At 74.7% G+C, this 56,575-nt stretch carries 53 protein-coding genes, 1 tRNA gene and 2 pseudogenes (2 of these 56 only partly in view); 30 read left to right on the top strand and 26 right to left on the bottom strand.

Annotation, left to right across the window (positions count from 1 at the left end; genetic code table 11):
- The 4 genes from EV188_RS24885 to EV188_RS24870 all read left to right on the top strand — a co-directional run.
- On the top strand, nt 1-942 hold the 3' portion of the coding sequence (locus EV188_RS24885) for a class I adenylate-forming enzyme family protein (protein ID WP_166660056.1). Its footprint begins 576 nt before the window's first position; the window shows 942 of its 1,518 coding nt (coding positions 577-1,518); the start codon falls outside the window, past its left edge; it ends in the stop codon at nt 940-942.
- The gene (locus EV188_RS24880) at nt 939-2,174 is read left to right on the top strand and encodes an acyl-CoA dehydrogenase family protein (protein ID WP_133829010.1); all 1,236 of its coding nucleotides are present in this window, start codon (nt 939-941) and stop codon (nt 2,172-2,174) included. Before EV188_RS24885 ends, EV188_RS24880 begins: the two co-directional genes overlap by 4 nt.
- 84 nt (nt 2,175-2,258) lie before the next feature.
- Nucleotides 2,259-2,588 carry a DUF485 domain-containing protein gene (locus tag EV188_RS24875; protein WP_133829009.1) on the top strand — a complete coding sequence of 110 codons (330 nt, stop codon included), beginning with the start codon at nt 2,259-2,261 and terminating at the stop codon, nt 2,586-2,588.
- Nucleotides 2,585-4,102 carry a solute symporter family protein gene (locus EV188_RS24870; protein WP_133829008.1) on the top strand — a complete coding sequence of 506 codons (1,518 nt, stop codon included), beginning with the start codon at nt 2,585-2,587 and terminating at the stop codon, nt 4,100-4,102. The genes EV188_RS24875 and EV188_RS24870 overlap by 4 nt, the downstream gene beginning before the upstream one ends.
- A 67-nt stretch (nt 4,103-4,169) precedes the next feature.
- On the opposite strand, the gene EV188_RS24865 is transcribed toward EV188_RS24870, so the two are convergent.
- From EV188_RS24865 to EV188_RS24855, 3 genes are all read right to left on the bottom strand, one after another.
- Complete coding sequence (locus EV188_RS24865) at nt 4,170-4,781, bottom strand: C40 family peptidase (protein WP_133829007.1); 612 nt, start codon at nt 4,779-4,781, stop codon at nt 4,170-4,172.
- Nucleotides 4,782-4,982: 201 nt separating this feature from the next.
- Nucleotides 4,983-5,963, bottom strand: a complete 981-nt coding sequence (locus EV188_RS24860; RefSeq protein ID WP_243741975.1) for an aldo/keto reductase — start codon at nt 5,961-5,963, stop codon at nt 4,983-4,985.
- Between the two features lie 88 nt (nt 5,964-6,051).
- Complete coding sequence (locus tag EV188_RS24855) at nt 6,052-6,510, bottom strand: MerR family transcriptional regulator (RefSeq protein ID WP_243741974.1); 459 nt, start codon at nt 6,508-6,510, stop codon at nt 6,052-6,054.
- A 61-nt stretch (nt 6,511-6,571) separates the two neighbouring features.
- Here EV188_RS24855 and sigJ point away from each other — a divergent pair, with 61 nt between their 5' ends.
- The 3 genes from sigJ to EV188_RS24840 are packed head-to-tail and all read left to right on the top strand — an operon-like array spanning nt 6,572 to nt 8,632.
- Complete coding sequence (gene sigJ / locus EV188_RS24850) at nt 6,572-7,459, top strand: RNA polymerase sigma factor SigJ (protein WP_243741973.1); 888 nt, start codon at nt 6,572-6,574, stop codon at nt 7,457-7,459.
- Nucleotides 7,460-7,499: 40 nt separating this feature from the next.
- Nucleotides 7,500-8,228: an SDR family oxidoreductase gene (locus EV188_RS24845; RefSeq protein WP_133829005.1), complete on the top strand. Its 729-nt coding sequence runs from the start codon at nt 7,500-7,502 to the stop codon at nt 8,226-8,228.
- A complete protein-coding gene (locus EV188_RS24840; protein ID WP_133829004.1) occupies nt 8,225-8,632 on the top strand; it encodes a hypothetical protein in 408 nt (135 codons plus the stop codon). Before EV188_RS24845 ends, EV188_RS24840 begins: the two co-directional genes overlap by 4 nt.
- Here EV188_RS24840 and EV188_RS24835 read toward each other — a convergent pair.
- Nucleotides 8,622-9,179: a TetR/AcrR family transcriptional regulator gene (locus EV188_RS24835; RefSeq protein WP_133829003.1), complete on the bottom strand. Its 558-nt coding sequence runs from the start codon at nt 9,177-9,179 to the stop codon at nt 8,622-8,624. The two genes, EV188_RS24840 and EV188_RS24835, sit on opposite strands and share 11 nt — an antisense overlap.
- Before the next feature lie 72 nt (nt 9,180-9,251).
- Here EV188_RS24835 and EV188_RS24830 point away from each other — a divergent pair, with 72 nt between their 5' ends.
- The 4 genes from EV188_RS24830 to EV188_RS24815 all read left to right on the top strand — a co-directional run bounded on the left by EV188_RS24830 (nt 9,252) and on the right by EV188_RS24815 (nt 12,873).
- Nucleotides 9,252-10,382: an FAD-dependent monooxygenase gene (locus tag EV188_RS24830; RefSeq protein ID WP_133829002.1), complete on the top strand. Its 1,131-nt coding sequence runs from the start codon at nt 9,252-9,254 to the stop codon at nt 10,380-10,382.
- Nucleotides 10,379-11,335, top strand: coding sequence for an NAD-dependent epimerase/dehydratase family protein (locus EV188_RS24825; RefSeq protein ID WP_133829001.1), 957 nt, complete (start codon nt 10,379-10,381; stop codon nt 11,333-11,335). The genes EV188_RS24830 and EV188_RS24825 overlap by 4 nt, the downstream gene beginning before the upstream one ends.
- A 214-nt stretch (nt 11,336-11,549) precedes the next feature.
- The gene (tsaD, locus tag EV188_RS24820) at nt 11,550-12,605 is read left to right on the top strand and encodes a tRNA (adenosine(37)-N6)-threonylcarbamoyltransferase complex transferase subunit TsaD (protein WP_133829000.1); all 1,056 of its coding nucleotides are present in this window, start codon (nt 11,550-11,552) and stop codon (nt 12,603-12,605) included.
- A 61-nt stretch (nt 12,606-12,666) separates the two neighbouring features.
- Entirely contained in the window at nt 12,667-12,873 is a 207-nt protein-coding gene (locus EV188_RS24815) for a DUF2795 domain-containing protein (RefSeq protein ID WP_166660055.1), read from the top strand.
- Between the two features lie 4 nt (nt 12,874-12,877).
- On the opposite strand, the gene EV188_RS24810 is transcribed toward EV188_RS24815, so the two are convergent.
- Nucleotides 12,878-13,753 carry a PP2C family protein-serine/threonine phosphatase gene (locus tag EV188_RS24810; protein WP_166660054.1) on the bottom strand — a complete coding sequence of 292 codons (876 nt, stop codon included), beginning with the start codon at nt 13,751-13,753 and terminating at the stop codon, nt 12,878-12,880.
- A 223-nt stretch (nt 13,754-13,976) separates the two neighbouring features.
- The gene (locus EV188_RS24805) at nt 13,977-14,507 is read right to left on the bottom strand and encodes a type II toxin-antitoxin system PemK/MazF family toxin (protein ID WP_243741972.1); all 531 of its coding nucleotides are present in this window, start codon (nt 14,505-14,507) and stop codon (nt 13,977-13,979) included.
- A gap of 133 nt (nt 14,508-14,640) precedes the next feature.
- Here EV188_RS24805 and EV188_RS24800 point away from each other — a divergent pair, with 133 nt between their 5' ends.
- The gene (locus EV188_RS24800; RefSeq protein WP_133828996.1) at nt 14,641-16,260 is read left to right on the top strand and encodes a Na+/H+ antiporter; all 1,620 of its coding nucleotides are present in this window, start codon (nt 14,641-14,643) and stop codon (nt 16,258-16,260) included.
- Nucleotides 16,261-16,267: 7 nt separating this feature from the next.
- On the opposite strand, the gene EV188_RS24795 is transcribed toward EV188_RS24800, so the two are convergent.
- The gene (locus EV188_RS24795; RefSeq protein WP_133828995.1) at nt 16,268-18,094 is read right to left on the bottom strand and encodes a serine/threonine-protein kinase; all 1,827 of its coding nucleotides are present in this window, start codon (nt 18,092-18,094) and stop codon (nt 16,268-16,270) included.
- Between the two features lie 290 nt (nt 18,095-18,384).
- Between EV188_RS24795 and EV188_RS24790 the strand changes: the two genes are divergently transcribed.
- From EV188_RS24790 to EV188_RS24770, 5 genes are all read left to right on the top strand, one after another.
- The gene (locus EV188_RS24790; RefSeq protein ID WP_133828994.1) at nt 18,385-18,861 is read left to right on the top strand and encodes a helix-turn-helix domain-containing protein; all 477 of its coding nucleotides are present in this window, start codon (nt 18,385-18,387) and stop codon (nt 18,859-18,861) included.
- The gene (locus EV188_RS24785) at nt 18,858-19,058 is read left to right on the top strand and encodes a hypothetical protein (RefSeq protein WP_133828993.1); all 201 of its coding nucleotides are present in this window, start codon (nt 18,858-18,860) and stop codon (nt 19,056-19,058) included. The genes EV188_RS24790 and EV188_RS24785 overlap by 4 nt, the downstream gene beginning before the upstream one ends.
- Before the next feature lie 135 nt (nt 19,059-19,193).
- The gene (locus tag EV188_RS24780; protein ID WP_208114366.1) at nt 19,194-20,516 is read left to right on the top strand and encodes an FAD-dependent monooxygenase; all 1,323 of its coding nucleotides are present in this window, start codon (nt 19,194-19,196) and stop codon (nt 20,514-20,516) included.
- 131 nt (nt 20,517-20,647) lie between these two features.
- Nucleotides 20,648-25,279 carry a cation-translocating P-type ATPase gene (locus EV188_RS24775; protein ID WP_133828991.1) on the top strand — a complete coding sequence of 1,544 codons (4,632 nt, stop codon included), beginning with the start codon at nt 20,648-20,650 and terminating at the stop codon, nt 25,277-25,279.
- 90 nt (nt 25,280-25,369) lie between these two features.
- Complete coding sequence (locus tag EV188_RS24770) at nt 25,370-26,290, top strand: DUF2188 domain-containing protein (RefSeq protein WP_133828990.1); 921 nt, start codon at nt 25,370-25,372, stop codon at nt 26,288-26,290.
- Between the two features lie 89 nt (nt 26,291-26,379).
- Here EV188_RS24770 and EV188_RS24765 read toward each other — a convergent pair whose 3' ends face one another.
- Entirely contained in the window at nt 26,380-26,637 is a 258-nt protein-coding gene (locus EV188_RS24765; RefSeq protein ID WP_133828989.1) for a WhiB family transcriptional regulator, read from the bottom strand.
- A gap of 578 nt (nt 26,638-27,215) precedes the next feature.
- Between EV188_RS24765 and EV188_RS24760 the strand changes: the two genes are divergently transcribed.
- Nucleotides 27,216-27,425 (top strand): hypothetical protein, encoded by a 210-nt coding sequence (locus EV188_RS24760; protein WP_133828988.1) that lies wholly within the window; start codon nt 27,216-27,218, stop codon nt 27,423-27,425.
- A 26-nt stretch (nt 27,426-27,451) separates the two neighbouring features.
- Nucleotides 27,452-28,945, top strand: a complete 1,494-nt coding sequence (locus EV188_RS24755) for a DUF2867 domain-containing protein (RefSeq protein ID WP_133828987.1) — start codon at nt 27,452-27,454, stop codon at nt 28,943-28,945.
- 108 nt (nt 28,946-29,053) lie between these two features.
- On the opposite strand, the gene EV188_RS24750 is transcribed toward EV188_RS24755, so the two are convergent.
- Nucleotides 29,054-30,145, bottom strand: coding sequence for a glutamate--cysteine ligase (locus EV188_RS24750; protein ID WP_133828986.1), 1,092 nt, complete (start codon nt 30,143-30,145; stop codon nt 29,054-29,056).
- 68 nt (nt 30,146-30,213) lie between these two features.
- Between EV188_RS24750 and EV188_RS24745 the strand changes: the two genes are divergently transcribed.
- Nucleotides 30,214-30,708 carry an NUDIX hydrolase gene (locus EV188_RS24745; RefSeq protein WP_243741971.1) on the top strand — a complete coding sequence of 165 codons (495 nt, stop codon included), beginning with the start codon at nt 30,214-30,216 and terminating at the stop codon, nt 30,706-30,708.
- A gap of 4 nt (nt 30,709-30,712) precedes the next feature.
- Nucleotides 30,713-31,915: an acyl-CoA dehydrogenase family protein gene (locus EV188_RS24740; RefSeq protein ID WP_133828985.1), complete on the top strand. Its 1,203-nt coding sequence runs from the start codon at nt 30,713-30,715 to the stop codon at nt 31,913-31,915.
- Nucleotides 31,916-31,946: 31 nt separating this feature from the next.
- On the opposite strand, the gene EV188_RS24735 is transcribed toward EV188_RS24740, so the two are convergent.
- A complete protein-coding gene (locus EV188_RS24735; RefSeq protein WP_133828984.1) occupies nt 31,947-33,215 on the bottom strand; it encodes a GGDEF domain-containing protein in 1,269 nt (422 codons plus the stop codon).
- A gap of 775 nt (nt 33,216-33,990) precedes the next feature.
- Nucleotides 33,991-35,187, bottom strand: coding sequence for an MFS transporter (locus tag EV188_RS24725; RefSeq protein ID WP_133828982.1), 1,197 nt, complete (start codon nt 35,185-35,187; stop codon nt 33,991-33,993).
- 166 nt (nt 35,188-35,353) lie between these two features.
- Here EV188_RS24725 and EV188_RS24720 point away from each other — a divergent pair, with 166 nt between their 5' ends.
- Nucleotides 35,354-35,845 carry a DUF3145 domain-containing protein gene (locus EV188_RS24720; protein WP_166660053.1) on the top strand — a complete coding sequence of 164 codons (492 nt, stop codon included), beginning with the start codon at nt 35,354-35,356 and terminating at the stop codon, nt 35,843-35,845.
- Between the two features lie 80 nt (nt 35,846-35,925).
- Nucleotides 35,926-36,531 (top strand): Cif family virulence factor, encoded by a 606-nt coding sequence (locus tag EV188_RS24715; protein WP_133828981.1) that lies wholly within the window; start codon nt 35,926-35,928, stop codon nt 36,529-36,531.
- Nucleotides 36,532-36,665: 134 nt separating this feature from the next.
- Here EV188_RS24715 and EV188_RS24710 read toward each other — a convergent pair whose 3' ends face one another.
- From EV188_RS24710 to EV188_RS24690, 5 genes are all read right to left on the bottom strand, one after another.
- Nucleotides 36,666-37,928 carry a beta-ketoacyl-[acyl-carrier-protein] synthase family protein gene (locus tag EV188_RS24710; RefSeq protein WP_133828980.1) on the bottom strand — a complete coding sequence of 421 codons (1,263 nt, stop codon included), beginning with the start codon at nt 37,926-37,928 and terminating at the stop codon, nt 36,666-36,668.
- A 14-nt stretch (nt 37,929-37,942) separates the two neighbouring features.
- The gene (locus tag EV188_RS24705) at nt 37,943-38,185 is read right to left on the bottom strand and encodes an acyl carrier protein (RefSeq protein WP_133828979.1); all 243 of its coding nucleotides are present in this window, start codon (nt 38,183-38,185) and stop codon (nt 37,943-37,945) included.
- A gap of 64 nt (nt 38,186-38,249) precedes the next feature.
- Nucleotides 38,250-39,230, bottom strand: coding sequence for a beta-ketoacyl-ACP synthase III (locus EV188_RS24700; RefSeq protein WP_279536768.1), 981 nt, complete (start codon nt 39,228-39,230; stop codon nt 38,250-38,252).
- On the bottom strand, nt 39,227-40,159 hold the full coding sequence (locus EV188_RS24695; protein WP_133828978.1) for an ACP S-malonyltransferase: 933 nt from the start codon (nt 40,157-40,159) through the stop codon (nt 39,227-39,229). The genes EV188_RS24700 and EV188_RS24695 overlap by 4 nt, the downstream gene beginning before the upstream one ends.
- Before the next feature lie 148 nt (nt 40,160-40,307).
- A complete protein-coding gene (locus EV188_RS24690) occupies nt 40,308-41,480 on the bottom strand; it encodes a PucR family transcriptional regulator (RefSeq protein WP_133828977.1) in 1,173 nt (390 codons plus the stop codon).
- Nucleotides 41,481-41,500: 20 nt separating this feature from the next.
- On the opposite strand from EV188_RS24690, the gene EV188_RS24685 reads away from it, so the two are divergent.
- Nucleotides 41,501-42,148 carry a pirin family protein gene (locus tag EV188_RS24685; RefSeq protein WP_166660052.1) on the top strand — a complete coding sequence of 216 codons (648 nt, stop codon included), beginning with the start codon at nt 41,501-41,503 and terminating at the stop codon, nt 42,146-42,148.
- 77 nt (nt 42,149-42,225) lie between these two features.
- Here EV188_RS24685 and EV188_RS24680 read toward each other — a convergent pair whose 3' ends face one another.
- Nucleotides 42,226-42,429 (bottom strand): cold-shock protein, encoded by a 204-nt coding sequence (locus tag EV188_RS24680; RefSeq protein ID WP_116710338.1) that lies wholly within the window; start codon nt 42,427-42,429, stop codon nt 42,226-42,228.
- Nucleotides 42,430-42,660: 231 nt separating this feature from the next.
- On the bottom strand, nt 42,661-45,480 hold the full coding sequence (gene aceE, locus EV188_RS24675) for a pyruvate dehydrogenase (acetyl-transferring), homodimeric type (protein WP_133828975.1): 2,820 nt from the start codon (nt 45,478-45,480) through the stop codon (nt 42,661-42,663).
- Between the two features lie 351 nt (nt 45,481-45,831).
- Between aceE and EV188_RS24670 the strand changes: the two genes are divergently transcribed.
- The 3 genes from EV188_RS24670 to EV188_RS24660 all read left to right on the top strand — a co-directional run bounded on the left by EV188_RS24670 (nt 45,832) and on the right by EV188_RS24660 (nt 46,934).
- Complete coding sequence (locus tag EV188_RS24670; RefSeq protein ID WP_133829091.1) at nt 45,832-46,266, top strand: DUF3052 domain-containing protein; 435 nt, start codon at nt 45,832-45,834, stop codon at nt 46,264-46,266.
- Nucleotides 46,267-46,327: 61 nt separating this feature from the next.
- A complete protein-coding gene (locus tag EV188_RS24665) occupies nt 46,328-46,789 on the top strand; it encodes a peroxiredoxin (protein ID WP_133828974.1) in 462 nt (153 codons plus the stop codon).
- 73 nt (nt 46,790-46,862) lie between these two features.
- Nucleotides 46,863-46,934: transfer RNA gene (locus tag EV188_RS24660), tRNA-Val, on the top strand.
- A 39-nt stretch (nt 46,935-46,973) separates the two neighbouring features.
- Here EV188_RS24660 and EV188_RS33290 read toward each other — a convergent pair.
- Nucleotides 46,974-47,420: pseudogene (locus EV188_RS33290) on the bottom strand (integrase core domain-containing protein); the annotation flags it as partial.
- Between the two features lie 251 nt (nt 47,421-47,671).
- Here EV188_RS33290 and EV188_RS24650 point away from each other — a divergent pair.
- On the top strand, nt 47,672-48,178 hold the full coding sequence (locus EV188_RS24650; protein ID WP_133828973.1) for a hypothetical protein: 507 nt from the start codon (nt 47,672-47,674) through the stop codon (nt 48,176-48,178).
- Between the two features lie 9 nt (nt 48,179-48,187).
- Here the strand turns inward: EV188_RS24650 and EV188_RS24645 are convergent, their stop codons facing one another.
- The 6 genes from EV188_RS24645 to EV188_RS24620 form a co-directional block, all read right to left on the bottom strand.
- Nucleotides 48,188-48,385 carry a hypothetical protein gene (locus EV188_RS24645; protein ID WP_133828972.1) on the bottom strand — a complete coding sequence of 66 codons (198 nt, stop codon included), beginning with the start codon at nt 48,383-48,385 and terminating at the stop codon, nt 48,188-48,190.
- 133 nt (nt 48,386-48,518) lie between these two features.
- Nucleotides 48,519-49,739: a hypothetical protein gene (locus EV188_RS31910; protein ID WP_166660051.1), complete on the bottom strand. Its 1,221-nt coding sequence runs from the start codon at nt 49,737-49,739 to the stop codon at nt 48,519-48,521.
- A gap of 14 nt (nt 49,740-49,753) precedes the next feature.
- Complete coding sequence (wsfD, locus tag EV188_RS24635; protein ID WP_133828971.1) at nt 49,754-51,223, bottom strand: glycan biosynthesis hexose transferase WsfD; 1,470 nt, start codon at nt 51,221-51,223, stop codon at nt 49,754-49,756.
- Nucleotides 51,224-51,283: 60 nt separating this feature from the next.
- Complete coding sequence (locus tag EV188_RS24630) at nt 51,284-52,198, bottom strand: alpha/beta hydrolase (RefSeq protein ID WP_133828970.1); 915 nt, start codon at nt 52,196-52,198, stop codon at nt 51,284-51,286.
- Between the two features lie 37 nt (nt 52,199-52,235).
- On the bottom strand, nt 52,236-53,402 hold the full coding sequence (locus tag EV188_RS24625; protein ID WP_243741986.1) for an LLM class flavin-dependent oxidoreductase: 1,167 nt from the start codon (nt 53,400-53,402) through the stop codon (nt 52,236-52,238).
- A 59-nt stretch (nt 53,403-53,461) separates the two neighbouring features.
- Nucleotides 53,462-54,349, bottom strand: a complete 888-nt coding sequence (locus EV188_RS24620; protein WP_133828968.1) for an alpha/beta fold hydrolase — start codon at nt 54,347-54,349, stop codon at nt 53,462-53,464.
- Nucleotides 54,350-54,463: 114 nt separating this feature from the next.
- On the opposite strand from EV188_RS24620, the gene EV188_RS24615 reads away from it, so the two are divergent.
- Nucleotides 54,464-55,411 (top strand): NAD-dependent epimerase/dehydratase family protein, encoded by a 948-nt coding sequence (locus tag EV188_RS24615; RefSeq protein WP_133828967.1) that lies wholly within the window; start codon nt 54,464-54,466, stop codon nt 55,409-55,411.
- 4 nt (nt 55,412-55,415) lie between these two features.
- Here EV188_RS24615 and EV188_RS24610 read toward each other — a convergent pair whose 3' ends face one another.
- Entirely contained in the window at nt 55,416-56,246 is an 831-nt protein-coding gene (locus EV188_RS24610) for a class I SAM-dependent methyltransferase (protein WP_133828966.1), read from the bottom strand.
- Nucleotides 56,247-56,290: 44 nt separating this feature from the next.
- Here EV188_RS24610 and EV188_RS33285 point away from each other — a divergent pair.
- Nucleotides 56,291-56,575 (top strand): annotated as a pseudogene (locus EV188_RS33285) (hypothetical protein) (its annotated part continues 114 nt past the right edge of the window); the annotation flags it as partial.

The following is a 56,575-nucleotide window of genomic DNA, read 5'->3' as shown; positions in this document are numbered from 1 at the left end:
GCCGACGACCGCGACGTCTTCATGAACTACTTCCCGCCGTTCCACGTGGGCAACTGGGACCACATGAAGCCGTTCCTGCTGGTCGGCGGCACGGTGATCCTGCTGCGCGAGTTCGATCCCGGCGTCGTGCTCGAGCTGCTGCCGCAGCACCGCGTCTCGGTGGTGCTCGGTGTCCCGACGATGCTGCACGCGCTGATCACCCACGAGCGCTTCGCGGCCACGGACACCTCGTCGATCCGGCTGCTCTACTACGGCGCCTACGACCCCAGCGGGATCATGGACCGCACCGCCGACGCGCTCGGGGCCCGCGGGGGCAAGGTGGCGTTCGCGCACACCTACGGGCTCACCGAGGGCGGGCCCTTCGTGACGTGGTGCCCGCCCGGGGACGTGTTCGCGCGCTGGGGGTCGATCGGGCGCCCGATGCCCGGTGTCGACGTCGCGCTGCTCGACGACGACGGCGGCGAGGTCGCGCCGGGCACGCCCGGCGAGATCTGCGTGCGCGGGCCCCGGATGAGCGGCTACTGGCGCAACGAGGAGGCCACGAAGGCCGCGCTCGCCGGCGGGTGGCTGCACACCGGCGACGTCGCCGTCGCCGACCCTGACGGCTTCCTGACGATCGTCGACCGGAAGAAGGACATGATCCGCTCCGGCGGCCAGAACGTCTGGTCCAAGGAGGTCGAGGACTGCCTCGCCCAGCACCCCGGCGTCGCCGACGCCGCGGTGATCGGCGTCCCCGATCCCGTCTACGAGGAGCAGGTCGTCGCCGTCGTCGTGCCGACGGCCGAGGCCACCCCGGCGCTGGCCGAGGAGCTCGCGACGTTCGTGCGCACCCGGATGGCCGGGTACAACACGCCGCGGCAGGTGCACTTCGTGGCCGAGTTCCCGCGCACCGCGGTCGGCAAGATCCAGAAGCACGTGCTGCGCGAGAGGTTCGGGCAGTGACCATCCCCGAGCTCCTCGAGGCGCTGGACGCCTTCATCGCCGCCGAGATCGACCCGCTGCAGGCGCAGGACGACAACGAGCGGTTCTTCGACCACCGCCGCGAGTGGGCCCGCACCGACTTCGAGGGCGGCGGGCTGCCCCGCCCGGAGTGGGAGGAGCTGCTGGCCGAGGCCCGCCGGCGGGCCGACGCCGCGGGCTTCCACCGGCTCTCGCTGCCCGCCGAGCTGGGCGGCTCCGACGCCGGCGACGCCGTCATGGCGGCGGTCCGCGAGCACCTCGCCCACCGCGGCCTCGGGCTGCACAACGACCTGCAGAACGAGCACTCCGTCGTCGGCAACCTGGTGTTCGCCCACCTGCTGCACCTCTACGGGACCCCCGAGCAGCGCGCCGAGCTCGTCGAGCCGTCGATCACCGGCGAGCGCGGCATCGCGTTCGGGCTCACCGAGCCCGACCACGGCAGCGACGCCACCTGGCTCGAGACCACCGCGCGCCGCGACGGCGACGACTGGGTGATCGACGGCGCCAAGCGCTGGAGCACCGGGGTGCACCGGGCGAGCCACGAGCTCGTGTTCGCCCGGACCTCCGGCGACGCGGGCAGCGCGCGCGGCATCACCAGCTTCCTGGTCCCCACGGACACGCCGGGCTTCGAGGTGCCGCGCTACTGGTGGACGCTGAACATGCCCACCGACCACGGCGAGGTCGTGCTGCGCGACGTGCGGGTGCCCGCGTCGGCGGTGTTCGGCGAGGAGGGCGAGGCGCTCGCCGTCGCCCAGACGTTCGTGCACCAGAACCGCATCCGCCAGGCCGCGTCGAGCCTCGGAGCCGCGCAGTACTGCATCGACCGGGCCGTCGCGTACGCGACCGAGCGCCACACCTTCGGCCGGCCCCTGGCGAGCCGGCAGGCGATCCAGTGGCCGCTCGTCGAGCTGCACACCGAGGCGGCCATGCTGCGCGCCCTCGTCCGCGAGACGGCCGCGGAGCTCGACGCGTGCCGCGCCGACGGCCGCCCCGAGGTGTCGATCGGGCACCAGGTCTCGATGTGCAACTACCGCGCCAACCGCCTGGTCTGCGACGCCGCGGACCGCGCCATGCAGGTCTTCGGCGGGATGGGCTACTCCCGCCACGAGCCGTTCGAGCACATCTACCGCCACCACCGTCGCTACCGGATCACCGAGGGCGCCGAGGAGGTCCAGATCCGCCGGGTCGCGGGCCGCCTGTTCGGGTTCCTCTGACCCCATCACCCCTGTCCACCGACCGTCGCGCAGGACGGCCGGGTGGTCGCTGACGCCCTGAGCACCCCGACACCTGGAGAACCCATGGACGACCGCCCCGACCCCCGAGCCACGGCGGTCATCGCGACGCCGGCCTTCACCGAACTGGTCCGCAGCCGACGGCGCTTCGTCGTGCCGGCGACGATCGTGGGCTTCGGCGCCTACCTCGCGATCATCGTCGTCTCGGGCTTCACGGACGTCCTGAGCGGCCCGGCCCTCGGCGTCGTGAGCTGGACCTTCGTGCTCACGGTCCTCGTCTTCCCGCTGGTGTGGCTGCTGACCGGGCTCTACGTCCGCCGCGCCCAGCACTGGGACGAGCTCGCCGACCGGGCGTTCGCCGAGGCGTCCGTCGACGCGGGGAGCAGCGTCCGATGACCGTCGACCCGATCACGATCACGATCTTCGTCGCCGTGATCGCCCTGACCCTCGCCATCACGTGGTGGGCCGGGCGCCGCAACCGCAGCGCCGCCTCCCACTACGTGGCCGGCGGCCAGATCACGGGCTGGCAGAACGGCCTGGCCATCGTCGGCGACCTGCTCTCGGCGTCGACGTTCCTCGGCGTCGCGGGCCTCCTGGCCCTGCAGGGCGTGTACGGCTTCTACCTGGTCGCGGGCGGGCTGGTGGCGTTCCTGCTCGTGCTGCTGCTGGTGGCCGAGCCGCTGCGCAACCTCGGGCGGTTCACGATCGCCGACGTCCTCTCCAGCCGCTTCCGCTCGCGCGGCGTGCGCGCCGTGATGGCCGTGAACACGCTGGTGGTCACGATCTTCTACATGATCGCGCAGCTGGTCGGCGCCGGCGTGCTCATCGGGCTGCTGATCGGCATCCCGTACTGGGTCGCGGTGATCGTCGTCGGCGTGCTCATGGCCGTCTACATCACGGTCGGCGGCATGCTCGCCACGACCTGGATCCAGATCGTCAAGGCCGTGATGCTGCTCGCCGCGATGGCCCTGCTCGTGGTGCTCACCCTCGCCCGGTTCGGCTTCGACCTCGGGCTCATGTTCCGCACCGTGGCCGAGACGTCGGCGACCGACCTGTTCGCGCGGGCCAGCGGGGTGATGCCGGGCCTGGAGCTGGTGTCGGTCGCGGTCGCGCAGGTCCTGGGGACCGCGGCCCTGCCCCACATCCTCATCCGCTTCTTCACCGTGCCCGACGCCAAGGTGGCGCGGCGGTCGATGAGCGTGGCGCTGTGGATCCTCGGGCTGGCGTTCCTGGCCATGCCGTTCATCGGCTACGGCGCGGCGGCCCTGGTGGGCCAGGTGCAGATCAAGGCGGCGAACTCGGCGGGCAACCTCGCCGCGCCCCAGCTCGCCGAGCTCCTCGGCGGGCCGGTGCTCTTCGCGATCGTCTCGGCCGTCGCCTTCGCGACCATCCTCGCCGTCGTCGCCGGTCTGGTGATCGCGGGCTCCGGGGCCGTCGCGCACGACCTCTACAGCTCGCTGTTCCGCCGCGGGCAGGCGAGCGACGCCGAGCAGGTCAAGGCCGGGCGCATCGCGGCCGTCGCCATCGCGGCGGTGTCGATCCTGCTGGCCCTCGGCGCGCAGGACACGAACATCGCCCTGCTCGCGCTGATGGCCGTCGTCGTCGCGGCGAGCGCGAACGTCCCGGTCCTCGTCCTGCTGCTGTTCTGGCCCCGGCTGAACACCCGGGGTGCGAGCACGGGCATCGTCGCGGGCCTGGTCAGCTCGGTGGTGCTCGTGCTGGTGGGTCCCGGCGTGATGGGCGAGGCGGCGCTCTTCCCGCTGTCCTACCCGACGCTGGTGTCCGTGCCGATCGGCTTCCTCGGGTGCTGGCTCGGCACCATCACCAGCCGGCCCGCAGCCGGGCAGGAGCTCCCGTACGAGGACATGCACGTCCGCGCGATGACCGGCCGCGACCCGGTCGACGCCTGAGGGCTGACGCCACGTGAGTGATCTGGGTTGCCAGGGCAACCCAGATCACTCACGTGCGCGGAGCGCCTCAGTACGGGGCGTACGCCCAGCCCAGCGGGTGCTGGAAGTGGTCGATCGGGACGATGCCGACCTTGCCGTGCGCGCTCGACGAGACCACGCGGCCGTCGCCGAGGCTCAGGGCGACGTGGGCGTTCGCGGACGTGTTGTAGAAGACCATCGCGCCGCGCGGGGCGTTCTGCCAGTCCGAGTGCTGGTCCTGCGAGCGCCAGTCCTGGCGCGCGCTGCCGTAGTGGCCCTGCGTGCCGAACGCGTTCTCGACCGCCCGCTCGCAATAGCCCTCGTAGCGCGTCGTGCCGATCCGCGACTCGAAACGGTCGATCGCGTCCTCGATCTTCCGGGAGTGCGCCGCGGCCGCCTGCTGGCGCTGTGCGGCCTTCGTCAGCTCGGGCACGGTCGCGGCGGCCGAGGTGACCTCGCCGTGCACCGGCGCGACGGACGCCGACGGGGTGTGGTGCGAGGCCAGGTTCAGCTCCGCGGTGGTCGACCCGGTGTCGGGCAGGGCCAGATCACCGGTGTCACCGGCGTGCGAGCCGAGCACGGCCGCGCCGACGGCGCCGACCGCGATGCCGAGGACGGCGGTCATCTGCTGGGGGGAACGCCGGGGCAGGGCAGCAGTCATGGTGTCGGGGTCACCTCCGTCGACGGTCCGGTCGGGGAGCGGGGGAGCGTGACCGGGCCGTGATGCGAAGGAGATTAGCCCACGAACTGCGGCGCGCCAGTGCGACGGGGGCGATTTCCGCAATTCAGGACGCGACTTGACCAGTTCTTGGGAATCGGGCCGGGAATCGAATGCACCCGATTCCCGGCCCGATGTCCGGATTCAGCTCAGGGCGGCCGTGTCCCGGTTGACCCAGCTCATGTCGCCGGTGCGGTTCCCGGTCGGCACCAGTGCCGAGAGCGCGGCCACGTCGTCGGCGTCGAGCACGACGTCGCGCGCCCCGAGGTTCTCCTCGAGGTAGGCCCGGCGCTTGGTGCCCGGGATCGGCACGACGTCGTCACCCTGGGCCAGCAGCCACGCCAGCGCCACCTGCGCCGGCGTCGCACCACGGCGCTTCGCGACCTCGCGGACCTGCTCCACCAGCGCCAGGTTCTCCTCCAGCGCGCCCTCGGCGAAGCGGGGCAGGGTGCGGCGGAAGTCGTCGCTCGCGAGGTCGCGCACCGACGCGTCGGTGAGCATCCCGCGCCCCAGCGGGCTGTAGGGCACGAGCCCGATCCCGTGCTCGCGGGCGGCCGGCACCACGGACGCCTCGATGTCGCGGCTGAACAGCGACCACTCCGACTGCAGCGCCGCGATCGGCGCCACCGCGGCGGCCCGGTGCACGGTCTCCGCCGACGCCTCGGACAGCCCGAGGTGGCGGACCTTGCCCGCGGTCACGAGCCCGGCCATCGCGCCGACGGTCTCCTCGACCGGCGTCGCCGGGTCCGGGCGGTGCAGGTAGTACAGCTCGACGTGGTCGACGCCGAGACGCTGGAGCGACCCGTCGATCGAGCGCCGCACGTAGTCCGGCGACCCGTCGACCTGCCCGTTCGGGTAGCCGGTGGCCGGGTCGGTCTGGATGCCGAACTTCGTCGCGAGCGTGACCTCGTCGCGGCGTCCGGCGATCGCCTCGCCGACGAGGCGCTCGTTCTCGCCGTTCGCGTACACGTCGGCGGTGTCGAGGAAGGTGACGCCGAGGTCGAGCGCGCGCCGGACGGTGGCGATCGACTCGTCGCGGTCGGCGGGCCCGTAGGCCCAGTTCAGGCCCATGCAGCCCAGCCCCAGCGAGGGGACGGGCAGCGGGCCGAGGTGGCGGTCGGACACGGTTTCTCCCTGAGTCACGGCAGTGGAAGGCAGCACGAGATGGCCCCGGGCCACGTCGGCCGGGGTGAGCGAGCGGAGGGGACGGGCGCTACGACCCGCAGGACCCGCCGTAGGTCGTGATCTTGTAGTCGACGACCGCGAGCGCGCCCTGCAGATCCCGGAGGCGGTTGAGGATGTCGTCGCGGTGCGCCTCGAGGAGCGCCAGGCGCTCGGGCTCGGTGCCCGGCCCCTGCTTGACGAGCTCGACGTAGCGGGCGATGGCGGCGATCGGCATGTCCGAGTCGCGCAGCCGGGTGATGAACACGACCCGGCCCACGGCCTCGCGGTCGTAGAGGCGGCGGCCCGCGGCGTCCCGCGGGACCTCCACCAGCCCGATGCGCTCGTAGTAGCGCAACGTGTGGGCCGACAGGCCGGTCAGCTCCGCCACCTCGGCGATGGACATCTGCTCGTGGACCTCGAGGTCGCGCACCAGCTCGACCGTGAGCGAGGGCAGCTCGCCCTCGGTCGTCTCGATCAGGCCCCGCAGCCGGTCCGTCGTCACGCTCACGGGAACGACCGTAGGACTTCGAGTGCGGTCGAAGGCAAGCGATCCCGGGCAGGATGGGCGTGTGGATCAGGCCACCGCGGTCTTCGACGGGCAGCGCCCCCGCCTGTTCGGCATCGCCTACCGGATGCTCGGCTCCGCGCACGACGCCGAGGACGTCGTCCAGGACGCCTGGCTGCGGTGGGCCGGCCACGAGGAGACCGTCGACAACCCCGCCGCGTGGCTGACCACCGTCGTCACCCGGCTCTGCCTCAACCGCCTCGACTCCGCGCGCGCCCGCCGCGAGACCTACGTCGGCCCGTGGCTGCCCGAGCCGATCCTCACGGACGACCCGGCCACCACGCTCGAGGAGCGCGAGTCCGTCTCGCTCGCCCTGCTCACCACGCTCGAGCGCCTCACCCCGCCCGAGCGCGCCGTCTACGTGCTGCGCGAGGCGTTCGGCCACAGCCACGCCGAGGTCGCGGCCGTCCTCGACGTCACCGAGGCCGGGTCGCGCCAGCTGCACACACGGGCGCGCCGGCACCTCGCGGCCGTCCCGACGGTGTCGACGACCCCGGCCGACGTGGGCCCGCTGCTCGCCCGCTTCGTGGCGGCCGCCCGCGACGGCGACCTCGCCGGCCTCGAGGCGCTGCTGGCCGCCGACGTCACCGTGTGGTCGGACGGCGGCGGGAAGGTCAAGGCCGCCCGGCGGCCGGTCCACGGCCGGGAGGCGGTGGCGCGGTTCCTCGTCGGCATCCTCGGGCCGGGCCGATGGCACGGCACCGGCGCGGCGGCCGAGGTCAACGGCGCGCCGGCGGTCCTCGCCTTCCTCGACGGCCGGCTGGACGGTGTCCTGACCGTCGAGGGGGACGGAGAGGTGCGAGCCGTCCGGATCCTCCGAAACCCCGACAAGCTCGCCTTCCTCGCCGGGCAGCTGTCACGTTCCGAGGGGCTGTCCGGTCGACCTTCCTGACGGGCGCCGCCGGGGCGCCGGACAGGACCGGGAGGACGTCATGACCGTGCTGATGACCGGGGGGACGGGCACGCTGGGGCGCGCGCTCGTGCCGATGCTCGACGAGCCGCGCGTCCTGAGCCGCCGTGACGGACCGGGACGGGCCGTCGGCGACCTGGACACCGGCGCGGGCCTCGACGCCGCGCTGGCCGGGGCGTCGACGGTGCTGCACCTCGCGAGCCGGCCGAAGGGCGACGCGGCGTCCACCGCGCGGGTGGTCGCGGCCGCACGGCGCGCCGGGGTCGGGCACCTCGTGCACATCTCGATCGTCGGCGCCGACCGCATCCCGCTGGGCTACTACCGCGAGAAGGTCCGCAGCGAGGAGGTCGTCGCCGACTCCGGGGTGCCGTGGACGATCCTGCGCGCCACCCAGTTCCACGACCTGCTCGCGACCCTCTTCGCGACCACCGCCCGCGCCGGCGTCCTCCCCGTGCTCGCCGGGGCGTCCTTCCAGCCGGTCGCGGTCGAGGACGTCGCCGCCCGCCTCGCCGCGCTCGCCGCCGGCCCGCCCCAGGGCCGCGTGCCCGACCTCGGCGGCCCCGAGGTCCGCACGATGGCCGACCTCGCGCGGACGTGGGCGCAGGTGACCGGCCGACGGCGCCCGGTGGTGCCGCTGCGCCTGCCCGGGGCGATCGCGCGGGGCTTCCGCGCGGGGGCGAACCTCGCGCCCGAGCACGCCGAGGGCGTCGGCACCTTCGAGCAGTTCCTCGCCGCGGGGGTGGCCCGGTGATCGCCCGGGTGCTCCTCGCCGTCCTCGCGGCGATGCAGTTCGTCATCGGGCTCTGGGCGCTGTTCCTGCCCCTGGCGTTCTACGAGGTCTTTCCGTACGGCGGCACGCCCTGGGTCGCCCTGCTCCCGCCGTACAACGAGCACCTCGTGCGCGACCACGGCGCCGGCACGCTCGCGCTCGGCGTCGCCCTCGCGTTCGCCGTGTGGTGGCCGGAGCGCCGGCTGGTCATCGCGGTGATCGTGTCGTTCCTGGTGTTCGCGGTGCCGCACGCGGTGTTCCACACGTTCCACCTCGAGCACTTCCCGCTCGTGGACGCGATCGGCCAGCAGGCCGCGTTCGCGCTCGAGATCGTGCTGGCGATCGCCGTGCTGGTGGCGCTGCCGCGGGAGCGCGTCAGGCGGTGAAGCCCCGGACGACGTCGGTGATCGAGGCCCGGAGGCCGGCGTCGTCGCGCGGGGGCCGTCCGGCGCCCGCGAGCTGGTCGAAGGCGAGGCCGTCGAGGCAGGCGACGAGGTCGTCGGCCCGGCGCCGCGGCTCGGCGATGCCGAGCCCGGCAAGGGTGTCCGCGACCCGCTCGCGGATCAGCGCCCCCGTGGTGCGCAGCGCGGTCTCGAGCTCCGGGCGCCGGGTCGACTCCAGCGCGAGCTCCCAGCGCGCGAGCAGCCGTTCGTGGTCCTTCGCCACCCAGCGCCCGACGATCGCGACGCACGCCTCGACGAGGGCGTCGACGGACCTGATCGCCGGGGTGCCGCTCGCCATCTCCTCGAGCGTGCGCGCGGCCATCCGTTCCACGCAGGCCTGCAGGAGCGCCGAGCGGGTGCGGAAGTAGTACGAGCTCGTGCCCTCCGCGAGCCCGGCGGCGGCGTCGACGGCGCGGTGCGTCAGGCCGCGGCTGCCGGCCTGCGCGAGCACGGTGGTCGCCGCGTCGGCGAGGACGTCCCGACGGTCCACGAGCAGCCCCTTCCCCCGGTTCCTCTACAGCCGTAGAGTACCCGTTACTACAGACGTAGAGGAGCGTGGGTGATGGCACGGGCGGTCGTGGTCGGTGCCGGGCTCGGTGGTCTGGCGAGCGCGATCGCGCTGCGCCGGCGCGGATGGGACGTCACGGTCCTGGAGCGGCGGGAGCACGCCGCCGAGGCCGGGGCGGGCATCGCGCTGTGGCCGAACGCGCTGCGGGCGCTCGACGTCCTCGGGCTCGGGACGCGGGCCCGCGAGCTCGGCACCGTCGAGATCCACGGCGGCATCCGCACGTCGTCGGGGCGCTGGCTCTCCCGCACCGATGCCGCGGACCTGCGGCGACGCCAGGGCGACGGGGTCGTCGTGCTGGCGCGCCCCGACCTGCACGCCCTGCTGCGCGCCGCGGCCCCCGACCTGCGCGAGGGCGTCGGCGTCCGCGCCGTCGAGCCCGGCGACGCGGACCACCCGGCCGTAGTGCACGACGACGCCGGCGGACGGCACGAGGCCGAGCTGGTCGTCGCCGCCGACGGGGTGCGCAGCGCGGTCCGGGCCGCGATCTGGCCGGAGGCGACGGCGCGGGACACCGGGCACACCGCGTTCCGGCTCGTCGCGGACCACCGGCTCGACGCCGGCGGGGAGAGCTGGGGGCGCGGCGACCTCGTCGGGCTCGCCCCGCTGCCCGGCGATCGCACCTACCTGTACGCGATGGTCCCCACGGCTGAGGTGCCGGTTGACGCCGGTCTGCCCTGGCTTCGCGCGCGGCTCGCGGGCTGGCACGACCCGATCCCCGCGGTGCTCGACGCCGTCGACGGGCCGGTCCTCGTCCACCGGCTCGAGGACCTGCGCCCGCCGTCGTCCTGGCACCACGGCCGGGTCGCGCTGCTCGGCGACGCCGCCCACGCGATGACCCCGAACCTCGGCCAGGGCGCCGCCCAGGCGTTCCTCGACGCGGTCGTCCTCGCCGACGAGGCCACGGCCGACCCCGCGTCGCTCGCCGCCTACGAACGGCGCCGCCGCCCCGTCGCCGAGGCCGTCGCCCGCCGCTCGCGCAGCGCCGGCGACGTCGCGGCCTGGCGCTCCCCGATCGCGGTCGCCCTGCGCAACGCCCTCGTCGCCGCCCTGCCCGCCGCCGCGTCGGCGAGGGCGCTCGACCACCTGCTCGGTACCCCGGACACCCCCACCAAGGAGATGGCATGACCAGCACCCACGTCGTCGTCGGCGCGTCGGGCGGCATCGGCCGCGCCGTGTGCGCCGAGCTCGTCCGCCGCGGCCTGCCCGTCCGCGCGGTGACCCGCTCCGGCACGCCGGTGACCGGCGCCGAGGCGATCGCCGCCGACGCCACCGATCCGCCGGCGATGCGCGCGGTCTGTCGCGACGCCGCCGTCGTGTACCACTGCGTGAACCCGCCGTTCGCCTCGTGGCGCGCGGCGTTCCCGGCGGCCACGCGCGCCCTGCTCGACGCCGCCGGTGCGGCCGGCGCCCGGCTGGTCTTCGCCGACGACACGTGGATGTACGGGCGCGTCGACGCCCCGATGCGCGAGGACACGCCCGTCGCGCCGGTCTCGGGCAAGGGCGTGCTGCGGGCCTGGCTCGCCGAGATGGTGCTCGCCGCCCACGCCCGCGGGGACGTCGAGACCGTGATCGGCCGTGCGCCGGAGCTCTGGGGCCCGGGGGTGGAGTCGCTGCTCGCCGGCGGCGTCTTGGCGAGCGCCGCGCAGGGCCGCACGGCCCGGTGGCCCGGCGATCCCGACCTGCCGATGACCGCCGCCTTCACCCCGGACGTCGGCGCCGCCCTCGTCGAGCTGGCCCTCGCGCCGGCGAGCGCCACGGGCCGCGTCTGGCACACCCCGGTGCCGCCGCCGACCACCGGCCGCGCCTTCGTCGAGCGCGTCTTCGCCGCCGCCGGCCACCCGCCGCGAGTCGGGCGGATCACCCCGGCGATGGTCGCGGCGCTGCGCCTCGTCTCGCCGGTCGCCCGGGAGGGCGCGGAGCTGCTCTACCAGTTCGAGCAGCCGTTCCTCGTCGACGACTCCGCCTTCCGCGCGGTCTTCTCCACCCGCGCGACGGACTGGGACGACGGCATCGCCGAGACGCTGGCCTGGTACCGCGCCGACCCCGACCGCACGCGGCGCCGGCTGGTGCCGGCGTAGAGCGCGGCCCGGGGTCTTGAGCGAAGGGCACCTTCGCTCGAGTAGACGGGCGAGGGGCACCCCTCGCCCGTTCGCCGGGACCGTCCGCGACCCGCCCGGATCTGATCCGAGGGCACCTTCGGTCGGACAGACGGGCGAGGGGCTCCCGTCGCCGGGTTCCGTCGTGGTGCCGGCCACCGACGGGTCGCCGCGTGGTGAGAGGACAATCGACGCCGTGAGCACGCCCCTGGTCCTCGGCATCGAGACGTCCTGCGACGAGACCGGTGTCGGTCTCGTCTCCGAGGGGCGCCTGCTCGGCGACGCGCTGGCGTCGAGCATGGACGAGCACGCGCGCTTCGGCGGCGTGGTGCCCGAGGTCGCGGCGCGCGCCCACCTCGAGGCCATGGCGCCGATGGTGCGCACCGCCCTGCGGCGCGCCGAGGTCGACCTCGCCGACGTCACCGCGGTCGCCGTCACCGCGGGCCCCGGCCTGAGCCCGGCGCTGCAGGTCGGCCTCGCCGCCGGCAAGGCGTACGCGCTGGCCGCCGGCGTCCCGCTCTACGCCGTGCACCACCTCGCCGGGCACGCCGCCGTCGACGTCCTCGACCACGGCCCGCTGCCCGAGCGTTGCGTCGCCCTCATCGTCTCGGGCGGCCACACCTCGCTGCTGAGCGTCGGCGACCTGGCCCGCGACGAGGTCGTGCACCTCGGCGACACCGTCGACGACGCGGGCGGCGAGGCGTTCGACAAGGTCGCGCGCCTGATCGGCCTGCCCTACCCGGGCGGCCCGGCGATCGACCGCGCCGCGCGCGAGGGCGACCCGCGCGCCATCGCGTTCCCGCGCCCGCTGACCGGGCCGTCCGACCCCCCGTGGACGTTCTCGTTCTCGGGGCTCAAGACGGCGGTGGCCCGCTGGGTGGAGGCGCAGGACGGCCCGCTCCCGGTGCCCGACGTCGCCGCCTCGTTCCAGGAGGCCGTCGCCGACACCCTCGCCCGCAAGGCGGTCGCCGCCTGCGCCGACCAGGGCGCCGACACGCTGCTGATGGTCGGCGGCGTCGCCGCGAACTCCCGGGTGCGCTCGCTCATGGAGGAGCGCTGCGCCGCCGCCGGCCTCACCCTGCGCGTCCCGCCGATCCGCCTGTGCACCGACAACGGAGCGATGATCGCCGCCCTCGGTGACCTGCTCGTCCGCGCCGACGTCGAGCCCGACCCCCTCGACGTCGCCGCCGACCCGCGGGCCCGGCTGACCGGCGCGCTGCTCCACGGGACACGCCCGTTACCCGTCGCGTAGATCGTCTCTGTCGGACCCCTCACGTTGTCGCCCGGACGGCGGCCCGGTACCCGTGGAGGGCGTGCCCGGTTTCCGCGCGGTCCTCGACGAGGAGCGCTTCCCGCTGCGGCGGTGGCAGATCCTCGCCATCGCCGACGACTACGGCGCCGACACGCGCACGCGGACGAAGCTCGAGCAGATCCCCGACCGGCCCTACGCCGACGCCAGTGAGGTCATGATCGCCCTGGCGATGACCCCGGCCCACCTAGCGGCGCGCACGCCGCTGTGAGGCGTCAGCCCGAGGGCGCGAGCGCGAGCAGGATCGCGGTGGCGTTGTCGTGGCCGCCGTCGTCGAGCGCCGCGTCGACGAGCGCGCACACCCCCGCGTGCACGCCCTCGGCGTCGGTCGGGACGCCTTCCAGCACCGCGGCGAGCACCGCCGGGTCGGGCAGGTGGTTCCACACGCCGTCGCTGCACAGGAGCAGGACGCCGTGCTCGTCGAGCTCCCAGGTGCGGTGGCGCGCCACCACGTCGGGGGCGTCGGCGGCGAGCCAGCGGGTGATCACGTGGGCGCGCGGGTCGGACAGTGCGTCGTCGGCGCCGACGATGCCGGCCGCGACCATCTCGGCGGCCCACGAGTCGTCCTCGGTGAGCACCGCGGACTCCTCGGGCGCGCCGGGGCACAGCCAGTACGCCCGGCTGTCGCCCGCCCAGCTGACCACCGCGCGGCCGGCGTCGAGGACGGCCGCGACGTAGGTGCACGCCGGCGACTGGCCCTGGCCCGGCGCCAGCGCGGAGACCGCCTTGCGGGCCGCCTCGGCGGCGGTTGCGGCGGCGTCGTCGAGGTCCTGGCCCGAGGTCAGCGCCTCGTGGCCGGCCGCGACGGCGACGTCGCAGCCGGTGCGCGACGCGGTGTCGCCGCCCGGGACGGACGCGACCCCGTCGCACACGACGGCGACGACGGCCGCGGTGCCGTCGGCCATCGTCGCGCGGGTCAGCGCGAAGGAGTCCTCGTTGCGCCGGCGGCGGTGCCCGCGATCGGTGACGCCCGCACCCAGCACGACGGGTCCGTGCGGCGCCTCGGGCGCGTCGAGGACCTCCTCGGCGTGCTCGGCACCCGCGAAGGACGGGGACGACGCGGGGGACGCGGACGCGGGCTCGATCGGCACGGGCACTCCCTACACCCTCGTGCCCGGGTGGGCCGGGACGACGCGGTGGGCCGGGACGGGCGTTTCGCCCAGCGGGTGGATGGCGACGGGGCCCGGTCGCCGGACGGACGAGCGGGACGGCGGCGTGATCACCCGTACCCCCCTCCACCGGCGGCCCGGAGGGACCGGGCCGGTGCGCAGGAGGGTAGCCGTTCCTGCGAACGGGTGGAGGGGCGCGGGGAGGTCAGTTCCAGCCGTAACCGCTGCGCAGCTCGGCCGCGACCCGCTCGAACCGGTCGGCGGGCATGACGGCGCCCTCCCGGCGGATGCCGTGCTCCTCGATCTCCAGCACGCGGTCGAGGCGGACGAACGAGTCGCGGCCCTCCCGGTCCCACGGCCCCGAGCCGACCGGGACCCAGTTCTCGTCGTCGCGGCGGTGCTCCTGGCTGGAGAGCATCAGGCCGAGCAGGTCGCCGTCACCGCCCCGGGAGACGACGAGCACGGGGCGGTCCTTGCCCTGCGAGGCGTCCTCCTCGTAGGGGACCCAGGTCCACACGATCTCGCCGGGGTCGGCGGCGCCGTCGAGGTCGGGCGCGTAGGAGATCGTGCGCGCCCGCTCGTTGGCGGGCGCCGTGCGCACGGGACCACCGCCGCCCGACGGGCGCGGTCCGCCACCCGACGGCCTGCCCCGCTGCTGCTGGCCGTCCACCTGCTTGTTCAGCAGGTCCAGCCCCGCCTGCAGTGCCCGCCCCACGACATCCCGGAATCCCGCCACGACGCACAGCTTGCCGGGCCGCCCCGGGCCGGGACATCCCGGGCCGCCCGGGGCCCTTCCCGGCGACGAGGAGACGGCCCGACAGCGCTCCTCCGTCGCGCTGCCCTGCCGTTCCCGCGCCTAGGGTCCGATCATGACGGTCCTGGCGCTCGTGGTCGCCGCCCTGTTCGTCGGCGTCGTCCTCGTCGGGGTCGGCGACCGTCTGCGCCTGCCGTGGCCGGTGCTGCTCGTGCTCGTCGGGACGGCCGCTGCGTTCGTGCCCGGGATCGACGCCCCGGACCTCGACCCCGAGCTGATCCTGCCGCTGTTCCTGCCGCCGCTGCTGTTCGCGACGGCGCAGCGGGCGTCGTGGTCGGTGTTCCGCGCGCGGTGGCGCGCCGTGCTGTTCCTCGCCGTACTGCTCGTCGCGGTCACCGTCGCGGCGGTCGGCGCGACCGTCACGTGGCTGATCCCCGGCATCGCGCTCGGGTCCGCCCTCGCCGTCGGGGCCGCCGTCGCCCCGCCCGACCCGGTGGCCGTCGAGGCGGTCGCCGGGCCGCTGCGGATGCCGCGCCGGCTGGTCGGCGTGCTGCAGAGCGAGGGCCTGTTCAACGACGCGACCGCGCTCGTCGTGTTCCAGGCGGCGATCGCGGCGACGGTGGCCGGGGAGCAGCCGGGCGCCGAGACCGGTCTGCTGCTCGTGTGGTCGGCCGTCGGCGCGGTGGGGGTCGGGCTCGCCGCCGCCTGGCTCGCGGGGCAGCTGGCCGACCGTCTCACCGACCCCGTCGCGCCCAGCGCGCTGACGCTCGTCCTGCCGTTCGCGGTCTACCTCGCCGCCGACGCCGTCGAGGCCTCCGGCGTCATCGCGGTCGTCGTGGCCGCGCTGCAGATGCGCCAGCGCGCCGACGCCGACGACGTCGAGCAGCGCCTCACCGGCAGCGCCTTCTGGAACGTCGTCGAGATGCTCGTGACCGCGGCCGCCTTCGCGCTGATCGGGCTCGAGCTGCGCGCGGTCATCGAGGACGCGGGGGACCAGCTGGGCCGGATGGTCGCCGACGCGGCGGTCGTCGCCGTCGTCGTGATCGCCGTGCGCGCGGTGTGGATGCTCGGCGCGCTGGTGTCGGTGCGCCGCCGCGGGTCGCCGCCGGGCACCGCGCCACGCACGGTCGCCGAGGCCGCGGTGCTGACGTGGTCGGGGATGCGGGGGCTCGCGACGCTGGCCCTGGCGCTGGCCCTGCCGCGCGTCACCGACGACGGCTCGCCCTTCCCGTTCCGCACCGAGCTCGTGATCATCGCGGCCGGGGTGCTCGTGGCCACGCTCGTGCTGCCGGGGCTCACGCTGCCGGTGCTGCTGCGCGTGCTCGGGGTGCGCGAGAGCGAGGAGGTCGGGCGCGCGGCCGAGCGCCGGCTCGTGGTGCGGGCGCGCCAGGCCGCGCTCACCGAGCTCGCCGCGCTGGACCGCGAGGCGCTCGGGGTCGACGACACCGTGGGGGAGGAGGTGCTCGGCGAGCTGCGCGCCCGCTTCGCGCGCCTCGGCGTGGGGGAGGGCGGCACGGGCGAGGCGCCCGGCGACGACGCCGCCGACCGCGCCGACTACGAGCAGCGCCTCGAGACCCTGCGCCGCCGCCGCGACCAGTGGATGCGCGTCCAGTCGCTCGCCCTGGCCGCCGCGCGCCGCGAGGTGCTCGCCGCGCGCTCCGAGGCCGGCGTCGACCCCGAGATCGTCGACCGCGTCCTCCAGCGCCTGGACGTGCGGTCGCTCGCTTCCGGCTGAGACCGAATCAGCGGATCAACCCGCCGAGCGCCTCGACCGCCGGGTCCAGCACCGTCTTCTTCTTCGGCGCGGTCGTGGTGGTGGTCGTGGTCCGGTCGGCTGCCGCCGACGACGACGCCGTGTGGGACGTCGCCGAGTGCGTGGCGGACTCGGTGGTCTCGGTGGTCTCGCCGGCCTCCGAGGTCGCCTCGGTCGTCGATCCGGGGGCCGACGTGGTCGTCGGCTGGGTCGTCTGCTGGGTCGTCTGCTGCGGCGTCGACGGCGTGATCGTCGCCGTCCCGTGCGGCAGCCCGGGCACCGTGACCGTCGGCAGGCCGGGGACCAGCGCCGGCCGCTGGGTGGTGGACGTGGGCCGCGTCGACGAGGGCGTCTCGGACGTCGTGGTCGAGGTCGGCGTGGTCGAGGTCGGCGTGGTCGAGGTCGGCGCGGTGGTGGTCGGCGAGGGCGTGGTGGTGCTGCTCGGCTGCCGCGTCGTGGTCGACGCGGACCCGCCGTCGGTGACCGCCGCGGTGGACGGCTCGCGGACCAGCGCCGCCGCCTGGCGCTCGGAGCCGTCGTCGGTGGCCCGGCGCTGCCCGCCGTCGTCACCGTCCCCGTCGTCCTCGTCGCGGGACGACGACGAGTGCCCGCCGCCCCCGGACGAGCCGCCGCCCGGGTCGGCGACGACCTCGGCGGTCGGGGGCGGCACGGTGGCCGCCGGTGGGGTGGCGGTGTTGACGCGGTCGACCGTCCACGCCGAGGCGACGACGACGCCACCCGCGAGCAGGACCGCGGCCGCGACGGACGCGGCGACCATGAAGCCGCCGGCGTCGGCGAGCCGGCGGCGCCGGCGCTCCGGGACCTCGGCGAGGCCCGGCGTCTCCCCGGAGGCGGGGCCCGCGACCGCGCCGAGCGCCGTGGTCGCGGCCGCGACGGGGCGCAGGTTCTCCGTGGTCGCGTCCGGGGTGCCCGCGCCGGCGACGGGGGCCATCGCGTACGGCGGCGTCGGCGCCTCCGCGGCGAGCGCGGCGCGGCGCAGGCCGAGGCAGACGTTCTCGGCGGTGGGCCGGTGGGCCGGGTCGTCCGCGGTCATCGCCTCGAGGAGCGCGAGCACCTCGATCTCGAGACCCGGCGGCATGTCGGGGCGGCGCTCGAGCCGGGCCCGGGCGGCGGCCAGCGGGGCGCCCTCGTAGGCGGGGCGGGCCGTCAGCGCCTCGATCATCACGAGGCCGAGCGCGTAGACGTCGGCGGGCGCGCCGACCGACTCGCCCCGCACCTGCTCGGGCGCGAGGTAGGGCGCGGACCCGACGACGATGCCCGTGTCGGTGATCCGCGGGGCGTCGGCGACGAAGGCGACGCCGAAGTCGGAGAGGTGCGCGCGCCCGTCGCCGTCGAAGAGGACGTTGCGCGGGGTGACGTCGCGGTGCAGGACGCCGGCCCGGTGGACGTGGCTCAGGCCGTCGGCGACGGAGGCGACCGCGAGCAGCGTCTCGCGCACGCCGAGCGGACCGCCGGCGAGCCGGTCGGCCAGGCTGCCGCCCTCGAGCAGTGCCATGACGACGAACGCCCGACCGGCGTCGTGGCCGACGTCGTAGACCGGCACGAGGCTCGGGTGGTCCATCGAGGCCGTCAGCCGGACCTCGCGCTCGATGCGCGGGTCGTCGGTGACGGGGAAGATCTTGACGGCCGCCTCGCGGTCGAGGAGGAGGTCGTGGGCGCGGTAGACCTCGGAGCACGTGCCCCGGCCGAGGAGCTCGCCGAGCTCGAAGCGCTCACCCAAACGGTCGGGCAGCGGGCCGGGGTCGGGGTCGGGGGAGGCGCCGGAGGCGGGCGTGGACGGCCGGACGTCGGTCATCGGCTCGTCACCCCCCTCGCACACCGTCGACGATCACATCCTTCCACCTCTCATACCCGGATCGGGGCACAACGACGTACCGGATTCCCGAATTCGAGTGATCGAAGGGTGATCGACGACCAGCCGTCGTCGCCCGGTCGCTCTGGGCTCACCTTCTTCGGTGACGCGTTGCGCACGACCCGTCGGAGCATTGACAGAATTTGCAGTCCCGAGTAGAACTTCGGGACGTCCGCCCTGCTCATGGTGGGTCGGACTGCGCAGAGCACGAACGCAAGGACGCGACGGAAGCCGTGGGCGCCGAGAGCCTCGACGAGGAGGACACCCCCGCGCTGACCACTGGTCAGGCGGCGGAGTTCCTCGGGGTTCGACCGGCGTTCCTCCGGAGTCTCGACGCGGGTCGGATGGTTCGCCCGGAGCGCTCCGTGGGCGGACATCGGCGCTGGACGCGCCGGCAACTGGCCCTCGCCGCCCGGATCCGCGAGCTCTTCGACGAGGGCCTCACCCTCACCGCGGCCGCGATGGTCGTGACGCTGCAGGACGAGGTGGCCCTGGTCACGCGCGAGCGCGATCAGGCCCACGACGAGCTCGAGCGGGCCCGACGCGAACTGTCACGGGTTCGGCGAGAGCTCGTCGCGGCCCGAGGAGAGCAAACCGCTCCCCCCGTGCCGTCCGCTCGCACCCACCGTGCGGGCGGGCCCGAAGTGCCCACGACCGCTCTTCGACAGCCCCTGCCGACCCCTCCACCTCAACGGACCTCCTCCACATGAAGCTCATCGACCACCGTCGGTCCCACCGTCCCCTCCTCCTGCGCAGCCCGATGCCGCCGTCGCTGGCCCGGGTCCCGCTCGTGGACCTCTGTTCCTGCAAGCACCCGCGCGAGTCGCACGAGCACTACTACCTCGGCGACCACTGCGCCCAGTGCGAGTGCGCGCACTTCCGCCGGGTCGACCCGGCCCGCGCCTGACGCTCCGCCACCACCGGCCCCGTCACCTCGTCGAGGTGGCGGGGCCGTCCTGTTGCCCGGGGGAGGCGCCGGACGAGAGGCAGCCCACGCCCCGCACGACGGTCCGCCCACCCCCCGGCGCCTACTCTGGAGATCGTGGAGCGCACCGGGCGTAACGGACAGCCCCGCGCGCTCGTCGTCGGCGCCGGGGTCGCCGGCCTCGCCGCCGCCACCTCGCTGCACCGGGCCGGGTGGTCGGTCGTCGTGTGCGAACGGGCCGGCGCGCGCCGCACCGGCGGGTACTTCGTCCGGCTCGCGCCCGAGGGTCTGGCCGCCGCCGACCGTCTCGGCGTCTCGCACGCGCTGCGCACTCGCCTGCCCGCCGACGGGATCATCACCGGCGTCGACGGGCGGGGCCGCACGGTCTCCCGTGTCGAGGCCTCCCTCGCCGAGGACCCGGACGCGCTCGCCCTGGTCCGCGGCGACCTCGAGGCCGCCTTGTGGGCAGCCCGTCCGGACGAGGTCGCGGTGCGGTTCGCGACCGTGCCCCGCCGGCTCGACCTGCGCCGTGACGCCGTGGACGCCGTCCTCGACGGACCGGGCGGGTCGACGTCGGAGCGGTTCGACCTCGTCGTCGGCGCCGACGGCGTGCGCTCGGCGGTGCGGGGGATGGTGTTCGGCCCGGAGTCGGAGTTCCGCCACGAGTTCGACCACGTCGTGGTCTCCGCGGTGCTGCCCCGCCTGCCCGGCGGGCTGCGCGAGGGCGACTACGTCGTGCCCGCCGAGGTCGGGCGCACGGCGCACCTCATGGCCGTCGCGGAGCACGCGCCGGTCGTGTTCTTCACGTTCCGCGCCGACCTCCTGGGCCGCGACGGCCGCGACGCCGCGCAGACCGCCGCCGCCGACCCGGTGGGCGCCCTGCGGCACGTCTACGGCGACTTCGCCGGGCTGATGCCGGAGATCCTCGACGGCGTCGAGGAGGCCGGCACCACCCACGTCGACACCGTCGCGCAGATCCGTCTGGGGTCGTGGCGCCGCGGCCGGGTCGTGCTCGTCGGGGACGCGGCGTGGTGCCCCACGCTCTACTCGGGGCAGGGTTCGGCGCTCGCGCTCGTCGGCGGGGAGACGCTCGGCTCCCACGTCGCCGCGCACCCGGACGACCTCGAGGCGGGCCTCGCGCGGTGGGAGGCGGCGCACCGCCCCGCCGCGCTCGCGGCCGGCAGCGCGGCCCGCCGGTCACGGCACTTCTTCCTGCCCGGCAACCGGATCATCGCCGCGCTGCGCAGCGGGGCCCTGCGGATCGCCTCGTGGCGGCCGGCGGGGCGCCTGCTGCACACGCTCGCGTCGCGGGCCGCCGGGCCCGGGGGGCCGGGCTCCGGCAGCGGCGGCTCGGGAACCCCACCCGATCGGCGCGACGTTCATCCGAAGGCCACTTCCGGGTCGCGCTCGTTGCGACCTTCGGCCCTGGGCCGCCCGTAAGCTGTGCCACGCCGGGTGCACGACGCTGCGCCGTCCGTGCCCGAAGAGCGTGCGCCAGGTGAGGCGAGATCGGGTACTTCGCGTACCCCGGTCCACCAGCACGATCCGACGAGAGGACGACAGCCACCCCCATGGCTTCCGAACCCGCACCCCGGCCCTCCCGAGGCCTGCTCGCGCGCGTGGTGGACCCGCTCGGCATCGCCGGCGGTGTGCTCGACCGTGTCGACCCGTTCCGGCACCGCGGCCGCCGTGTGTGGCGCGGCGCGGGCCGGGTGCAGATCGGGGTGCCCGCGGTCGTCCGCGAGTCCGGCGCCGAGCTCGGGCGCGCGATCGAGAAGGCGCTCGCCGCCCACCCGGAGGTCGAGTGGGCCGCGGTCAACGCGGCCCTCGGCGCGGTCGTCGTCGGCATGGCCGGCGAGGGTGACGCACCGGTCGGCCTCCCCGTCGACGAGGTCGTCGACGACCTCGTCGATCTCGTCGAGATCCTCGAGGAGCGCGAGGGCGGCGACGCCGTCGCGCCCACGGGCTCGCCGTCGATCGGTCCGGCGCAGCAGGCGTTCACCGCGCTCGCCGCCGACATCGCCGGTCTCGGCGTCGCCGCGATCGGCCGCGTCCTGCGCCGCACGCCGCTGCCCGCCGAGCTCGCGTCGTCCGCGACGTTCGTCGACCACCAGCCCCGCCTGCGCGCCGCCGTCGAGCGCGCGCTCGGCCAGGACCGCGCCAACGTCCTGCTCGCCCTGTCCAACGCCGCCGCGCAGGCCCTCGGCCAGGGCACCACCGGTCTGGTCGTCGACGCCGCCTACCGCGCCATGCAGGTCGCCGAGGCCCGGGCGCGCACCGAGACGTGGGACGACGTCGAGCCCCGCCTGCTCGAGTCGGCCGACCACGCCGCCGCGCTCGCCGACGACGACCTGATCGAGGAGCGCCCCGTCGCGCTGCCGACCGGGCCTATCGAGCGCCACGGCGACCAGGTCGGCATGGCGGCCGCCGGCGGGTTCGCCGCCACCGCGGCCGCGACCGGTTCGGTGCGCAAGGCCGCCGGCGTCGCGCTGTCCACGCTGCCGAAGGCCGGCCGGCTGGGGCGCGAGGGGTTCGCGACGACGTTCGGCCGGGTCCTGTCGAAGCGCGGCGCGGTGGTCGTCGAGCCGGGCGCGCTGCGGTGCATGGACCGCCTCGACACCGTCGTGCTCGACGCCGAGGCGCTGACCACCGGCGTGCTCATGCTCGGGGACCTGATCGCGCTGCCCGACTCCGACGGCACCGCCGACCCGCTCGAGGACCTCGTCCCGCGGGTCCACGAGCTGTTCGACCCGGACGCGCCGACCGCGCCGCACCGGGTCACCGAGGACGCCGAGCACTGGCTGCTCACCGGGCTCGACGACATCCCCGGCGGCGACGACCCGACGGCCGTCGAGGCCGGCGACGCGCTCGTCGCCGACGGCGCCACCCACGTGCTGGGCCTGCGCCGCGACGACCGCCTCACCGCCGTGGTCGGCGTGCTGCCCGAGCCCGCCTCGGCCGCCGAGGCGCTCGCCGCGGCCACGCGCCGCGCCGGCGTCACCCTGATCGTCGGCGGGGCCGAGGGTGCGGGCATCGGCGACCGCGCGATGGCCGGCGGCGAGGCCCTGCGCGACTCGGTGCGCCAGCTGCAGGCCGCCGGGTCCGGCGTGCTCGTCGTGTCCCGCGACCGGCGCGCCCTCGCGGCCGCCGACCTCGGCATCGGTGTCTCCCGTCCCGACGGCGTCGCCCCGTGGGGCGCGCACGTGCTCGTCGGCGACGACCTGGGCACCGCGGCGCTGCTCATCGAGGGCATCAAGGTCGCCCGCGGGGTCTCCAGCCGCTCGGTGAACCTCGCCCGCGCCGGCTCCGTGCTCGGGGCCGTCATGGCCACCGCGGGGACGACGCCGCGGGCCCCGGGCCTCGCCGGGCTCGCCGTCAACGGCGCCGCCGGGGTGTCGCTGGGCGCCGGGGCGTGGTCGGCGTCCGAGCTCGGCCGCCGCGTCGTCGTGCCGGGCGTGAGCCGCACGCCGTGGCACGTCATGCCGACGAGCACCGTGCTCGCGCGCCTCGACGTCACCGAGCGCGGCCTGACCACCGCGGAGGCCCACCGGCGCCACCGCGACGACCCGGCCGCCGCGGAGACCGAGACGACGCTGGGCCGCGCGTTCCTCGACGAGCTCAACAACCCGCTCACCCCGGTGCTCGCGGGCGGCGCGGTGCTCTCGGCGGCCATCGGTGCCGTCGTCGACGCCGCGATCGTCGTCGGCGTCACCGCGTTCTCGGCGCTGATCGGCGGCGTGCAGCAGGTCGCCACCGACCGCGCCGTCGCCGGCCTGCTCGAGCGCTCGTCGATCCGCACCCGGGTGCTGCGCGACGGCACCCCGCGCGGCATCGCGGCCGACGAGGTCGTCGTCGGCGACGTCATCGAGCTCGGCCCCGACGACGTCGTGCCCGCCGACTGCCGCGTGATCGAGTCGGACGCCCTCGAGATGGACGAGTCGTCGCTGACCGGCGAGTCGCTGCCGGTGGTCAAGACCCCGGCGCCGGTGATCGCCCGGACCGTCGCCGACCGTCGCTCGATGGTCTACGAGGGCGCCACGGTCGCCACCGGCCGCGGGCGCGCCGTCGTCGTCGCCACCGGCTCGAGCACCGAGGTCGGCCGCTCCACGGCCGCGGCGAAGGCCAGCGCGCCGGTCGCGGGCGTCGACGAGCGCCTCGCGGGGCTCACGAAGATCACCACGCCGCTCGCGATCGGGTCGGCGGCCGCGGTCGTCGCCGCCGGCGCGCTGCGGGGCCTGCCGTTCCAGCAGAACCTGCACTCCGGCGTCGGCCTCGCCGTCGCCAGCGTCCCCGAGGGCCTGCCGTTCGTCGTGTCCGCCGCCCAGCTGGCGTCGGCGCGGCGGCTCTCGGCCGAGGGCGCGCTGGTGCGCAACCCGCGCACCATCGAGGCGATCGGGCGCACCGACGTCCTGTGCTTCGACAAGACCGGCACGCTCACCGAGGGCCGTCTCGCGCTCTCGGCGATCTCCGACGGCATCAAGCTGCGCCCCACCGACCGGCTGCGCAAGCGCCAGGGCCGCGTGCTCGCCGCCGCGCTGCGCGCGACCCCGCGCCCGGCGCCGGGGGAGCGGCTCGCCCACCTCACCGACCGCGCGGTGGTCTACGGCGGCCAGCAGTTCGACGTCGACCCGGCCCACAAGCGCCCCGGCTGGTGGCCGGTCGCCTCGCTGGACTTCGACCCGTCCCGCGGCTACCACGCCACGCTCGGCGAGGTGGACACGCCGGAGGACGCCAACGCCGAGGACGGGCCGTTCCGCCTGGTGTCGGTGAAGGGCGCGCCGGAGGTCGTCATCGCCCGCGCCACGAGCTGGGCGGGCACCCCGCTCGACGACGAGGCCCGCCAGCGCCTCGTCGAGCACACCGAGCTCCTCGCCGGCCAGGGCATGCGCGTCCTGGCCGTCGCCGAGAAGGTCCTCACGGCCGACCAGCACGCCGCGCGCTCCGCGGAGCGTGACGCCGACGGCGCCGACGACAACGCGCTGGACGACACCGACGTCGCCGACCTCGAGTTCACCGGCTTCGTCGGGTTCACCGACCCGGTGCGCGCGGGCTCGCAGGCGACGGTGCGCGACCTCCGGGACGCGGGCGTCCAGGTCGTCATGATCACCGGTGACCACCCGAGCACCGCCGAGGCCGTCGCCGACGAGCTCGACGTGCTCAACGGCGGCATCGTCGTCACCGGCTCCGAGCTCGACGCCCTCGACGACGACGAGCTCGACGAGATGCTGCCCAAGGTCCGGGTCGTGGCGCGGGGGACCCCGTCGCACAAGGTCCGGATCGTGCAGGCGTTCCAGCGCCTCGACCGCACGGTGGCGATGACCGGCGACGGCGCCAACGACGCCCCGGCGATCCGCCTGGCCGACGTCGGCATCGCCCTGGGCCGGCGCGGGACACCCGCCGCCCGGGCCGCCGCCGACCTCGTCATCACCGACGACCGCCTCGAGACGATCCTCGCCGCGCTGGTCGAGGGCCGGGCGATGTGGGCGTCGGTGCGCGAGGCGCTCGGCGTGCTCGTCGGCGGCAACCTCGGCGAGATCGCGTTCACCGTGCTGGGCGCGACCACCACGGGCACCTCGCCGCTGAACGCCCGCCAGCTGCTGCTGGTCAACCTGCTCACCGACCTGGTGCCCTCGCTCGCCCTCGCGGTGCGCGCGCCCCAGCCCGAGTCGGCGGCCGAGCTGCTCGCCGAGGGGCCGGAGGCCTCGCTGGGCGCGGCGCTGAACAACGAGATCGGCCTGCGCGCCATGGCCACCGCGGGCGGCGCGAGCCTCGCCTGGCTCCAGGCCCAGGCCACGCCGTACGGCAGCCCGGCGCGGGCCCGCACGGTGGCACTCACGGCGCTCGTCGGCACCCAGCTGGGGCAGACGATCGTCGCCGGCGGCGCGCGCAGCCCGCTGGTGATCGGCGCCAGCGTCGTCTCCGCGGGCGCGCTGGTCGCCGTCGTGCAGACCCCCGGCGTGAGCCAGTTCTTCGGCTGCGTACCGCTCGGGCCGGTGGCCTGGGCGCAGGCCGCGGGCTCGGCGGGCGTGGCGACGGCCGCCTCGGTCGTGGGCCCCGAGCTGGTGCGACGCTACGGTCCCCTCCTGGTGCCGGAGGGTTCGCCGCAGGCGTCCTGGCTCGACCGTCTGGACGAGGTCAAGGACGAGGCGACGAAGCGGTACCTCGAACTGCAGAACCGTGCGGCGGAGGCGCTGAACGGGTGATTGCGGTGTCGGTTACTGATGCGTTTGTGCAGGTCGTGGCCTGGGCATCAGGTCAGGTGAAGACACCGTCGAACAGGAGTTGAGACTGTCATGGCCGACCGGTACGTCGTTCCCACCGAGGACGGCTGGCAGGTGCAGAAGAAGGGCGCCCAGCGAGCCAGCGCCAAGGCGGCCACGCAGGCCGAGGCGGTCGAGCGGGCGACCGAGATCGTGACCAAGGACGGTGGCGGCAAGGTCGTCGTGCACGGCACCGACGGCAAGGTGCGCGAGACCCACCAGGTCAAGAGCGAGAACGCCCCCGTCGAGGCCGTCAAGGCCACCGCGAAGGCGAACGCGTCGGGGACGCAGGCCAAGGCGCAGTCGGCGACCGACAAGGCGTCGACCAGCGCGAAGAAGGTCGGCGACGACGCCAAGGCCACCGCGCAGAAGGACGCCGACCGCGTCGGTGAGTCGGCGAAGAAGGCCGCCGCGCAGGCCGAGGCCGGCGCGAGCGGTGTCGCCGACCAGGCCGCCAAGGCCGCGTCCGGCGACAAGAGCCCGTCGGCGGCGGCCAAGGACGCCGCCACCGTCGCGCAGGTGTCGGGCGAGCAGGTCGCGACCACCACGTCGCGCGCCGGCGAGCGCGTCGCCAAGGACGCCACGCGCGTCGCCCAGCACGCCGGCTCGGAGGCCAAGGCCCGTGCCGACGAGGCCGGCGCCGCGACCGTCACGGCCGGCGACCGCGCCGCGACCGTGTCCTCCGGGGTCGCCTCGGAGCTCGACGACGCGGGCGACACCGCGGCCCGCCGGGTCAACCGGGCGACCGAGTCGGCCGCGCAGCAGGTCGACCGCTCGGTACGCGAGGCCGCCGACCAGGTCCGCGACAACGCCCCGGGCTACAACCCGGTGCGCATCGTCGGCAACGCCGCCTCGATCGCGGTGAAGACCGGCTTCAGCCTGGCGGGCGCCGTGATCTCCACCGGGGGTCAGGTGCTGCAGTTCGCCGCGCGGAAGGTCACCGGCCGGGGCTGAGTCGCCCCTGCTGACGATCCTGCTGACGAATGACGAAGGGCCCGGCCCCCGGAGGGGGACGGGCCCTTCGTGCGTCTGCTGCGGGCCGCTCAGGCGGCGTGCGGGGTCGCCGCGGAGCCGATGCGCGCAGCGCGGCGCATCGCCCGGCGGTCCTCCTCGCTGGTGCCGCCCCAGACGCCGGCCTCCTGGCCGGTGTCCATGGCCCACTGGAGGCAGCCCCGCTGGAGGGGGCAGCTGTTGCACACGGCCTTGGCCTCGGCCAGCTGGGCGGAGCCCGGGCCGTGCGCGGTCAGGGGGAAGAACAGTTCGGGGTCGTGGTCGCGGCAGGCCGCGAGCTCCCAGTCCATGCTCGTGCTCGTCCAATCTCGCTCGTCGGTGGTCAGCTCGGCCGGGCCTGCTCACGAGCAGGGCGGCCGTGGTGCCGCCGGGCCCGACGCGAGGCGCGCACGCGCGCACCTCGCGACGGCCCCTGCGGCACGGTCGTGCGCCGGGTGTCGGTTCGTATCCGGGGGTCGTGCCTGTACGGTCCTCGGAGCGGCCCGTGGGTGGGCCCGCGCCCCGGGGTCCGGAGCACCTCGGTACTCATCTATGACGTCGAGGTGACCGAAACGGTTCCCTCGATCCGCGACATGTCGTCACGGACACGTCCTCCGGGCGTGCCGGGGCCGCACATCAGCGAGCCCCCATGATCTATCCGTACAGCGCGTCGGGCAAACGCATTTGATCCGCGCCACCCTGACGAACGCGTGTGTCGTTCGTCACAGTGCTCGCTCACGCTCTGCTGACGGGATGTGGTGAACGGGTGGGGACGGACGTCCCGACGTGCGATGCGCTGCGGTTCTCCTGCCGTCGCGCCACACTGGGGTGGTCGGGATACCCGATCGAGCGAGGGCTGGTCCGGGGTCCCGTGAGGGAGGGCGGGTCGGTGAAGGCAGCGCGGCGGACGGCACGCGACATCGTCATCTGGGTGACCCTCACCGGCGGGATCGTCGGCCTGGTCCTGGGGTGGACGATCATCGGGCTGATCGTGCTCGCGTTCGGGCTCTGGCAGCTTGTGATCGCCGCCCGGCGCGGCGGCGGCCTCTTCGTCGACCAGCGCCTGGCCGACCGTCCGGGCAAGCCCACGGTCAGCTGACCGCGCGGTGCCCCCGGGGTGCCGCGGTGATCGACGCGCTCCAGGATGGCGGCATGCGCTGCGCGGTGATCGGAGGGACCGGGTACGTCGGCGTGCGCCTCGTGCGGCGCCTGCTCGACGAGGGCCACGACGTCGCGGTGCTCGTGCGCAGCCGCGCGAAGCTCGCGGCCACGGGCTGGGCGGAGCAGGTCGACGCCGTCGACGGGGACCTCGCCGACCCCGAGGCGGTCGCCGCACTCGTCGCCGGCGCCGACGCGGTGGTGCACCTCGCCCACGCCCTCGAGCGCCCCGACTTCCCCGAGCGGGACCGCGCCGCGGCCTGGGCGGTGAGCACCGCGGCCGCCGACGCCGGGGTGCGGCGCCTGGTCTACCTGGGCGGGCTGCGGCCGTCGTCTTCCGGAGCCTCGCGGCACCTCTCCTCGCGCGCGGAGGTCGCCGACGTCTTCCTCGCCGGCGACGTCCCCACCGCCGCGCTCGAGGCGTCGATCGTGGTCGGCTCCGGGTCGACGAGCTTCGAGATGATCCGCTACCTCGCCGAGCGCGTCCCCGTGCTGCCCGCGGTGCCGTGGCTCGCGCACCGGACCCAGCCCATCGCGATCGCCGACGTCCTGCACTACCTCGTCGGCGCCCTCGCCCTGCCCGCCGAGGTGAACCGGCGCTTCGACGTCGGCGGGCCGGACGTCCTGACCTACCTGGACCTGGTCCGCCGCTACCTGCGCCTCGCGGGCCTGCCCCAGGGCGTCGTGGTCCCGGTGCCCGTCCCGGTGCCGCCGGGCGGGCCCGCGCTCGCCGGGCGGGTCGTGGAGGCGCTGACCCCGCTGTCCCGGGAGCTCGCGACGCCGCTGATCGAGTCGCTGGCCGACGACCTCGTGTGCGCCGAGGAGGACGTCCTCACGGTGATCGGGCCGCCGCCGGGCGGGCGCACGACCTACGACGCGGCGGTGCGGGCGGCGCTGGGGCAGCGTTCGGAGCCCTCGTCGATCACGGATGACCCCGCGCTCGCGGGACCCACGGACCCCGCGGGCTCCGGCGGCACCGTCCACACCTGGAGCACCACCGAGCCCTCGCCCGCCGACGTCACGGAGCTGTGGTCGGTGGTGGACGGGATCGGCGGCGACGCGGGCTGGTTCGTCCCGCTCGGCGCGTGGACGGTGTGGGGCTGGGCCGACCAGCTCCTCGGCGGCGTCGGCGGGTACCGCGGGCGTCCGCGGGCCCGCGCGCTCGCCGTCGGCGACGTCGTCGACGGCTGGTGCGTGGAGGCGGTCGAGCCCGGGGTGCGCCTGCGGCTGCGCTCCGAGATGCGGACGCCGGGCCGGCTGACCCTCGAGCTCGCCGCCGACCCCGACGTCTCCGGGCACGGCTCGCACCTGCGCCTGACCGTCCGCTTCGTCCCGACGGGCCTCGCCGGCCTGGTCTACGGACGCGCGCTGCTGGCCGGCGCGCCGGCGGTCTTCGGCACGATGGCCCGCGGCATCGCCGCCCGCGCCGCCGTCATCCCCCTCGCCCCACCCCGTCCGTGAGTACCTTCCGGCGCTACAGGACCGGAAAGTACGCACGTAGCCCGGTCGGCTCGTGTGAGCGAAATTCCCGGCCATAGCCGGGAATTCCGCTCACATACTCCGGTCGGCTCAGCCCGGCAGGAAGCGCGCCACGGCGTCGTGGGCGGCGGCGGCCGGGTCCCCGTCGGCCTTCCCGGTCGCCGAGCGCTGGCGCTCGCTGCCCGTCCCGTCGGCGAGCAGGCGCGCAAGGCCGTCCGCCGCGCGGTCGGTGTCCCCGGCGTCGGCGAGCGCGTCGGCCACGTGGTGGCGCAGGGCGTCGAGCACCTCGCCCGCGGGCGCAGGGCGGCCGGTGCGCGGGTCGACGAGCTCCTCGGTCAGCCCCCAGCGCGCCGCCCGCCAGTGCGCCAGGCGCAGCGCCTCGACGGGTGCGGTCGGCAGCGGGCCGCCGTCCCGGAACGCGCGCGAGGCCGTCGTCACGAGCGCGCGGGCGAGCACCGCCACGAGCACGGCGTCGTCGACCTCGAGCGACACGTCGGTCACCCGGATCTCGACGGTGCCCAGCTCCCGCGACAGGCGGGCGTCGAAGTAGACCATCGCGTCGTCGAGCACCGTGTCCGTCGCCAGCATCGCCTCGACCGCGGCGTCGTAGGCCTCCAGCGAGCCGAACACCCGCGTCGGGCCCGCCGACGGCCACCGCGACCACACCACCGACCGGTAGCTCGCGTAGGACGTGTCCAGGCCCCGCCAGTGCGGCGAGTTCGCCGCGAGCGCCCGGAGCACCGGCAGCCACGGGCCGACCCGGTCCAGCACGCCGACGCCCTCCTCCGGCGACGCGACCTCGACGTGCACGTGCTGGCCGTTCGTCAGCTGCGAGGTCGCGATCGCCCCGAACCGGTCGGCGATGCGCCCGTAGCGCCCCTCGGCCACCGACTCGCTCCCGCCGTCCGGCCCGACCGGCGAGGTCGCCAGGGCGGCGACGTCCACCCCGGACGCCCGCGCGGCGTCGCGGGCCTCGTGGCGGCGCCGGCGCAGGTCGTCGGCGAGGTCGTCGGCGCTGTGGTGCGGGGCCGTCGCGGTCTCGACCTGCTCGGTGCGCAGCTCGCCGTCGAGGTCGCCGTCGGCCTCGTCGCGCACGGTCCCGGCGCGGCCGCGTGGCGCCCCGGTCTCCCGGTCGACCAGCAGCAGCTCTTCCTCGGCCCCGAACGGGGGCAGGTCGCTCATGGCTCCCGTCTACCCGATGCGGTCGGCACGTCCTGCCCCCGCACGCCCGACGGCCTACCGTGATCGGTGTGCGGGGAGACGAAGCGCAGCGGAGCTCGACCTCGCGACTGGGTGACGGCGACGGCTGGGTGGTCTGCGACGCCGGGCACCGGCACTGGGGCCGGTTCGGCGCGGCGGGGCTCCTGCTGCGCCACGGTGACTGCGTCCTGCTCGCCCACCGCGTCTGGTGGAGCCACCACGGCGAGACGTGGGGCATCCCCGGCGGCGCCCGCAACAGCGACGAGACCGCGCAGCAGGGCGCGCTGCGCGAGGCCGTGGAGGAGACGGGCGTCGACGCGTCGAGGATCCGGCTGACCGGCGAGACCGTCGACGACCACGGCGGCTGGTCCTACGTCACCGTCCACGCCCGGCTCGACACCGACCGGGCCCCCGCGCTCGAGCCGACCGACGGCGAGGCCACCGAGCTGCGGTGGACGCCGGTCGACGATGTGTCGGACCTGCCACTGCACCCGGGGTTCGCGGCCTTCTGGGCCAGTGATGATGCGGTCGAGCGCTTACCGTGAGGGCATGGCTCGTGCTTCCGTTCCCGACCCCAGCGACTTCCTCGCCGTCGACGCCGACCTGAGCGCCGAGGAGCGCGACATCCGCGACGCGGTGCGCGACTACGCCGCCGCGGAGCTCTCGCCGCGCATCGCGGAGTGGTACGAGTCGAACACCCTGCCCCGCGACATCGCCAAGGGCCTGGGCTCGCTGGGCCTGCTCGGCATGCACCTCGAGGGCTACGGGTGCGCCGGCACCAACGCGACGAGCTACGGCCTCGCCTGCCGCGAGCTCGAGGCGGTCGACTCCGGGCTGCGCAGCTTCGTCTCGGTGCAGGGCTCGCTGGCCATGTTCGCGATCCACCGGTGGGGCTCCGAGGAGCACAAGCAGACCTGGCTGCCGCGCATGGCCACCGGCGATGCGCTCGGCTGCTTCGGGCTCACCGAGGCCGACGCCGGCTCGGACCCGGGCTCGATGCGCACCCGCGCGCGGCGCGCCGGCTCGGGACCGGACGCTGACTGGGTCCTCGACGGCTCCAAGATGTGGATCACCAACGGCACCCTCGCCGACGTCGCCGTGGTGTGGGCGCAGACCGACCCCGACGCCGGGTCGAAGGGCATCCGCGGCTTCGTCGTCCCCACCGACACCCCCGGCTTCACCGCGAACGAGGTCAAGCACAAGCTCTCGCTGCGCGCCTCGCTGACCGCCGAGCTCGTCCTCGAGGGCGTCCGGCTGCCCGCCGACGCCGCGTTCCCCGAGGTGCGCGGGCTCAAGGGCCCGCTGTCCTGCCTCAACGAGGCCCGCTACGGGATCCTCTGGGGCGCGGTCGGCGCGGCCCGGGCCTGCTACGAGTCGGCGCTCGCGTACTCGATCGACCGCGAGCAGTTCGGCCAGCCGATCGCCGGGTTCCAGCTGACCCAGCGCAAGCTCGCCGACATGGTCGTCGCGGTCAACCAGGCCGGGCTCACGGCGTCGCGGATCGGGCGCCTCAAGGACGCCGAGGCGCTGCACCCGGCGCAGGTCAGCTTCGGGAAGATGGCGAACGTCAGGGCCGCGCTCGACGTGGCCCGCACGGCGCGCACGGTGCTCGGCGGCAACGGGATCACGCTCGAGTACCCGGTGTTCCGGCACATGACCAACCTCGAGACCGTGCTGACCTACGAGGGCACCGAGGAGATGCACGCCCTCTCGATCGGCCAGGCGGTCACCGGGATCGCGGCCTTCCGCTGAGCCGTCCCCGGCGCTGCCTCCGGCGCTGTGTCTAGCGCGGGGGCGCGCACTCCACCCGGTTGCGGCCCCCGTGCTTCGCGGCGTACAGCGCGGCGTCCGCGCTGACCATGAGCCCGTCGAGGTCGCGGGAGGCCTGCGGGTAGCTCGCCGTGCCGATCGAGGCCGTGAGGCCCCGAACGGTCCCGCCGCCGAGCGTGGGGGAGACGGTGACCTCGCACTCGCTGATCCGCCGGCGCAGGCGCTCGGCGGTGCTGCCGACCTGGTCGGGCCCGGCCTCGGCGACCAGGACGACGAACTCCTCGCCGCCGAAGCGCCCGACGCTGTCGTAGGGGCGGACCTCGGAGCGCAGGGTGTCGGCGACCTCGCGCAGCACGGCGTCGCCGACGAGGTGCCCGTACCGGTCGTTGATCCCCTTGAACGCGTCGATGTCGACCATGATCACGCCCAGCTCGCCGCCGCGGCGCCGCAGGCGGGCGAGCTCGCGGTCGGCCTGGTCGCGCCAGGCCGACGCGTTGGCCAGCCCGGTCTTGGCGTCGGTGCGCGCGGCCCGGGCGAACTGCTGGATGAGGAAGCCGCGGTGCATGCCCATGACGGGGATGAGCAGCACCGGGAGCAGCCACGGCGTCGTCAGCGCGACGACGGCCAGCGCCGCGCCGAGGGCGAGCGCGCCGAGGCCGATGAGCGTGTCCGTGGGTGCCCCGAGCCGCTTCCACCACGGCGTGCCCGGCGCGTTCAGGCAGATCATGAACACGACGAGGCCGTGGTTGACGACCCAGCGCGTGAGGCCCGCGGCGACGAGGACGGCGAGCCCGACCGGGCCCGCCACCTTCGCGAGCAGCCCGCCGGGCACCAGTTCCAGCACGCCCCACGCGGCCACCGAGGCGATGAGGACCGTCGCCGCCGAGTAGGTCCACCGGTGCACGACGGGGCGTTGGGAGACCCGCAGCCACCAGTACGCGAACGTGATGACGACCAGGGCGAGCGCGAGGCCGAGGGGGAGCAGCAGGAGGCCGGCGAAGCTCCAGACCGACTTGAGCTCGATGTAGGGCTGCCCGTCGGCGACGATCTCGCGGCGCCGCTCGATGCCGCGGGCGGTCTCGACGTGGACGACGAGCCCGAGGACGAGCAGGCCGAGCGCCCGCCAGTCAGCCGTCCCGACCGGCTCGAGCCCGGCGACGGCGAGCGAGAGCGCGACGGCCAGGACGTCGATGACGAGGACCGCGACGATCACCCGGCGCGGCGCCTGCCAGAGGCTCCAGCGGCGGGGGTCGAAGCGCTGACCCGGAGTGGCGTGCGCCACATCGGGCGTTCCGGACGCCGCGCCCGAGCCGGTGGCTCCCCGACGGTTCCGGCGAGCGGGACGCCAGGGACGCGCTGGCCCGTCCGTACCGTCGGGTAGGTCGGCGTCGGTGACTGCGCGTACCGAACGATCGGGCGGGACTGCTCCGGGCGCGGGAGAGAGCGCGGACCCGGGGTCGGAAGGACCCCTCCAGGGTTCACGCGCCGTCACGATGAGTGACCTCCTCCAGGTCCAGCCGCCCCTGCTCCGGGCGGTGTCCGCGTGCGGAACACGGTACCGACGGACAGTGGATCTCGGCACCGGGCGTCACCCATTGGGAAGAGATCACCCCGTTGGTTGACGCCCAGTCGCCGTCTGGTCACACACAGCTCCATTGGCGAGCATCGAGGGGCGGATGTGCCCCGCAGTGCGGCCGGATGTGAGGGTTCGGTCGCTCTGCGTCAACGCTGTTCGACCCGAGATCAACGCCAGACGCTGGACTCGGGTTCACCACACAGCGTGTGCGTTGGGCCACTTCCGTGTCGGCGGGACGCCCCGTCCTCGCCGACGCCCCGAACTCGGCGAAAGGACCCCCCGTGGCCGACTCGAACTGGCACCGCGACTCCAACTGGCACTTCGCGGACTCCACCTGGCACCGCGACAGCAACTGGCACTTCGCGGACTCCAACTGGCACCGGGACTCCAACTGGCACTAGGCCCACCCGTGACCCGGTTACTGGCTGGTATCGCTCGCTGAGCGAGTGATACCAGCCAGTAACCGCGCGCACGCTCGCCCTCATCCGGCCCGCGCCCGCGACCACGCCAGCGCGCATGTCGCCGCGACGAGCACCCCCACCCCGCCGGCCACGGCCACCGCCACCGCCGGCTCCGTCGCCTCCGCCAGCACGCCGGCGAGGAGCACGCCCAGGCCCTGGGTGACGCGCAGGGCCGTGACGGCGAGCCCGAACGCCTGCCCCCGGTGGGCGTCGGGGACCGCGGCGACGAAGGCCGCGTTCGCCGGCACCTGGTAGGCGCACGCCAGCCCCGACAGCACCCACAGAGCGACGACGCCCGCGAGCGGCGGGTCCAGGGCCGAGGCGATCAGCGGCACGCACGAGGCGATCGCCAGCGGGCCGAGGAGACGGTCGCGACGCCCGGGCGGCACGAGACGCGCGATCACCACGATGCCCAGCGCCGCGCCGAGCGGGTTCGCGGCGAGCAGCAGGCCCACCGCGACCGGGCCGCCGCCGAGCGCCGCCGCGTAGGGTGCCGCGAGCCCCTCGATCGTCACCACGAACGCCGAGACGCACGCGAGCGCCACCAGCGCCCGCAGCCGCCGGTCGCGCAGGACGATGCGGGCGCCCTCGCGCAGCGCGGCGACGCTCTCCGAGCTCCCGGTCGCCCGCTGCTCGGTCACCCCGAACTGCAGGATCGCCGCCGAGAGCACGAACGTCGCCGCGTCGCCCAACAGTGCGCCCGGCACCCCGACGAGGGCGACGAGCGGGCCGCCGAGCGCGAAGCCGAGGACCTGACCGCTCTGGTACGTCGTCCCCGAGATCGCCGAGGCCACGACGTAGCGCTCGCCGGTGAGGACGTGGGGCAGGATCGCCGCGCGCGCGGCCGCGAACGGGGCGGCGATCAGCTGGCCGGCGACCACGAGCAGGCACAGCGCCCAGAACGGCACGCCCGGCACGGCCATCAGCGCGAGGATCGCCGCGCGCAGCAGGTCGCTGACCACCATCGTCAGCCGCCGCGGCGCCCGGTCGGCGATCCCGGAGAGCAGGGGACCGGCGACGAGGTCGGGGAGGAACGTCAGCGCGTAGGTCAGCGCGGTGAGCCCGGCCGACGCCGTCTGCGTGAACACGAGCACCGCGAGCGCGACGCGGGCCACCTGGTCGCCGAGCACCGACAGGAGCTGCGCGACCCAGAGGGCGAAGAACTGGGGATCGGCGAGGACGTCCCGGAACCGAGCCGGGCGGTCATCCTCGGTCACGGTGTGACGACTCTACGTATCCCGCCCTCGACACGCCCGGGATCCGGTGACACTGGCGCCACAAGAGCATCACGGTGCACACTGCACGGCGGTTGTGATCGGTGCGATCTCTGCCTTGGTACGAGGACGTTGGGGAAGACGCTTCTCGTCGAGTCGGAGGTCAGCAGTGAGCACCCGTGGCGTGATCTACGTCCACTCGTCGCCGTCTGCGGTCTGCCCGCACGTCGAGTGGGCCATCTCGGGCGTCCTCGACGCCCGTGTCGTGCTGGACTGGACCGCCCAGGAGGCGGCGCCGGGGTCGGCACGTGCCGAGGTGTCGTGGGCCGGGCCCGTGGGCACCGCGGCCCGTGTGGCGACCGCGCTGCGCGCCTGGGGGATGGTCCGCTTCGAGGTGACGGAGGACCCGTCGCCGGGCACGGACGGCGAGCGCTTCAGCCACGTGCCCGGGCTCGGCCTGTGGCACGGGCGCACCAGCGCGAACGGCGACATCGTCCTCGGCGAGGACCAGGTCCGCGCGGCGCTCGCCGGCGCGACGACACGGGAGTCGCTGACCCGCCGCATGGACGACCTCCTCGGCACGCGCTGGGACGACGCTCTCGAGGAGTTCCGCTTCGCCGGTGAGGGCGTGGCACCCGCACGGCTGCACCAGGTCGGCTGACCGGCACAGCGCGGACGACAGGAAGCGCGCACGGAGGACGCCCAGCGAGGGTGTCGGGGGAGGCTGGCAGGCTGGAGGTCATGCTCGGGCGGTTCCGTGACGGCGCGCTGGCCGATCGCCTGCGCCCGGGAGTCGTCCTGCCGGTGGTCCTCGGCGTGGCCCTGGTGATGATCGTGATCGCGGGGGCGCTGCTCGGGGCCCGCGCGGCGGCCGTCGGACGCGCTGCGGTGGGCGACACCGGCCCGGTGCTGGTCGGCGCCGAGCTGCCCGAGGACGGCTCGGCGGGCGCGCCGGGCGTCGTGCTCTCGTCCACCGCCGCGATCCATCCCGAGTCGGCGGCCGTGCGCGACGTCCTGCAGCGCTGGACCGACGCCCGCAACGCCGGCGACTTCGCCGCCTACCGCGCCACGCTCGTGCCGGACGCGCGCGTCGACCCGGCGACGTTCGCCGACATCGCGCGCACCCAGCGGGTCGGCTCGGTCGTGGTCCAACGGATCGACCCCGTCGCCGGCGGCGAGCTCGTCGTGCCGCTGGGCTACGTCACCACCCAGGACCCGACGGTCGCGCCGCCCGACGTGCGCGTGCCGCGCCTGTGCTGGCAGATCAGCGCCGTCGTCGAGACCTCCGGCGGCCAGCCCCGCCTGCTCGACCCGCGGCCGGGGAGCCAGCTCCGCTCACCCTGCTGAGCCGGCGGCTTTTCTGACGTTCGACGTCAGCGTGGCCGCCACGCTGACACACGCCGCCCACCCCCGAGAAACGAGAATGCGGCATCGCCGGCGCCGAGACGCCGGCGATGCCGCATCGCTCGGACGAACGCCCGTCAGGCCGGCGTGATCGCCAGGCAGACGTTGTGCCCGCCGAAGCCGAAGGAGTCGCTGATCGCGGCGTCCAGCGACTGCTTGCGGGCCTCGCCGGCCACGACGTCGAGGGTGACGTCGGGGTCGAGCTCCTCGAGGTTCGCGGTGGGCGGGATCAGCCCCTCGCGCACCGAGAGGATCGTCGAGATCGCCTCGACGGCACCGGCGGCGCCGAGGAGGTGACCCAGCGACCCCTTGGGTGCGGTGAGCACCGGGTGGTCGCCGATCGACTTCTTGACGGCCACGGTCTCGGCCACGTCACCGACGCTGGTGGCGGTGGCGTGGCAGTTCACGTGACCGATGTCGGAGGGCTCGAGGCCCGCCGTGCGCAGGGCCGCGGCGATGGCGCGGGACTGGCCCGTGCCTTCCGGGTCCGGCGCCGTGATGTGGTACGCGTCGGCGCTGGTGCCGATGCCGGCGAGACGCCCGTGCACGGTCGCCCCGCGGGCCTGCGCGAACTCCTCGCGCTCGAGCACCACCATGCCCGCGCCCTCGCCGAGCACGAAGCCGTTGCGTCCCGTGTCGAACGGCCGCGAGGCGCGCTCGGGCTCGTCGTTGCGCAGCGCCATGGTGCGGGCCTGGCTGAAGCCGGCGAGCGTGATCGGGTGGATGCACGCCTCGGTGCCCCCGGCCACGACCACGTCGACCTCGTTCGCCATGAGCATCCGCCAGCCCCACGCGATGGCCTCGGCGCCCGACGCGCAGGCCGACACGGGCGCGTGCACGCCCGCCGCCGCGCCGAACTCCAGGCCGACGTGCGCGGCCGGGCCGTTGGGCATGAGCATCGGGATGGTCAGGACCGCGACCTTGCGCAGGCCCTGCTGCTCGAGGATGTCGTCCTGGCCCAGCAGGGTCAGCGCCCCGCCGATGCCGGTGCCGACGATGACCGCGAGCCGCAGCGCGTCGACCTTGGGCGACCCGTCCTCGGCGTTCGGGTAGTCGCCGAGGTCAGCGTGCTGCCACGCCTCGCGCGCCGCGATGATCGCGGTCTGCTCGCTGCGGTCGAGGCGCCGCGCCTCGACACGCTTGAGGATCTCGCTCGGTTCGACGGCGAGCTGCGACGCGATCTTGACGGGCAGCTCGAAGGTGTCGACCCAGTCCTCTTCGATCTTGGAGGCGGCGCCGCGACCGGCCAGGAGGCCGTCCCAGGTGGTCGCGACGTCGCCGCCGAGCGGGGTCGTCGCGCCCATACCGGTGACGACGACCCCCTGGCCGGTGCTGCTCACGAAGTCGCCCTCTTTCAGGAGTGGCTGGAGATGTAGTTGACGGCGTCCTGGACCGTCGTCAGCTTGGCGAGCTCGTCGTCCGGGATCTTGACCCCGAACTTGTCCTCGGCCTGGACCGCGATCTCGACCATCGACAGCGAGTCGATGTCGAGGTCGTCGACGAACGACTTCTCGGCGGTGACCTCCGCGGCGTCGACGCCGGCCACCTCCTCCACGATGCTCGCGAGGTCGGGCAGGATCTCTTCGTTGGTCGCCACGGGCTCCCTTTCTTCGTCGGACTTCAACAGGTCTGCAGTGCTCGGCTGGGGACGGTAGGGCAGATCAGGGCAGCACGACGACCTGCGCCGCGTACGACAGGCCGGCACCGAAGCCGACCAGCAGCGCGACGTCGCCGGACTTCACGCGGCCGGCGCCGCGCATGTGGTCGATGGCCATCGGGATCGAGGCCGACGAGGTGTTGCCGGAGTACTGGATGTCGTCGGCGACGCGCAGGTCGGTGCGCCCGCCCACCTGGCGCAGGCGCTTCGCGATGGCCTCGACGATGCGCAGGTTGGCCTGGTGGGGGACGAGGACGTCGATGTCGGAGGGCGCCAGCCCGGCGGCCTCGACGGCGCGCAGGGCCACCGGCGCGATCTTGGTGGTGGCCCAGCGGAACACCGCCTGACCCTCCTGGCGCAGCGCGTCGGACTCGTCGATGTGGATCGTCGACACGAGGTCGCCCGCGGCACCCCAGATGACCGGCCCGACGCCGACCTCGTCCTCGGTCGCGGCCGGTCCGATCACCGCGGCGCCCGCCCCGTCGGCGAAGATGATGCAGGTCGAGCGGTCGTTCATGTCGAGCCAGTCGGAGAGCTTCTCCGAGCCGATGACCAGCACGTGCTTCGCCGTGCCCGAGCGGATCATGTCGCCGGCCAGCCCGGTGCCGTAGCAGAAGCCGGCGCAGGCGGTGTTCACGTCCATCGCGCCGATGCCGTTGACGCCGATGCGGTCGGCGGTCTGCGCGGCGGCGTTCGGGATCGGCTTGGACATCGTGCAGGTCGCGACGATGACCGCGTCGAGGTCGGTGGGGGCGAGCCCGGCGTCGGCCAGGGCCTTCGACCCGGCCTCGACGCCCATCGAGACCACGGAGTCCTTCTCGTCGCCGAAGCGGCGTTCCACGATGCCGACGCGGCTCTGGATCCACTCGTCGTTGGTCTCGACGATCTTCTCGAGGTCGTGGTTGGTGACGACCTTGTCGGGCTGCATGCTGCCGAGCCCGAGGATGCGGGCGCCGGGCGCCTGCGGGGTGAGCTGGAGCCTCACGAGTGCTCCCCGATCAGTTGCACGGCCTTCTCCAGGTCGTCGGGCGTGTTGATGTTCTGGACCGGCGTCCCCTTGATCTGGCGCTTCACCATCCCGGTGAGCGTGCCGGCGGGGGTCAGCTCGATCGCGGCGCCGACGCCGCGGTCGCGCATGGTGGCCATGCAGGCGTCCCAGCGCACCGAGCGCGTCACCTGGGCGACGAGGCGGTCGAGGAACTCCGACCCGCCGGCGACCAAGGCGCCGTCGGCGTTCTGCAGCAGCGGGTGCGACGGGTCGGCCGGCGCGAGCTCGTCGCGGTGCTCGGCGACCCACTCGCCGAGGGCCTTCTCGGCGGGCTCCATGAAGCGGGTGTGGAAGGCGCCGGCGACCGACAGCGACCGCACGCGCGCGCCCTCGGGCGGCTCGGCGACGAGCTGCTCGATCGCCTCCTTGCGGCCGGCGGCGACGACCTGGCCGGTGCCGTTGCGGTTGGCCGGCTCGAGGTCGAGCTCGGCGAGACGGGCGAGCACGGCGTCCTCGTCGCCGCCGAGGACCGCGGCCATCGTCGTCGGCTCCTGCGCGCAGGCGGCGGCCATCTCCTTGCCGCGCACGGCGGCCAGCGCGACGGCCTGCTCGGCGTCGATGACCTCGGCGATCGCGGCGGCGGCGAGCTCGCCGACGGAGTGGCCGGCGACGACCGCGTCGTCGGGCACGGAGACCTCGAGGCGGAGCTGGTCCCAGGCCAGCAGCGCCGAGGCGACGAGCAGCGGCTGGGTCACCGCGGTGTCCTCGATGGCCGCGGCGTCGGCCTCGACGCCGAGGTGCACGAGGTCGAGCCCGGCGGCGTCCGAGAACGCCTCGAGCCGCCCGCGCGCCTCGGGGCGGTCGAGCCACGGGGCGAGCATGCCGGGCTTCTGGGCGCCCTGGCCGGGAGCGAGGATCGCGATCACAGGGGCCACCTCATCACGGCTGGGGTCTCCTCCGAAGGCACCGGGACGACGAAGTCGGGCCCGGCGCGGTTGTCGAGTTCCCACAATGCCCTGGCTCACACACCTGGCGCGAGACCTCCGGTCGTGGCGTGTCCGCCCTGCTCAGGCGTCATTCCGGCCCGCCGGCGGGGTGCAGCCGATCGAGTCCGATCGCCAGTCGCAGCACCAGCGCGCCGCGCGCCTCGCCGGGGTGCACGCCCGTGAGTTCGGCCACCCGACGCAGGCGGTAGCGCACGGTGTTGGGGTGCACGAACAGCGCCCGGGCGGCGGCCTCGAGCACCCCGGCGACGTCGAGGTAGCACTCGACGGTCGCCGCCAGCTCCCCGCCGGCCTCGCGCAGGGGCGTGGCGACGTCGCGGCGCAGCTGGTCGACGGCCTGGGTGTCGCCGTCGAGGACGCGCTCGGGCAGGAGGTCGTCGGCGGCGACCGGGCGCGGGGCGCCGGGCCACGCCCGCACGGCCCGGTGCCCGGCGAGCGCGGCGGTGGCGCTGTGGTGCGCGTCGGTCAGCCCGGCGACGGTCGGCCCCATGACCACCGCGCCCGGCCCGAACGACGCCGAGAGCTCCTCCAGCGGCGCCCCCGGCCCGGCGATCATCACCAGGCGCGCGCCGTGGGTGCCGAGCAGGACGGTCGCGCCGGCCCGGTGCGCCGCGCGGCGCACGGCGTGCAGCGGCTCCGGCGGCTCCTCCGACGGCGGTTCCCCGACGACGACCGTCGCCTCGGCCGCCGGGTCCCAGCCCAGCGCCGACGCCCGCGAGAGCAGCGTCGCCTCCGCCTCGCCGAGCACCACCGCGTCGACGACCAGCGCCTCCAGCCGGGCGTCCCACGCCCCGCGCGCCTCGGCGGCGCTGGCGTAGACCGTCGCCGCCGCGAACGCGACCTCGCGCCCGAAGCGCAGCACCGCGTGCACCAGCGCCGCGCGCTCGTCGTCGTCGGCACCCAGCAGCGGGATGCGCTCCTCGAACACCTCGGTGGCGATGCGCACGAGCTCCACGGTCTGGCGCAGCGTCACCCGGCGGGCCAGGTCGAGCGGGGCGGAGCGGAAGGCCTCGGCGGTCAGGCGCGGGGTGGCGTCGGGGTCGCGCAGCCAGGCGACGAAGTTGCCGGTGCCGGTCTGGGTCACCAGCAGGACGCCGGAGCGCTGCTCGGCGGTCAGGCGCCCGAACCAGCCCAGACGCTCCGCCATGGCGGCCACGCCCGCGGCGGCGATCTCCCCCGACGCCTTCTCGATGCGGCGCAGCGTGGTCAGCCGGACGCCCGCCCGCGCCGCGGCGCTGCCCATGACCGGGGAGCATGTCACGGATGCCGACCATCCGGACCCTGCGCCGCAGCGATCGTCCCGTCACCGTGGGCGGCGGGGTCCTCTCGCGGCACGGGCTGTCCTTCGGGGCGCACTACGACCCCGGGCGCACCTCGTTCGGCGCCCTCGTCGCGCACAACGACGACGTGCTCGACGCCGGCGTCGCCTACGGCGCCCACGAGCACCGCGACGTCGAGATCCTGGCCTGGGTCGTCGACGGCACGATGATCCACACGGGGCCGGACGGCGTCGAGACGACCGTGCCCGCCGGGACCCTGCAGCACCTCGTGGCCGGGACCGGGTGGCCCCACGACGAGCGGGCCTCCGAGGACGGCGCGGCCCACCTGCTCCAGTTCTGGGTGACGCCGGGCCTGGACGACCCGCCGGCGGGGGAGCCGTCGCTGACCCACCACACGGTCGACGGCTCGCTGACCCTGCCGCTGCGGCGCCCGGGCGTGACGGTGACGGTCGAGCGGGCCGCGGCGGGGGAGTGGCGGCCCGGCGACGGCGCCTTCCGCCACGTCCACGTCGCGCGCGGCGCGCTGGGCGACGCGGTGGCCGGCGACAGCCTCGAGATCACGGGCGCCGGGCCGGTCGCGTTCGAGGCGGGCCCGGACGGCGCCGAGCTGGTCGTCGTCACGACCGCCTGACCCCGGACACACGACGGGGGCGGCGCGTCTCCCGACGCACCGCCCCCGTTTTCGAGAGGTGACTCCGCTGAGATTCCTTACAGCGGCGTGACCTGAACGGCCTGCAGGCCCTTCTGGCCCTGCTCGACGTCGAACGAGACGCGCTGACCCTCGTCCAGGGTGCGGAAGCCGCGGGCCTGGATGGCCGAGTAGTGGACGAACACGTCAGCGCCACCACCGTCGGGAGCGAGGAAGCCGAAGCCCTTCTCGCTGTTGAACCACTTGACGGTGCCTTCTGCCATTCCTGCTCCTCATACCGATGTCACGAGGCGATTTCCTCCGCCCCGACCTTCAGATCCGCCGCCGGAGCCGTGGCTCCCTACGTCGGAGTCCCGCGTCTCGGATCGTCCGGGGGCGTCCGAGCAGCGTGACGTCGACAGCCTATCCGGAAGGATGGGGCCGACCACCAGCCCCGATCGCCGATCTCGCGACGAACGGTCACTGCACGATCACCCCACGCCCCACCAGATGCCTCAGGCCACCCCGGAATCCGAGGTCTGCGGGCCCGCGGCCTGCGGGTCGTCGATCTGGTACTGCTCGGCCGCCCGGATGACGGTGTCGCGCCCGACCTCGCCGCGGCGGGCCAGCGCGGCGAGCACGCCGACCGTGATGTTCTCCGCGTCGACACCGAAGTGCCGCCGGACCGCCGGCCGGGTGTCGGACAGGCCGAAGCCGTCGGTGCCGAGGACGGTGAAGTCGCCGGGCACCCACTTGCGGATCAGGTCCGGCACGGCCTTCATCCAGTCCGAGACGGCGAGCACCGGGCCGGCCGCGTCGCCGAGGGCCTCGGTGACGTACGGCGTGCGCGGGTCGGCGTCCGGGTGGGCGTGGTTGTGCTCGTCGCACTCGACGCCGTCGCGGCGCAGCTCGCCCCACGACGTCGCCGACCACACGTCGGCCTGCACGCCCCACTCCTCGGCGAGCATCCGCTGCGCCTCGAGCGCCCAGGGCATCGCGACGCCCGACGCCAGGATCTGCGCGCGGGGGCCGGGGCCGCCGGGGGCCTGGGCGTAGCGGTAGAGCCCGCGCAGCAGGCCGTCGACGTCGAGACCCTCGGGCTCGGCGGGCTGCTGGTAGGGCTCGTTGTAGACCGTCAGGTAGTAGATGACGTTCGGGTCGCGCTCCGTCGATGGTCCGGCTCCGCTGCGCTGCGCGTCCGGAGGATCGGCCTCGCCGTACATGCGGGTCAGCCCGTCGCGCACGATGTGCCCGATCTCGAACGCGTACGCCGGGTCGTAGGCGACGACGCCCGTGTTGGTCGCCGCGAGCAGCAGCGAGTGGCCGTCGTTGTGCTGCAGGCCCTCGCCGACCAGCGTCGTGCGCCCGGCCGTGGCACCGAGCAGGAAGCCGCGGGTCATCTGGTCCGCGGCGGCCCAGATGCCGTCGCCGGTGCGCTGGAACCCGAACATCGAGTAGAAGATGTAGATCGGGATCATCGGCTCGCCGTGGGTGGCGTACGACGTGCCCACCGCGGTGAACGAGGCGACCGACCCGGCCTCGTTGATGCCCTCGTGCAGCAGCTGGCCCGCCTCGGACTCGCGGTAGGCGAGCAGCTGGTCGTGGTCGACCGAGGTGTAGAGCTGGCCCTGGGGGTTGTAGATCTTCAGGTTGGAGAAGAACGAGTCCATCCCGAAGGTCCGCGCCTCGTCCGGGATGATCGGCACCACGCGCTTGCCGATCTCCGCGTCGCGCGTGAGCTCCTTGACCAGGCGGACGAACGCCATCGTCGTGGCGATCTCCTGCTTGCCGGAGCCGCGCTTGACGACGTCGTAGACCTTGTCGCCGGGCAGCACCAGCGGCTTGTGGCGCAGCCGCCGCTCGGGCAGCGGGCCGCCGAGCTGGCGCCGGCGCTCGAGCATGTACTCGATCTCCGGCGCGTCGGCGCCAGGGTGGTAGTACGGCGGCAGGTAGGGGTCGCGCTCGAGCTCGGAGTCGCTGATCGGCACGCGGACCTCGTCGCGGAAGGTCTTGAGGTCCTGCAGCGTCAGCTTCTTCATCTGGTGCGTGGCGTTGCGGCCCTCGAACGTCGGGCCGAGCGTGTAGCCCTTGATCGACTTGGCGAGGATGACCGTCGGGCGGCCCTGGTGCTCCATCGCCGCCTGGTAGGCCGCGTAGACCTTGCGGTAGTCGTGCGCGCCGCGCTTGAGGTTCCAGACGTCGGCGTCGGAGAGGTCCTTGACCAGGTCCTTCGTGCGCGGGTCGCGGCCGAAGAAGTGCTCGCGGACGTAGGCGCCGTTGTTGGCCTTGTAGGTCTGGAAGTCGCCGTCCGGCGTGGTGTTCATCAGGTTGATCAGGGCGCCGTCGCGGTCGGCGTGCAGGAGCCGGTCCCACTCGCGGCCCCAGATGACCTTGACGACGTTCCAGCCGGCGCCGCGGAAGAACGACTCCAGCTCCTGGATGACCTTGCCGTTGCCGTGCACCGGCCCGTCGAGGCGCTGCAGGTTGCAGTTGATGACGAAGGTCAGGTTGTCGAGACCCTCGGCCGCGGCGACGTGGATGGCGCCGCGCGACTCGGGCTCGTCCATCTCGCCGTCGCCGAGGAACGCCCAGGTGTGCTGCTGCGAGGTGTCCTTGATGCCGCGGTTGCCGAGGTAGCGGTCGAAGCGCGCCTGGAAGATCGCGTTGATCGGTCCGAGGCCCATCGAGACCGTCGGGTGCTCCCAGAACCCGGGCATGAGGCGCGGGTGCGGGTACGACGGGAGGCCGCCGCCGGGCCCGGCGTGCGAGAGCTCCTGGCGGAAGCCGTCGAGGTGCTGGGCGCCGAGGCGGCCCTCGAGGAACGCGCGGGCGTAGATGCCGGGGGAGGCGTGGCCCTGGATGTAGACGTGGTCGCCGCCGCCGGGGTGGTCCTTGCCGCGGAAGAACCAGTTGAAGCCGACCTCGTACAGCGACGCGGCGCTCGCGTACGTCGAGATGTGGCCGCCGACGCCGACGCCGGGGCGCTGCGCGCGGTGCACCATCGCCGCGGCGTTCCACCGGATCCAGGCGCGGTAGCGCCGCTCGGTGTCCTCGTCGCCCGGGAACCAGGGCTCCTGGTCGGTGGGGATGGTGTTGACGTAGTCCGTCGAGTACAGCGACGGCACCGAGACCCGGCGCTCGCGGGCGCGCTGGAGCAGCTGCAGCATGATGTAGCGGGCGCGCTGCTCGCCCTGCCCCTCGAGCATCGCGTCGAAGGACTCGATCCACTCGGAGGTCTCGTCCGGATCGATGTCCGGCAGATGCGACGAGAGCCCGTCGCGGATGATGTGGACCCGGCCGGTGTCCGCGCCTGCGGAGCCCTTGTGGGTGGTCACGGATCGCTCTCCCTGTCGCTGGTTCGTCGACGGCGCGCGGCCGAGTCCGGATCGCGGGCTCCAGCCGTTTTCGGAACCGATTCTGCCCGGTGGTCCGTGGCGGCGCCGACCCGCTGATGTCCTCGCTGTCCTGCCCTGGTCACCCCATCGTCACCTGCCATGACCGCGCCGTCACGTCTACTCGTGAGTAGCCCGGCTGTGGCCGTCTGCGACGGTTCCGGCGCGCCGTCGCGGGCACCCGACCCCGCGTGGCTGGTTGCGCCCGCTGCGTCACCCGTGTTCGCTGGGCGCTTCACACGGGGTGACGTGCGCCGCACGCCGCCCCCGGACGAGGAGGAGGCACCGCGCGTGGTGGCGGCCACGGGGGATTCGGACAAGTCCGATCTCGCCGGCAAGCTCGGCATCGAACCGGGCATGATCGTTCAGGAGCTGGGCTGGGATTCCGACGTCGACGACGAGGTCCGGTCCGCCATCGAGGACCGGTGCGGTGAGGACCTCCTCGGTGAAGACGCCCAGGAGGTCGTCGACGTCGTCCTCCTCTGGTGGCGCGACGGGGACGGCGATCTCGTCGACACCCTCATGGACGCGCGCTCGCCGATGACCGACGACGGGGTCATCTGGGTGCTCACGCCCAAGACCGGCAACGACGGCCACGTCGAGCCCTCCGACATCGCCGAGGCGGCGCCGACGGCGGGGCTCTCCCAGACCTCGAACATCAGCCTGTCCGAGGGCTGGGTCGCCACCCGGCTCGTCGCGCCGAAGGCGTCCGCCCAGCGACGTCGCTGACCTGCGCTCCTCGATACGCTGCACGGGTTTCGGTGACCCGGACGGACAGGAGACAGGTCGCATGACCGTCGAGGTGGGCTCGCAGGCCCCCGACTTCACGCTCAAGAACCAGGACGGCCAGGAGGTCTCCCTCAAGGACTTCCGCGGCGAGCGGGCCGTCCTGCTGGTGTTCTACCCCTTCGCGTTCTCCGGCATCTGCACCGGCGAGCTGTGCTCGGTGCGCGACGACCTCTCGTCGTTCCAGAACGACGACGTCCAGGTGCTCGGCGTCTCGTGCGACGCGCCGTTCTCCCTGAAGGCGTGGGCGGCGCAGGAGGGCTACGAGTTCCCGCTGCTCTCGGACTTCTGGCCCCACGGCGCGGTCGCCGAGTCGTACGGCGTGTTCAACTCCGACGTCGGCATGGCCATCCGCGGCACGTTCCTGATCGACAAGGACGGCGTCGTGCGCTTCGCGGAGCAGAACGGCCCCGGCGACGCCCGCGACCAGCAGGGCTGGCGCGACGCGCTGAAGCAGCTGGCCTAGAACTCCCTCGCTTCCGGAGCGAACGTGCTGTTCGCTGCTTCTATGCGGCGGACGTCCCCGTTCGCTCCGGACCGGGCGCGTAGCTCAGCGGAAGAGCACCGGCCTTACAAGCCGTCGGTCGCAGGTTCGAATCCTGCCGCGCCCACATTGTGGTGTCTCAGGACATCCGCATAGCCCCGAACCCTCATGGGTTCGGGGTTTCGTGCGTTCCGGGGCGGGTTGGTTGGTAGTCGCGGGTGGGGTCGAGGACGAGCTCGCGGATCAGCTGGCCGGTGGTGGCGTTGACGATGCGGATGTCGCGGTCCGCAACGAGCAGCAGGATGTGGGTTCGGGCGTGGGCTCGCCCGATGCCGATGTGGTGCAGCCGCCCGTCGTAGCGCAGGGTGACGACCCCGGAGGTGTCGACGCGGTCGCGGCGGACGCGGGTGTCGGAGGCGGGCGCGAGCCCGCCGGGGGTGGCCTTGGGGCGGGCGAGGTAGGCCGCGAGCGGGGTCCGGCGCTGCAGGGAGCGGTGGGGTCGGTGGGTGTTGTATTCGGTGGCGAACTGCTCGAGCAGGGCCTGGAGCTCGGTGATCGTGACGGGCTGGACGGGTCGGGCGGCCAGCCAGCGTTTCTGGGTCTGGTGCAGTCGCTCGACCTTGCCGAACGAAGACCACCACCGCTATGCCGATGTCCTGAGACACGCCATGCCTATGTCCTGAAACAGCACACTGCCGCGCCCACATTGTGGTGTCTCAGGACGGCGGTGCCGGCCGAGCTGGGTGACGCGTGCCCCGCTCGCCGACGACAGATCCGGGCTCGGAGGACCGATTGTCGGCGACGGCTGGCCGTGGACACTCGATCGAGCAGAACGGCGGACGAGCCCCGGGCAGGGAGCGCACCATGACGGCAGCGGCGAGCTTCTACCAACTGTTGAGCACGGTGAGCTTCACCCTGCTCGGCCTGTGGTTCGTCGTCCTGGGCCTGTCCCACGGGTCGTGGCGCAGCGGCCCGGAGCGCCATCGGGCGACACTCCACGTCGCCCTGCACTTCTTCCTGCCCGGGACGATGGGTCTGGGGGCGGTGCTGGCTGGCGAGGCGCCGGTCATCTGGCGGGTGACGTTCCTCCTCGGGGCCGCGATCGGCGTCGTCGAGGCCGTCGGCTTCCTCCGCCCCACGAACCGCCCTCGCGGCCGCCTCGAGCGCGGGCTCGCCTCGTGCAGTCCCGTGCTGTACCTGCTGGTCGGAGCCGCGGCGCTGGTCCCGCGCCCGCTCGCCGGTCTCGCCCCGCTCCAGATCGAGGGGATGGCCACGGCACTGGTGTTCCTGGTCGGGATGGTCCACATCTGGCTCGCCTACGCCGAGCGGCAGACCGGCGCGGTTCCCGACCCGCGACGCGCGGTGGTGTGAGGAGGGCGGTCACGCCCGCCGGGGATCGACGGTGCTCGGCGGCTGCTCGTCGACGCGCCGCTTCTGCTCCACCCGGTACCCGACGATGATGTGGATCAGCCCGAGCACGGCCGCCACGAGGGCGAGCGGGGGGTAGAGGAGGGCCGCCGCGCAGGTCACGAGGGCCCACGCGCCGAGCACGAGGAACAGCGCGCGGTGATATTGCACGCGGGCGCGGGACGCACCGAGCCGGCTGCGGCTACCGACGCGTCCCTGGTCAGCGTCGTGCGGCTGGGCCCAGGCGACCAGGTGCGACAACGGCGACGCGAAGCGAGATGACACCGCAGACCCCCGACGTGCCTCAGCGAGGAGGGTCCCCCGACCCACGTGTCGACAATAGGAGACGCCGCTGCTTCTCGCCCAGGTCGGCGAGCTCCTGCCCAACCAGAAGGGGGATACCCGACGACGTCGGCGGCGGTCGGAGCATCGCCGAGGCCACGGCCCACACCGCGAACGGCACCGCCGCGGCTCCGAGGGTGAGGTCCACGTCCGCGGCCGGCCCGCCCAGCAACCGCCGGGCCAGGGACAGCACCGACGGGGCGAACAGGACGCTCGCGCAGGCCCACGCCACGGCCTCGGGGGAGGACGGTCGGAGCACGCGGAGGGCGACGAGCAGCAGGGCCAGGGCGCCGAGGGCGATCACGACGATGCCGACCGTGATCGCACGATCGCCGGTCACCTTGGCGACGGTGTGCAGCGGCGAGAACCGGGTGGTGCCGCCGAGCAGGAACGGCACGACCAGGGCGGCCCAGACCAGGAGCGCCCCGGCGCCGACCACGGCCGCCTGCCGCGCGCCCGCCACCACCCCGGCCGCGGCCACCACGATCACCACCACCAGGACCATGTGGGGGCGCGTGCAGGTCGCCACCCCCAGGACGACCGCGGCGCCCGCCAGGCCCCACGGCGACCAGCGGCGCGCGGCGCGCAACACCAGCGCGACCGCCGCCACGGCCGGGACCGCGCCGGTGACCAGGTCGTCGCCGACCGCGAACTCCCGGATCACCTCGAGGCCGCCGAACGCGACCAGCACCCACAGCACCGTCGGGCCGGCGCGCAGGCGTCGTCCGCCGTGGAGGAGCGGGAGCAACAGCAGCAGCCACGCGAGGTTCTGCCACGCGGCGTTCCCGGTGATCCACCAGAACGGGGCGGCGAGCAGCAGCGCGCCCGGCAGCGGCGTGATCGGGTTCCCCAGGTAGGTCGTCGCCGTGTAGGGGTAGTGGCCCTGGGCGAGCTGGGACAGCGCGACGTTCAGGGCGTCCGCGCGGTCGCTGCCGACGCCGAGCGCGTCGCCGTACGCCGCCGGGACACCGGCCACGAACGCCACGACGAGCGCGGCCACGCATGCCGTGACCAGCACCGGCAGGACCAGGGCCGGCGCGCGGCCCAGCGCGTCCGTCAGCAGCGGTGCGAGGAGGACCATCGCGGCGGTCACGGCCAGGGCGTAGCCCGCGGCCACGGCGAGTCCGCCGAGGTTCCAGGCGGTGTGCCAGGAGATCACGGCGAGCAGCACGGACAGAGCCACCGCAGGGACCGGCCTCACCGTCGCGATCCCGGCAGGGCGAGCCGGGCGAGAGCCCCGAGCAGGCAGAGGCCGGTCAGGACGAGCAGGTAGGCCGCGAGCCAGACGTGCTTGAAGACCTCGAAGTAGCCGTCCCCGAGGACCGCCGCGACGACGAGCCCCACGGCGGTGGCCGCGCCGAGCCCGGCGGCGAGACACCAGCGGGCGCACGCGGGCGCCCGGCGTCGCCACGCCACCGTGCTCACGGCCGCGCCCAGGGCGAGCAGTACGAGCGCGGTCGGGAGCCACGGCACGCGCGTCGCGCCGAGGACGAAGTGCAGCTCGGGCTGCTCCGCCCCGGACCAGCCGGGATCGCCGCCGGGCGGGGACGGCCGCGTGACGTCGCCCGGTCCGGCGGCGAGGTAGGGCAGGTCGGCGCCGGTCGTGGCCTGCAGGCCGACGCCCACGGCCCGGAGGAGCACCGCGGGATCGCGGGCCAGCGCGGTGTAGGCGGCGGCGCGGGTGGCATCGGGCTCGTCGCGGATGGCACGCACCCACCAGTCCGCGGTGGCGCGCGGCGGCGCGTTGAAGTAGCCGTCGCCGGTCAGGGCGGCCGCCTCGGGCGGCAGACCCAGCTCGCTGGTGGCCGCGGGGCCGAGCTCGGTCAGCGCCAGGGTGAAGACGACGTCGTGGACGTTCGCGCCCTCGTAGACCTGGTTCTGGAAGGTGACCGCGGCAGCAACAGGCCAGGCCGTCAGCACCACCGCGACGAGCGCGATCGCGGGCCCCACCACGCGCCAGGGCCGGCGCCGTCCCACCCTGACCACCGCGCACACCACGACGGCCGCGACGAGCACCGGCAGGTAGGCCGGCTTGGCGGTGGCGGCGACGGCACCCCCGACCGCGACCAGGACGAGCGCGACGGTGCGGGCGCGTCGCTGCGCCCGGCGGGTGACCATCACCCCGGCGACGCCGCAGGCCACCGCGAGGGCGCCCAGCAGCCCAGCGGGCTCGGCGTAGGTGGAGACGAAGAGCCGCGTGAACGGGGCGAGCGCGAGCGGCGCGACCGGCACCACCAGCACCGCCGTGCGCCAGAGCCCGCCGGCCGAGGCCGCCCAGGCCGCGACACCGACGACCACGCCGACCAGCACCGCGTACCACCAGCCCACGGTGGTCAGCGCGAACGAGCCGTCGTGGCCCAGGACGGCGGCCTGCAGCACCAGCGTCGCCGACGACGGCGTCGACGAGCCGCAGATCGGGGCGCCCACGGCGAAGTCGGTGACCACCCCGCCCTTCCAGGCCGCGAGCCGGTCGACGGTGCGCGGGATCAGCCCGAGGCCGCAGTAGAGACGGAAACCGTCGCCGTTGTCCTCCACGCCGACCGGCCGTCCCGTCGGGAGCCCGAGCGTGAGGACGACGACCGAGGCCGCGAGGACGCCCGCGCCGACGGCGAGCACGACCCGGTGCCGGCCTGTCGGGACGTCGTTCGCTCCCGCACCGGTCGTCACCGCGCCCATCGTGCCGGGGGCCCTCGGCGCCGACTCACCCGCCTCCGGGCCGTGTCGCGGTCAGACCGCCAGCGCGACCCGGAGCGCCTTGCCGATGAACCGCCGCGCCTCGCCGGCGGCGTCGAGGGACCCCGCCAGGTACAGGAACGGGTGGAACTGCCCGTCGAACCTCCGCCGTTCCACGGCGACGCCGGCCGCCTCCAGCGCGTCGGCGTACGCCTCGCCCTCGTCGCGCAGCGGATCGAGCTCGGCGGTCACGACGGTGGCCGCGGGCAGCCCCCGGAGGTCGGGGTTCGACGCAGGCGCGAGCCGCGCGTCGTCGGGAGCGCCGTCGGGCGCGTAGGTGTCGAAGAAGTACCGCATGCTCGCGCCGGTGAGGAAGTAGCCGTCGTCGAACTCGCGGTAGCTGGCCGTCGACCCGACCTCCGCCTGGGTCACGGGGTAGACGAGCACCTGGTGGCGCAGGCCCGCCTCGCCACGGAGCTCCTGCGCGACGTGGGCAGCGAGGTTGCCGCCGGCGGAGTCGCCGCCCACCGCGACGCGCGACGGGTCGACGCCCGGCACCTCGCCGGCCAGCACCGCCCGGGTGGCGGCGACCGCGTCGACGTGGGCCGCCGGATACACGTGCTCCGGCGCGAGGCGGTAGTCGACGCTGAGCACGGCGATCTCTCCGGCCGCCGCGACGTCGCGGGCGGTGGTGTCGGCGATCTCCAGGTCGCCGAGCACCCAGCCGCCCCCGTGGAAGCAGACGAGCACCGGTTGCGGGTCCGCCCGGGTCCGGTACAGCCGGGCCGGGATCGGGCCGTGCGGCGCGGAGATCACGATGTCGTCGACGGCGTGGAGCTCCGTCGCGTCCCCGGTGAGCGGGATCGCCTGCTCGAGGTCCGCGCGGTTCTGCGCCACCGACTGGTCGGCGAGGAGAGGGCCTCCGCCGACGATGTCCAGCAGGGCGGCGGCCTGGGGATGCAACGGCACGGCACTCTCCTCCGAGGTCGATCGACTCCGGCGGACGCTACCGGGACGCGGCGGCCTTCTCCTCGGCGTAGCGGTCCGTCGCGGCCTGGATGGCGGCACCGTTCTTCGCGTCGAGCTCGCTGTGCTTGCTGCGCGCCCACGACTCCGCGGCGAGCAGCCGCTTCTGCGAGGGCTGGAAAGCCGGGATGACATGGCGGGCGAAGAGCTCGAAGCTGCGCTGGGTGGCCTGCCAGTCGGCCCAGTCGTGCTGCAGCAGGATGTAGCACCCGAAGCCGCCGCCGGACTGGTCGACCAGCCGCTGGATCTGGGCGATCGCGTCGTCGGGCGTACCGACCACGCCCCAGCCGCTGTCGTCGAGCCACGCCAGACGCTCCTCGAAGGTGTCGCCGGGGATGCGGACGGGCGGGAGGGCCAGGGTCTTCTGGGTGTACTCGACGAAGGCGTCGAAGCCGTACCGGATGTCCTCGACGGCCTGCTCGCGCGTCTCCGCGATGTGCATGGGACCCATGAGGCGCCACCGCGAACGGTCGGTGGCACGGCCGGCGGCCGCCGCCTCGGCCTCGTGCACGTCCCAGTGGTGGGCGAGGACGTCGAAGCCCTCCTTGGTGGTCGCCCCCACCGAGAGCAGCCCGAGCCCGTACTGACCGGCCAGCCGCGGGCCGGTGGGGGAGGCGGTGGCGGCGACGGCCATCTCGAAGCAGGGGTCCTGGTACGGGGCCAGCTGGCACCGGGCGTCGACGAGCTCGTAGCGGTCGGTCTTCACCGTCACCGGCTCGTCCTCGGTGAGCAGCCGGATGAGGACGTCGAGGTCCTCGTGCAGCGCCGGGCGCAGCTGGGCGGGCTCCAGGCCGATCATCGCGGCGTCGGTGGGCAGCGAGCCGGGTCCGACGCCGAGCATCAGCCGGCCACGGGTGAGGTGGTCGACGAGGATCGCGCGGTCCGCCACCCAGAGCGGGTTGTGGTACGGGATCGACACGACGCCGGTGCCGAGCTTGATGTGCTGGGTCTGCGGGGCCACGTGGGCGATGAAGGTCAGCGGGTCGGCGATGATCTCGGTCGCGGCCGAGTGGTGCTCCCCGACCCAGACCTCGTCGTAGGCGAGCCGGTCCAGCAGCTGGATGGTCTCGACGTCGCGCTGCAGCGACGTCGTCGGGTTCTGGGTCGGCGGGCTGTTGAACGGCGGCATGAACAGGCCGAAGCGCATCGTGGACACGCGGGCTCCTCGGTGTCGGTAGGCCGTCTCTCGGTCGAGGACGGGTGGGCTCATGGTCCGGCGAGGTCGGTGCGGGCGGCGAGGTCGAGCAGCTCCCGGTGCAGCCGTTCCGGGTACTGCAACGGCAGGAAGTGGCCGCCGAACAGCGGTACGAAGCGCGCGTCGGGCAGGTACCGCGCGGTGCTCTGCAGGTCGTCGGCCGCGGCGAGGTTGTCCAGCACCCCGGCGACGACGGTGACCGGGAACCGGGCGAAGTCCGTGACCATCGGCTCCTGGTCGCCCGCGGCGAGCACCATCCGCGAGTACCAGACCCACGGGTGGTTGCTGAACTCCCGCGCGACCGCGCTCGTGGCCTGCAGGGCGGGCGGCGGGCGCAGCCCGGAGGTGGCGACGAGCGCCTGCGCGCCGTCCAGGAACGGGGTGAGCATCCCGGCGGCGGCCGCGACGGGCGGGCCGAACCACCGCAGGGCCCAGGCGCCCGCCCGGCCGAGGGGTTCGCGCAGCTCGCGCAGCACGCCGGTGGGGCCGAACAGGATGCGGAACGGGTCCCCGGCCCGGCCGCCGACGGCGAGGATGCCGGCCACGCGCTCGGGGTGGCGTCGGGCGAACTCGAAGGCGATGTTCACCCCGAGCGACCACCCGACGAGCACCGCCCGGTCCATGCCGGCGTCGTCCATCACCGCCTCGAGGTCGGCGGCGTGGTCCTCGATGGTGATCCGGTCGAGGTCCCCGGGGCGCTGCGAGGCGTCCAGTCCGCGGTGGAACCAGGAGACGGCGTGCACGCCGCAGTCCGGGTCCGCGAGCAGCGGCCACGCCGACGGCGGTGCCCCCAGCCCGTTGCTGATGACGACCGGCAGGCCCGCCACCTCGTTGTCCCAGGTCCGGATCCACGTGCCGTCGCTGCTGCGGGTCCCCGGTGGCGCGGTCGGTGCGGACATGGGGATCCCCTGCCCGACCGCGGGCCCGGAGGAACGCGATGCCCGCGAGGTACCGACGAGCGGACCAACACGTCACGCTGCCCACCGACGGACGAGCGACCGGAAGGCGGAGACATGCAGGTCCTGTTCACCGGAGGCACGGGCATCCTCGGCGGCGCGACCGGCCGGCTCCTGGCGGCGCGGGGGCACGCCGTGCGGCTCCTCGACGTCGCGCCGGAGCCGTCGGCCGCGGCGAGGGCGCCCGGCGTCGAGATCGTGCGCGGCGACGTCCTGTCGTTCGGCGACCTCGGGGACGCGATGCGGGGCGTCGACGCCGTGGTGCACCTCGCCTACAGCCTCGGCGAGGCGTCGAACCGGCGGCCGTACGCGGCGAGCACGCTCAACGTGCAGGGCACGGCGAGCGTGCTCGAGGCCGCGCGGTTGTTCGGGGTGGGGCGGGTCGTGCTGGCCAGCTCGGTCGCGGTGTACGGCTCGGACGACATGTACGCGCCCGCGGAGCTCCCGCTCACCGAGGACGCGGCCACCCACCTCGCGCCGGGGATGCCGCTCTACGGCGCGGGGAAGCTGTACCTCGAGCGCCTCGCCGAGGTCTACCGGAAGACCTACGGCCTGCTCGGCGTCGGGCTCCGTCCCAGCCCCGTCTACGGCCCCGGCGGGGTGCGCGGGGTGTCCGGCTGGCTCGCCGGCGTCATGGCGCAGGCGGCGGCCGGCGGCACCGTCACGGTGGACCGCGGCGACGCCCGCATCAGCCTGGTCCACGTCGACGACGTCGCCGAGCAGCTCGTCCGCCTCGTCGGCCTCGACGCCGCGGCGTTCACCGACCGGTACTTCTTCAACACCGGCGGGGACGCGACGACGATGCGCGAGCTCGCCGCGCTGGTGGCGGAGATCGTGCCGTCGGCGCGGGTCGAGGTCACCTCGGCGGGGGAGACGGACGTGGCCGGCCTCGTCTCGCGGGTCAGCGGCCGCGCCCTTGCCGACCTGATCGGCTACGAGCGGCGCCACGACCTGCGCAGCGGCGTCCGGGCGCACATCGAGGCGATCGCGACGACCGGCGCCTGACGAGCTACCCGCGCCCGAACTCCCAGACGAGCACGCCGGGCAGGCCCACGTACGCGGCGCGGTTCGCGTCCGGGACCAGGCCGGCCGTCGGTGTCGCGGCGGCCTCGGCGGTGAGGCGCGGTTCCTCGCAGCTCCGCACGACGAGACCGGCACCGAGCGCCGCCGCGACGTAGTCGGACGGCAGGTGCTGGTGCAGGCGCATGAACGCCCGGCCGTGGTCGGTCGGGAACTGTGCCTGCCAGCCCAGCATCACGAGGAAGGGGTGGACGTCGCTGACGACGATCCGCCCGCCGGGCCGGACGACGCGGGCGAGCTCGCCGATCGCCTGGTGCAGATCCTCGACGTGCACCAGCGCCAGCGCGCAGACGGCCGCGTCGACGGAGGCGTCGGGGAGGGGCAGGCGGGCGAGGTCGCCGTCGAGGAAGCGGGCGTCGGGGAGCTTGGCGCGGGCGAGGTCGAGCATGGCGGGGGACTGGTCGACGCCGACGACGACGTGGCCGCGCCCGGCGAGGTACGCCGCCCACCGGCCGGTGCCGCAGGCCGCGTCGAGCACCTCGCCGACGGGCAGCGCGTCGAGGACCCGGCGCAGCGGCGGTTCCTCGAGCCCGAACAGGCGCAGCGGCCGGTCGTAGGTCGCCGCCCACTGCACATAGCCGTCGGTCAGGTCGAGCTCCGCGCCGAGGTGCTCGGTCGGGGCCTCGCCGTCGAGCAGTGCCCGCGTCTCGGCGAGTCGTGCCGCCCGGGCGTCGGCCGCGTCGGTGTAGAGCGACCGCAGCAGGGCGAGCCCCTCGACGCCGACCGCCAGCTCCTCGAGCGTGGGCCCCTGATCGGTCATCCCGAGGACGCTACCTGCGCAAACGATCGGCGCTACCGTGTTCCATGCGGATTCTGTTCGCGAGCACGGGCGGGGCCGGGCATGTCACCCCGATGCTGCCGGTCGCCGCGGCGTGCCGGAAGGCCGGGCACGACGTCCTGCTGATCGGCCCGCCGAACCTGGCGTCGACCGCGGAGCGCGAGGGCCTGCCTTTCGTGGCGGGCGCGCTGCCCGACGACGCGGAGCTCGGGCCGATCTGGGCGCAGGTCCCGCGCGTGGCGACCGCCGACGCGGAACGTCTCGTCGTCGGACAGATCTTCGCGACGCTGAACGTCCGCGCGATGCTCCCC

This window comes from Actinomycetospora succinea, assembly GCF_004363095.1.
In the GTDB taxonomy this organism is placed as follows: Bacteria; Actinomycetota; Actinomycetes; order Mycobacteriales; family Pseudonocardiaceae; genus Actinomycetospora; species Actinomycetospora succinea.
Note: the sequence above shows the minus strand (reverse complement) of the source record. Positions and strands in the feature narration are given on the sequence as shown.

Bases quoted from the DNA above. Each gene is read 5' to 3' on its own strand.
- EV188_RS24865 (WP_133829007.1), bottom strand. From the start codon at position 4,781: ATGACTGCTGCCCTGCCCCGGCGTTCCCCCCAGCAGATGACCGCCGTC.
- EV188_RS24775 (WP_133828991.1), top strand. From the start codon at position 20,648: ATGGCTTCCGAACCCGCACCCCGGCCCTCCCGAGGCCTGCTCGCGCGC.
- EV188_RS24690 (WP_133828977.1), bottom strand. From the start codon at position 41,480: ATGGGCAGCGCCGCGGCGCGGGCGGGCGTCCGGCTGACCACGCTGCGC.
- EV188_RS24650 (WP_133828973.1), top strand. From the start codon at position 47,672: ATGACGGCAGCGGCGAGCTTCTACCAACTGTTGAGCACGGTGAGCTTC.
- EV188_RS24610 (WP_133828966.1), bottom strand. From the start codon at position 56,246: ATGACCGATCAGGGGCCCACGCTCGAGGAGCTGGCGGTCGGCGTCGAG.
- EV188_RS24685 (WP_166660052.1), top strand. From the start codon at position 41,501: ATGCCGACCATCCGGACCCTGCGCCGCAGCGATCGTCCCGTCACCGTG.
- EV188_RS24795 (WP_133828995.1), bottom strand. From the start codon at position 18,094: ATGACCGACGTCCGGCCGTCCACGCCCGCCTCCGGCGCCTCCCCCGAC.
- EV188_RS24825 (WP_133829001.1), top strand. From the start codon at position 10,379: ATGACCAGCACCCACGTCGTCGTCGGCGCGTCGGGCGGCATCGGCCGC.
- EV188_RS24715 (WP_133828981.1), top strand. From the start codon at position 35,926: ATGCTCGGGCGGTTCCGTGACGGCGCGCTGGCCGATCGCCTGCGCCCG.
- EV188_RS24870 (WP_133829008.1), top strand. From the start codon at position 2,585: ATGACCGTCGACCCGATCACGATCACGATCTTCGTCGCCGTGATCGCC.
- EV188_RS24625 (WP_243741986.1), bottom strand. From the start codon at position 53,402: ATGCGCTTCGGCCTGTTCATGCCGCCGTTCAACAGCCCGCCGACCCAG.
- EV188_RS24845 (WP_133829005.1), top strand. From the start codon at position 7,500: ATGACCGTGCTGATGACCGGGGGGACGGGCACGCTGGGGCGCGCGCTC.
- EV188_RS24875 (WP_133829009.1), top strand. From the start codon at position 2,259: ATGGACGACCGCCCCGACCCCCGAGCCACGGCGGTCATCGCGACGCCG.
- EV188_RS24785 (WP_133828993.1), top strand. From the start codon at position 18,858: ATGAAGCTCATCGACCACCGTCGGTCCCACCGTCCCCTCCTCCTGCGC.
- EV188_RS24620 (WP_133828968.1), bottom strand. From the start codon at position 54,349: ATGTCCGCACCGACCGCGCCACCGGGGACCCGCAGCAGCGACGGCACG.
- EV188_RS24665 (WP_133828974.1), top strand. From the start codon at position 46,328: ATGACCGTCGAGGTGGGCTCGCAGGCCCCCGACTTCACGCTCAAGAAC.
- EV188_RS24680 (WP_116710338.1), bottom strand. From the start codon at position 42,429: ATGGCAGAAGGCACCGTCAAGTGGTTCAACAGCGAGAAGGGCTTCGGC.
- EV188_RS24770 (WP_133828990.1), top strand. From the start codon at position 25,370: ATGGCCGACCGGTACGTCGTTCCCACCGAGGACGGCTGGCAGGTGCAG.
- EV188_RS24615 (WP_133828967.1), top strand. From the start codon at position 54,464: ATGCAGGTCCTGTTCACCGGAGGCACGGGCATCCTCGGCGGCGCGACC.
- EV188_RS24830 (WP_133829002.1), top strand. From the start codon at position 9,252: ATGGCACGGGCGGTCGTGGTCGGTGCCGGGCTCGGTGGTCTGGCGAGC.
- EV188_RS24765 (WP_133828989.1), bottom strand. From the start codon at position 26,637: ATGGACTGGGAGCTCGCGGCCTGCCGCGACCACGACCCCGAACTGTTC.
- EV188_RS24740 (WP_133828985.1), top strand. From the start codon at position 30,713: ATGGCTCGTGCTTCCGTTCCCGACCCCAGCGACTTCCTCGCCGTCGAC.
- EV188_RS24800 (WP_133828996.1), top strand. From the start codon at position 14,641: ATGACGGTCCTGGCGCTCGTGGTCGCCGCCCTGTTCGTCGGCGTCGTC.
- EV188_RS24750 (WP_133828986.1), bottom strand. From the start codon at position 30,145: ATGAGCGACCTGCCCCCGTTCGGGGCCGAGGAAGAGCTGCTGCTGGTC.